The 57,671-nt window shown below is 45.1% G+C and carries 47 protein-coding genes and 1 pseudogene (2 of these 48 only partly in view); 33 read left to right on the top strand and 15 right to left on the bottom strand.

All coding sequences use genetic code 11. The features are described 5' to 3' along the window. The 7 genes from K401_RS0101665 to K401_RS0101635 form a co-directional block, all read left to right on the top strand. Positions 1 to 1,321, top strand: partial view of an ABC transporter ATP-binding protein gene (locus K401_RS0101665; RefSeq protein WP_024291335.1) — the 3' portion only. Its footprint begins 56 nt before the window's first position; only the last 1,321 of its 1,377 coding nucleotides appear in the window; its start codon lies beyond the left edge, outside the window; it ends in the stop codon at positions 1,319 to 1,321. A 65-nt stretch (positions 1,322 to 1,386) separates the two neighbouring features. After that, the gene (locus tag K401_RS0101660; protein ID WP_024291334.1) at positions 1,387 to 2,436 is read left to right on the top strand and encodes a saccharopine dehydrogenase NADP-binding domain-containing protein; all 1,050 of its coding nucleotides are present in this window, start codon (positions 1,387 to 1,389) and stop codon (positions 2,434 to 2,436) included. A 17-nt stretch (positions 2,437 to 2,453) separates the two neighbouring features. Continuing rightward, positions 2,454 to 5,771, top strand: coding sequence for a non-ribosomal peptide synthetase (locus tag K401_RS0101655; RefSeq protein ID WP_051464002.1), 3,318 nt, complete (start codon positions 2,454 to 2,456; stop codon positions 5,769 to 5,771). Continuing rightward, positions 5,768 to 6,517: a thioesterase II family protein gene (locus K401_RS0101650; RefSeq protein WP_027352220.1), complete on the top strand. Its 750-nt coding sequence runs from the start codon at positions 5,768 to 5,770 to the stop codon at positions 6,515 to 6,517. Before K401_RS0101655 ends, K401_RS0101650 begins: the two co-directional genes overlap by 4 nt. A gap of 22 nt (positions 6,518 to 6,539) precedes the next feature. Continuing rightward, positions 6,540 to 8,114: a (2,3-dihydroxybenzoyl)adenylate synthase gene (locus tag K401_RS0101645; RefSeq protein ID WP_027352221.1), complete on the top strand. Its 1,575-nt coding sequence runs from the start codon at positions 6,540 to 6,542 to the stop codon at positions 8,112 to 8,114. Between the two features lie 53 nt (positions 8,115 to 8,167). After that, on the top strand, positions 8,168 to 15,928 hold the full coding sequence (locus K401_RS0101640) for a non-ribosomal peptide synthetase (protein ID WP_024291333.1): 7,761 nt from the start codon (positions 8,168 to 8,170) through the stop codon (positions 15,926 to 15,928). A gap of 1 nt (position 15,929) precedes the next feature. Continuing rightward, complete coding sequence (locus K401_RS0101635; RefSeq protein WP_024291332.1) at positions 15,930 to 17,402, top strand: SDR family oxidoreductase; 1,473 nt, start codon at positions 15,930 to 15,932, stop codon at positions 17,400 to 17,402. Positions 17,403 to 17,824: 422 nt separating this feature from the next. On the opposite strand, the gene K401_RS0101625 is transcribed toward K401_RS0101635, so the two are convergent. Further along, complete coding sequence (locus K401_RS0101625) at positions 17,825 to 18,052, bottom strand: hypothetical protein (protein ID WP_024291331.1); 228 nt, start codon at positions 18,050 to 18,052, stop codon at positions 17,825 to 17,827. Positions 18,053 to 18,272: 220 nt separating this feature from the next. On the opposite strand from K401_RS0101625, the gene K401_RS0101615 reads away from it, so the two are divergent. The 4 genes and pseudogenes from K401_RS0101615 to K401_RS0101600 all read left to right on the top strand — a co-directional run bounded on the left by K401_RS0101615 (position 18,273) and on the right by K401_RS0101600 (position 21,724). After that, positions 18,273 to 19,235: a helix-turn-helix transcriptional regulator gene (locus K401_RS0101615; RefSeq protein WP_024291330.1), complete on the top strand. Its 963-nt coding sequence runs from the start codon at positions 18,273 to 18,275 to the stop codon at positions 19,233 to 19,235. Between the two features lie 23 nt (positions 19,236 to 19,258). Continuing rightward, positions 19,259 to 20,497, top strand: a pseudogene (locus K401_RS0101610) (endonuclease Q family protein); the annotation flags it as partial. A 64-nt stretch (positions 20,498 to 20,561) separates the two neighbouring features. After that, entirely contained in the window at positions 20,562 to 21,251 is a 690-nt protein-coding gene (gene nth, locus K401_RS0101605; protein WP_027352222.1) for an endonuclease III, read from the top strand. Further along, positions 21,248 to 21,724 carry an LURP-one-related/scramblase family protein gene (locus K401_RS0101600; protein ID WP_024291327.1) on the top strand — a complete coding sequence of 159 codons (477 nt, stop codon included), beginning with the start codon at positions 21,248 to 21,250 and terminating at the stop codon, positions 21,722 to 21,724. The genes nth and K401_RS0101600 overlap by 4 nt, the downstream gene beginning before the upstream one ends. A 758-nt stretch (positions 21,725 to 22,482) precedes the next feature. On the opposite strand, the gene K401_RS0101590 is transcribed toward K401_RS0101600, so the two are convergent. Both K401_RS0101590 and K401_RS0101585 read right to left on the bottom strand, forming a co-directional pair. Continuing rightward, on the bottom strand, positions 22,483 to 23,823 hold the full coding sequence (locus K401_RS0101590; RefSeq protein WP_024291325.1) for a sensor histidine kinase: 1,341 nt from the start codon (positions 23,821 to 23,823) through the stop codon (positions 22,483 to 22,485). Positions 23,824 to 23,841: 18 nt separating this feature from the next. Next, complete coding sequence (locus K401_RS0101585; RefSeq protein WP_024291324.1) at positions 23,842 to 24,576, bottom strand: LytR/AlgR family response regulator transcription factor; 735 nt, start codon at positions 24,574 to 24,576, stop codon at positions 23,842 to 23,844. 376 nt (positions 24,577 to 24,952) lie between these two features. Here K401_RS0101585 and K401_RS0101580 point away from each other — a divergent pair, with 376 nt between their 5' ends. The 12 genes from K401_RS0101580 (at position 24,953) to K401_RS0101525 (ending at position 38,168) form a co-directional block, all read left to right on the top strand. Continuing rightward, positions 24,953 to 25,420 carry an RrF2 family transcriptional regulator gene (locus tag K401_RS0101580; protein WP_024291323.1) on the top strand — a complete coding sequence of 156 codons (468 nt, stop codon included), beginning with the start codon at positions 24,953 to 24,955 and terminating at the stop codon, positions 25,418 to 25,420. A gap of 49 nt (positions 25,421 to 25,469) precedes the next feature. Continuing rightward, complete coding sequence (gene lepB, locus K401_RS0101575) at positions 25,470 to 26,045, top strand: signal peptidase I (RefSeq protein ID WP_024291322.1); 576 nt, start codon at positions 25,470 to 25,472, stop codon at positions 26,043 to 26,045. A 32-nt stretch (positions 26,046 to 26,077) separates the two neighbouring features. Further along, positions 26,078 to 29,359: an InlB B-repeat-containing protein gene (locus K401_RS0101570; RefSeq protein WP_166435252.1), complete on the top strand. Its 3,282-nt coding sequence runs from the start codon at positions 26,078 to 26,080 to the stop codon at positions 29,357 to 29,359. Between the two features lies 1 nt (position 29,360). After that, positions 29,361 to 29,936 carry a signal peptidase I gene (lepB, locus tag K401_RS0101565; RefSeq protein ID WP_024291320.1) on the top strand — a complete coding sequence of 192 codons (576 nt, stop codon included), beginning with the start codon at positions 29,361 to 29,363 and terminating at the stop codon, positions 29,934 to 29,936. Between the two features lie 54 nt (positions 29,937 to 29,990). Continuing rightward, positions 29,991 to 31,292, top strand: coding sequence for a DUF7601 domain-containing protein (locus tag K401_RS0101560; protein ID WP_024291319.1), 1,302 nt, complete (start codon positions 29,991 to 29,993; stop codon positions 31,290 to 31,292). 48 nt (positions 31,293 to 31,340) lie between these two features. Then, positions 31,341 to 32,273 (top strand): class B sortase, encoded by a 933-nt coding sequence (gene srtB / locus K401_RS0101555; RefSeq protein WP_024291318.1) that lies wholly within the window; start codon positions 31,341 to 31,343, stop codon positions 32,271 to 32,273. A 6-nt stretch (positions 32,274 to 32,279) separates the two neighbouring features. Further along, positions 32,280 to 33,476, top strand: a complete 1,197-nt coding sequence (locus K401_RS0101550; protein WP_024291317.1) for a Spy0128 family protein — start codon at positions 32,280 to 32,282, stop codon at positions 33,474 to 33,476. Positions 33,477 to 33,517: 41 nt separating this feature from the next. Then, positions 33,518 to 34,276, top strand: a complete 759-nt coding sequence (locus K401_RS0101545; RefSeq protein ID WP_084493049.1) for a class B sortase — start codon at positions 33,518 to 33,520, stop codon at positions 34,274 to 34,276. 28 nt (positions 34,277 to 34,304) lie between these two features. Further along, a complete protein-coding gene (locus K401_RS0101540; RefSeq protein WP_024291315.1) occupies positions 34,305 to 34,772 on the top strand; it encodes a hypothetical protein in 468 nt (155 codons plus the stop codon). Between the two features lie 13 nt (positions 34,773 to 34,785). After that, positions 34,786 to 35,619 (top strand): ICP22 family protein, encoded by an 834-nt coding sequence (locus K401_RS0101535; RefSeq protein ID WP_024291314.1) that lies wholly within the window; start codon positions 34,786 to 34,788, stop codon positions 35,617 to 35,619. A 442-nt stretch (positions 35,620 to 36,061) separates the two neighbouring features. Further along, the gene (locus K401_RS0101530) at positions 36,062 to 36,844 is read left to right on the top strand and encodes a LytR/AlgR family response regulator transcription factor (RefSeq protein WP_024291313.1); all 783 of its coding nucleotides are present in this window, start codon (positions 36,062 to 36,064) and stop codon (positions 36,842 to 36,844) included. Continuing rightward, positions 36,813 to 38,168 carry a sensor histidine kinase gene (locus K401_RS0101525; protein ID WP_024291312.1) on the top strand — a complete coding sequence of 452 codons (1,356 nt, stop codon included), beginning with the start codon at positions 36,813 to 36,815 and terminating at the stop codon, positions 38,166 to 38,168. The genes K401_RS0101530 and K401_RS0101525 overlap by 32 nt, the downstream gene beginning before the upstream one ends. Before the next feature lie 15 nt (positions 38,169 to 38,183). Here the strand turns inward: K401_RS0101525 and K401_RS0101520 are convergent, their stop codons facing one another. From K401_RS0101520 to K401_RS0101505, 4 genes are all read right to left on the bottom strand, one after another. Beyond that, on the bottom strand, positions 38,184 to 38,855 hold the full coding sequence (locus tag K401_RS0101520) for an IbrB-like domain-containing protein (RefSeq protein ID WP_024291311.1): 672 nt from the start codon (positions 38,853 to 38,855) through the stop codon (positions 38,184 to 38,186). Continuing rightward, positions 38,806 to 39,270: a GNAT family N-acetyltransferase gene (locus tag K401_RS0101515; RefSeq protein ID WP_024291310.1), complete on the bottom strand. Its 465-nt coding sequence runs from the start codon at positions 39,268 to 39,270 to the stop codon at positions 38,806 to 38,808. The genes K401_RS0101520 and K401_RS0101515 overlap by 50 nt, the downstream gene beginning before the upstream one ends. Then, on the bottom strand, positions 39,251 to 40,564 hold the full coding sequence (locus tag K401_RS0101510; protein ID WP_024291309.1) for a DUF3440 domain-containing protein: 1,314 nt from the start codon (positions 40,562 to 40,564) through the stop codon (positions 39,251 to 39,253). The genes K401_RS0101515 and K401_RS0101510 overlap by 20 nt, the downstream gene beginning before the upstream one ends. Before the next feature lie 716 nt (positions 40,565 to 41,280). After that, on the bottom strand, positions 41,281 to 42,132 hold the full coding sequence (locus tag K401_RS0101505; protein WP_024291308.1) for an NAD-dependent epimerase/dehydratase family protein: 852 nt from the start codon (positions 42,130 to 42,132) through the stop codon (positions 41,281 to 41,283). A gap of 277 nt (positions 42,133 to 42,409) precedes the next feature. On the opposite strand from K401_RS0101505, the gene K401_RS0101500 reads away from it, so the two are divergent. Next, complete coding sequence (locus tag K401_RS0101500) at positions 42,410 to 42,817, top strand: hypothetical protein (protein WP_024291307.1); 408 nt, start codon at positions 42,410 to 42,412, stop codon at positions 42,815 to 42,817. Here the strand turns inward: K401_RS0101500 and K401_RS30910 are convergent. The 3 genes from K401_RS30910 to K401_RS0101485 form a co-directional block, all read right to left on the bottom strand. Further along, entirely contained in the window at positions 42,792 to 43,745 is a 954-nt protein-coding gene (locus K401_RS30910) for a collagen-like protein (protein WP_051464001.1), read from the bottom strand. The genes K401_RS0101500 and K401_RS30910 overlap by 26 nt on opposite strands. A gap of 350 nt (positions 43,746 to 44,095) precedes the next feature. Beyond that, positions 44,096 to 44,401, bottom strand: a complete 306-nt coding sequence (locus K401_RS0101490) for an AzlD domain-containing protein (RefSeq protein ID WP_024291306.1) — start codon at positions 44,399 to 44,401, stop codon at positions 44,096 to 44,098. Next, the gene (locus tag K401_RS0101485) at positions 44,394 to 45,116 is read right to left on the bottom strand and encodes an AzlC family ABC transporter permease (RefSeq protein ID WP_024291305.1); all 723 of its coding nucleotides are present in this window, start codon (positions 45,114 to 45,116) and stop codon (positions 44,394 to 44,396) included. The genes K401_RS0101490 and K401_RS0101485 overlap by 8 nt, the downstream gene beginning before the upstream one ends. A gap of 130 nt (positions 45,117 to 45,246) precedes the next feature. Between K401_RS0101485 and K401_RS0101480 the strand changes: the two genes are divergently transcribed. Continuing rightward, positions 45,247 to 46,131 carry a LysR family transcriptional regulator gene (locus tag K401_RS0101480; RefSeq protein ID WP_024291304.1) on the top strand — a complete coding sequence of 295 codons (885 nt, stop codon included), beginning with the start codon at positions 45,247 to 45,249 and terminating at the stop codon, positions 46,129 to 46,131. Positions 46,132 to 46,191: 60 nt separating this feature from the next. Further along, complete coding sequence (locus K401_RS0101475) at positions 46,192 to 46,716, top strand: NUDIX hydrolase (protein ID WP_024291303.1); 525 nt, start codon at positions 46,192 to 46,194, stop codon at positions 46,714 to 46,716. On the opposite strand, the gene K401_RS0101470 is transcribed toward K401_RS0101475, so the two are convergent. From K401_RS0101470 to K401_RS0101460, 3 genes are read right to left on the bottom strand one after another with little or no spacing between them, the layout of a single operon-like run. Further along, positions 46,676 to 47,332, bottom strand: a complete 657-nt coding sequence (locus K401_RS0101470; RefSeq protein WP_024291302.1) for an ABC-2 transporter permease — start codon at positions 47,330 to 47,332, stop codon at positions 46,676 to 46,678. The two genes, K401_RS0101475 and K401_RS0101470, sit on opposite strands and share 41 nt — an antisense overlap. Continuing rightward, entirely contained in the window at positions 47,329 to 48,192 is an 864-nt protein-coding gene (locus K401_RS0101465) for an ABC transporter ATP-binding protein (protein WP_024291301.1), read from the bottom strand. The genes K401_RS0101470 and K401_RS0101465 overlap by 4 nt, the downstream gene beginning before the upstream one ends. Positions 48,193 to 48,194: 2 nt before the next feature. Then, entirely contained in the window at positions 48,195 to 48,572 is a 378-nt protein-coding gene (locus tag K401_RS0101460) for a GntR family transcriptional regulator (RefSeq protein ID WP_024291300.1), read from the bottom strand. Positions 48,573 to 49,040: 468 nt separating this feature from the next. On the opposite strand from K401_RS0101460, the gene K401_RS0101450 reads away from it, so the two are divergent. Continuing rightward, a complete protein-coding gene (locus K401_RS0101450) occupies positions 49,041 to 50,957 on the top strand; it encodes an endonuclease MutS2 (protein WP_024291298.1) in 1,917 nt (638 codons plus the stop codon). A gap of 59 nt (positions 50,958 to 51,016) precedes the next feature. Here K401_RS0101450 and K401_RS0101445 read toward each other — a convergent pair whose 3' ends face one another. After that, positions 51,017 to 51,610: a ferritin-like domain-containing protein gene (locus tag K401_RS0101445; RefSeq protein ID WP_024291297.1), complete on the bottom strand. Its 594-nt coding sequence runs from the start codon at positions 51,608 to 51,610 to the stop codon at positions 51,017 to 51,019. 94 nt (positions 51,611 to 51,704) lie between these two features. Here K401_RS0101445 and K401_RS0101440 point away from each other — a divergent pair, with 94 nt between their 5' ends. From K401_RS0101440 to deoC, 5 genes are all read left to right on the top strand, one after another. Beyond that, positions 51,705 to 52,283, top strand: a complete 579-nt coding sequence (locus K401_RS0101440; RefSeq protein WP_024291296.1) for an NUDIX hydrolase — start codon at positions 51,705 to 51,707, stop codon at positions 52,281 to 52,283. A 113-nt stretch (positions 52,284 to 52,396) separates the two neighbouring features. Further along, complete coding sequence (locus K401_RS0101435; RefSeq protein ID WP_013271785.1) at positions 52,397 to 52,732, top strand: cyclic-di-AMP receptor; 336 nt, start codon at positions 52,397 to 52,399, stop codon at positions 52,730 to 52,732. Between the two features lie 82 nt (positions 52,733 to 52,814). Then, on the top strand, positions 52,815 to 53,243 hold the full coding sequence (locus K401_RS0101430; protein WP_024291295.1) for a cytidine deaminase: 429 nt from the start codon (positions 52,815 to 52,817) through the stop codon (positions 53,241 to 53,243). Positions 53,244 to 53,318: 75 nt separating this feature from the next. Further along, positions 53,319 to 54,647, top strand: coding sequence for a pyrimidine-nucleoside phosphorylase (locus tag K401_RS0101425; RefSeq protein ID WP_024291294.1), 1,329 nt, complete (start codon positions 53,319 to 53,321; stop codon positions 54,645 to 54,647). 17 nt (positions 54,648 to 54,664) lie between these two features. Further along, positions 54,665 to 55,315, top strand: coding sequence for a deoxyribose-phosphate aldolase (gene deoC / locus K401_RS0101420; RefSeq protein ID WP_024291293.1), 651 nt, complete (start codon positions 54,665 to 54,667; stop codon positions 55,313 to 55,315). A gap of 51 nt (positions 55,316 to 55,366) precedes the next feature. Here the strand turns inward: deoC and K401_RS0101415 are convergent, their stop codons facing one another. Then, positions 55,367 to 56,845 (bottom strand): DUF1846 domain-containing protein, encoded by a 1,479-nt coding sequence (locus K401_RS0101415; RefSeq protein ID WP_024291292.1) that lies wholly within the window; start codon positions 56,843 to 56,845, stop codon positions 55,367 to 55,369. A gap of 214 nt (positions 56,846 to 57,059) precedes the next feature. On the opposite strand from K401_RS0101415, the gene K401_RS0101410 reads away from it, so the two are divergent. Then, positions 57,060 to 57,671, top strand: the 5' portion of a protein-coding gene (locus K401_RS0101410; RefSeq protein WP_024291291.1) for a methionyl aminopeptidase. 261 nt of this gene lie beyond the right edge of the window; the window shows 612 of its 873 coding nt (coding positions 1–612); it begins with the start codon at positions 57,060 to 57,062; its stop codon lies off the right edge, out of view.

The following is a 57,671-nucleotide window of genomic DNA, read 5'->3' as shown; positions in this document are numbered from 1 at the left end:
GCTCCATTGCAGTATGGAGGTGAAACGGGGAGAGTTTGTTATGCTCTGCGGGAAAAGCGGATGCGGAAAAACAACGCTAATAAAGCTGATCAATGGACTGATTCCGGAACAGATTCCAGGGACTTTAAGCGGCTCGGTGTGGATTAACAATGAAAATACAGCCGACCAGCCGACCTGGAAACTGTCTGAAACGGTAGGCTCTGTTTTTCAAAATCCAAGAACGCAATTTTTTAATTTGGATACCACCAGCGAGGTTGTATACGGACTGGAAAATAAGGGGGTTCCCAAAGATGACATTTTGGGGCGCTTGCAGCAGGTTGTGGCGGAATATCATCTGCACACACTGATGGAGAAAAGTGTCTTTGAATTGTCAGGAGGAGAAAAGCAGAAGGTTGCTATTGCTTCCGCATATATGGAACAACCGGAGATTTATGTGCTTGACGAACCTTCCGCTAATTTGGATCAGGAAGAAATACTGCGGCTGCAGGGATTGTTAAAACAATTAAAAAAGCAGGGGAAAACCATTGTGATTGCGGAACACAGGGTCTGGTATCTGGCGGATCTGCTGGACCGGGCGCTTTGGCTGGAAGAGGGGGCCGTTGCAAAAGAGTGGAGTCAGGAGGAATTTAAGGCTCTGACTCCTGAACAATGCCGGGAGTGGTCGATCCGTTCGGTTGATCCGGTGGAAATTCATGAGGAACGGGTTCAAATCCAGAGCAGTGAGGGCCTGATGGTGAAAAATCTGGCGGTTAAAAGAGGACGCCGTATTCTATGGGAACACCTTTCCTTTACTGCATTGAAAGGAACCGTGGTAGCCATTTGCGGCAAAAACGGAGCAGGAAAAACGACTCTGGTCCAGTGTTTGTGCGGACTTAGGAAGTGTAAGCAGGGGGAGCTGTATCTGGATGGCAGGCGGATGAACCGGAAACAGCTTTGCAAAAGCAGTTTTTTGATTATGCAGGATGTCAATCACCAGCTTTTTTCCGACAGTGTGCTGTCAGAGGTTATGCTTGGAAATGGTGCTTCTGAAAAAGAGGCCATAGAGATTCTTGACACCATGGAACTGAGCGGTTTTTTAGAAAAGCATCCCATGGCTTTATCAGGCGGGCAGAAACAGCGTCTGGCAGTTGCTACGGGATGTTTAAGTGAAAAAGAGATTATTATTTTCGATGAACCAACCAGCGGTTTGGACCTGGATAATATGAAACGGGTCGGCGATTTAATCAATATGTTGTGTGAAAAGAATAAAATTGTCATTGTCATTACTCATGATTTGGAATTTATCAATCATTTAAGAGCATCAGTGGTTACAATCGGCTAAGCCGGTTGATAATCATACCCATGAGTTAGTCATGACTAACTAAATGCAACGGCAAGGGGGAAATTATGATCGGTGTCATTGGAGGGTACGGGAATATTGGCCGTGAGGTGATTCAATTGCTGACAAAACGGGGATATGAAAGGATCACGGTCGGCAGCCGCAGGCAGAATCCAGAAAATCCAATTTTATGGAGCTATGTGAATATTGAAGAAGAGGAGAGCCTTCTTCATTTTATGAACCGGCATTTCATTGTGATAAACACAGCCGGGCCATCGTCTTTATTGTCATTGAAAGCAGCAGAATGCGCTTTAAAATCCGGCTGCCATTACATTGACTGCGGTTACAACCGTGAAGTGACCAGGCTTTCGGTGAAGGATAAGGCCCAGTGTATGTTATACAATATGGGTTCAGTACCGGGATTCTCAGAACTTTTACCTCTTGTTTTTCAGGAAGATTTATTAAGGCCCCAGAGGTTTAGGCATTTCTACAGCATCACCGGTAAATTTACTCAGACGGCTGCAATTGATTTTATGGCTGGGATTTTTAACGGGAATGGAGGAGTGTCCCTGCGGACAGACGGAAAAATTCCAGAAATAAGTGAACTTCAGCCGTTTTACAAAAACGCAGAACGCATGATACCTTACGAAAACGCTGATACAGCTCGTGTTCAGGAGATGATGAACGGAGTGGAGGCGCAATGGTTTCACGTGATTTGCGGCAGTAATATCAATGCTTTTTACAAAAATTTATTAAAAAAGTATGTTCAGGACAGAGAAAAGCTGGCTGCCGATCTTTGTCTGGCTGCTGAACTTGATCATATGCTCCTTCCTTCTCAGGTGACGTTCTTACTTGAAATGGAGGGGATCAACCGGGAGGGAAAACCACAGAAAAACTTATATTATCTTCAGGCCCCAGGGCAAAGCAAGCTATCGGCAGCCTTTTGTACGGCGGTCTGTGAATGTCTTTTAGAAGGCTGTATTGAACCGGGAATCGGCTGGATTGAAAAGCTTACAGATCCGGCGGCTGTGTTTGAAAAAGTGAAGCAGTTTGGTCTTGTAAGTCTGAAAAAGACAGTGCATGGAGCATTGGAGGAAAAGGAAGAAGGAGTTTTGTAACGTGCAAAGGAGAACTTATGGAAATGATTTTACAGAATTTATCTGAGATGGAAAACCGGGGGATTCGTCTGAATGAACAGGATGGAAACATAAAATACCATGCTCCGAAAGGGACGTTAACACCGGAAGATATTCAGTTTTTAAAAAACCATAAACCTGAAATCATAAAAATCTTAAAACACCGGGAAGGGAAGGCAGTTCTTTCCATTGATCCGGAGCAGCAATATGAGCCATTTCCCCTTACCGGTATCCAGGAGGCGTATTTATTAGGAAGAAACAATACGTATCAATACGGAGGGGTATCCTGTCACATCTATATGGAAATAGAATATCCTTCCCTGGATCCGGACCGGGTGGAAGTGGTATGGAATCAACTGATTGACAGGCATGGGATGTTAAAAACGGTGTTCACTCAGGAAGGATATCAGCAGGAGCTGCCGGAAGTTCCGTATTTTAAAATCACCAGAGCAGCCGGAGAGCAGGAGAGTCTGGATCTACGCAGCCAATTAGACCATAAGATGTATCCGGTTGATCGCTGGCCGCTGTTTGACATCGGTGTGTCAGATTTAGGCGGCTGCAGCATTCTTCATTATTCAACAGAGTTTCTGATCGTGGACTGGACAAGTATATGGATGCTGCTGTCAGAATTTGAAGCCATCTATTTCAGACAGCAGCAGATGCCCGTGCTGAAGCTGCGTTTCCGGGATTATGTATTAGCGGAAAGGCAGTTGAAACATACCCTGAAATATAAAAGGGATCAGCAGTACTGGCTGGAAAGAATACCGGATATAAAAGCAGCTCCCAAGCTTCCCCAGGATCACGGCAAACAGTTACAAAACACATTCCGCCGGCTGCAGATGGAAATTCCACCGGAATACTGGGAACAGATCAAGAAAAAATGTAAATCAGCCGGCGTCACCCCTACCAGTTATGTGCTGGCCGCATATGCAAAAGTGCTTGCCAGGTACAGTGAGACAGATGAATTTACCATAAATATGATCATGCTGAATCGCCAGCCCCTTCATGAAGAAGTCAATCAGATCATCGGAGATTTTACGTCGAATACACTGATTCCGGTTATTATGAGGGAGGGCCGGCCATTTCTTAATGAGGTTCTGGAGATCAATCAGGCTGTTTTTGAAGCCCTGGATCATGGCTTGTTCTCCGGTGTGGAAATTCTCCGGGAACTGTCGCGTCAAAAAGGCAGGGATGCAGCGCTTATGCCGATTATTTTTACCAGTGCCATAGGCATTACCAGCCAGAATGATGAAATTGCAGGAAAAATAAGAAATACCGGAATCAGCCAGACACCCCAGGCCTTTGTTGACTGCCAGGCAATGGATGGCATCTTTGGCCTGAGAATCAACTGGGATGTGAGAGAGGGTATTTTTTATGATGGGTATCTGGAAGATATGTTTCAGACATTTGAAACAGTTATACTGGAGGCTGCCTCTCCTGAAACCAACTGGACGAAGGAGTTCTCCTTTGCTTTGCCTGAGTGGCAGCAGCTGGAAAGAGACGCAGCCAACCGGACTGCCGGACCAGTGGGGAATAGAACCCTTCATCAGCTGGTGCTGGACCAGGCCCAAAGGACACCGGACCTGCTGGCTGCGGCAGATTGTGAACATCGGTTCAGCTATTGCCGGCTGATAGAAAAGAGTAAGCAATTGGCTTTTGCCATAAAGGAATTTGGTTTGGCAGAAGGAGCCCATATGGGAATTATAATGCCCAAAAATGTTTACCAGATTGTTGCCGCTTTAGGTACGCTGCTGTGCGGCGGGGTATTTGTTCCTATCGATGACAGCGAAGCCTTTGAACGGACGGAAACGATTATCAAAAATGCTGATATCAAGCTGCTGCTGGTGCATAGCCGTACCAGGTATCAAACGGATCATTTAAACGTGATCGTAGTAGATCAGCTGGAACAAACCGGGAAACAGGAAACAGAAGTCCAGGTTCATGACGGACTTCCGGCTTACATCATTTATACTTCCGGCTCAACGGGAATTCCCAAAGGAGTGGTCATCAGTCACAAGGCCGCAGTGAACACCATCTGTGATGTGAACGGACGTTTCGGAATCCGGGAAGGAGACCGGGTGCTGGGGCTGTCACAGCTGAATTTTGATTTGTCGGTTTATGATATTTTTGGAATGCTGAGTGTTGGAGGCGGGGTGATCTACCCTGACCATGATAAATATTCGGACCCATCCCACTGGGTAAAGTTAATAGAAAAATACCGGATTTCGGTCTGGAACTCGGTTCCTTCTCTGTTGGTAATGCTGCAGGAATATTTGCAGACTCAAAAGGAGCAGCAGCTGGATTCCATGAGAGTTGTTTTGCTGTCCGGAGACTGGATTCCCATCAAGCTTCCTCAGAAGATACAGCCATTTTTGCCGTCAGCTGAAATTGTCAGTCTGGGCGGTGCTACCGAAGCCGCAATCTGGTCCATTTATCATGTATATCGGGGATTGAAAACGGATTGGGTAAGCATTCCATATGGAAAGCCGCTGGCTAATCAGCAGATCCATATATTAAATAAAAAACTGGAAGAAAGTCCGGTATGGTTAAAAGGAGACTTATACATTTCCGGAGAGGGATTGGCCATGGGATATTATGGTGATAAAGACAGAACCGGGGAACAGTTCTTTTTCGTCCCCTCCCTGGGCAGGAGAGTTTACCGCACCGGTGATATGGGAAGATATATGCCGGGCGGAGAAATTGAATTTCTGGGCAGGGAGGACAAGCAGATTAAAATCCTGGGCTTTCGGATTGAACTGGGGGAGATTGAGTCGGCCTTAAAGCGGTTTCCGGGTGTGGAAGGTGCAATGGCAGTAACCATGGCGGTTAACAATATGACAAAAATCATGGGAATAACATGGGGAGGAGAGAACCCATTTAAAGAGGCGGAAATAAAAGATTTTTTAAAGGACAAGATTCCATCTTACATGATTCCCTATCGTATGATCCATGTGGAACATGTGCCATTAACCCCAAATGGAAAAACAGACAGAAGAGCACTGGAAAGCCTGGTTCGCTCCCAAATGGAGGCAGCTTCAACCGGGCCGGAGCAGGAGCTTATAATTTCCTCCTGCGGCTGTCTGGAAAAAATAAAAAGTACGGTTTGCCGGGTTATGGAATTACCGGATATCGGCATACATGAGGATCTTTATGAAATAGGAGCGGATTCTCTGATTATGAATCGTCTTGCTGCAAGCTTAACGGAAGCCTTTTCCCAATATTATGATTTTGAAGAGATTCTCATCCAGCTATTGAATGATCCTACCATTGAGGCTTTCAGCCAGTTTATAGAGAGAAGTGAGGGAAAAGTCAGTTGAGTAAATGGATAGCACATGAAGTACGGCACCGGGATGGGGGTATCAATTTCATCAGTTTTCCCTATGCAGGCGGAAGTCCCAGTATGTTTGCTCCCTGGAAAAGTGAAATTCCGGAGACTATTAATTTTTTTCCTGTTCTCTATCCCGGAAGGGAATTGCGGAAAAGTGATCCCATGCCAAAGACTGTGGACTTGTTTGCCAAACAGTTTGTGGATGAAAACCAGGAATTATTTCAAAATGATTTTATTCTGTTCGGTCATTGCACCGGCACTTTGCTTGCCTATGAGGTACTGTTGGAGGTGCGGCGGCGATTTGGGAAAGAGCCTTTGTATCTCCTGGCTTCCGGTTCAGAATCACCACGGTTTTTAATGACAAGGGAACGTGAAATGGAAAAGCGGGGCGCCTCTGATGAAGAAATGATTGACATGATGGTGGAATATGAGCTGGTTGATCCGGATACGGCACGCAGCGTTCTGTTTCAAAAGTATTATCTGCCGATTTACCGGATGGATCTTAACATGCTTTCAACGTATCGGTTTACCAGCCATGAGAAATTACATTGCCCCATCCGGGTGATGTATGGAAAGGACGACCGTACCTTGCGAAAGGAAGCGGTTCAGGATTGGGAAGCATTTTCTGACGATCCGGTTGAATTTAAGCTGTTTCAAGGAAAACATTTTTATTTTGCAGAAGACAAAATGCCGCTCCTTGGATATGTAAAAGAGTTGATTGAACCATTCACATGAAAAGAAAGAGGGGACTCCTGTTATGATGAAAATAACATACGATATTGAACAAATTACCTTCCATGAAAAGCTGGCGGAATTGTCTGCCAGATATCAGGATAAGACTGCAATGATTGACGGTGATATGCAGTTTACATATTTAGATATGCTGAACTATTCTGATAATCTGGCTTCCGGATATCTGGAAATGGGTATTAAAAAAGGCGACCATGTGCTGCTGCAGCTGCCAAATACAGCCGGATTTGTTTTTACCATATTTGCGCTGGCCAAGATTGGGGCCATACCGATTATGGGGCTTCCGTCACTGCGGGAAGCTGACTTAAAACATATGATTCAGTTCACCCAGCCCACTGCTTATATTGCCGCGGAACATTATCTTGGCTACGATTATGGGCAGCTGGCAGACAGGCTGCAGCAGGAGTATCCGTGCATTAAATATGTGGTGCTTGATTCTGAGAAAAGCGGGAAGCAGACGATTCAGCAGTTTTACCGTAAAAAGGCAGATCCTGCTGACGAGGCGGCAGTACCTGGGGATCTTGCATTTTTATTGCTTTCCGGTGGAACCACCAATACGCCTAAGTTAATTCCCAGAACCCAGGCTGATTATTTATATAATGCGAAAAAGTCAGCCAAACGGTGCCGGATGGATGAACAGACCGTATACTTAGCGGCACTGCCTGTTGCCCACAATTTTGCCCTGGGAAATGCCGGCATTATGGGAACCTTTTTGTCAGGCGGAACGGCCGTTCTTGCAAAGACCAGCAGTCCCGATGAGCTTCTGATGCTGATTGCACAGGAGCGGGTTACTCATACCGGTATGGTCCCCGCGGTAGTAAACCTTTTGATGGACATGCTGGAGTGGTGGGATGAGGGAGACTTATCCAGCTGGAAAGTACTGCAGGTGGGCGGTTCTGTATTGGAACAGAGCATTGCCAAAAGAATTTTTGAACGGCTTCCCTGTAAGCTGCAGCAGACCTTTGGAATAGCGGAAGGCATTACTGCAATGACCAGTCTGGATGACAGCGATGAGATCATCTTATCCACTCAGGGGACATTGGTTTCTGAGCTGGATGAAATCAAGATTGCAGATGAACAGGGAAACTGTGTGCCCCAGGGTGAATATGGAGAACTGCTTGCCAGAGGTCCTTATACCATTCATGGTTATTATGGTTCTGAAGAGGCAAATGCACGGAGCTTTACAGCGGATGGGTATTACCGCACCGGTGACAAGGCAATGATCACTTCCCAGGGAAATCTTGTGGTTTCCGGAAGGATTACAGAGCAGATCAACCGTGCCGGTGAAAAAATCATGCCCATAGAACTGGAAAACTGCCTGTGTGAGCATCCGTTGATTAAGGAAGCCAGCGTGGTGGGAGTTCCTGATGAGATGTATGGCCATCAGGCATGTGCGTTTATTATTACTGAGGAGGACGATCTGGATCTTTTAACAGTCAACAGCTTTTTAAAGGAGACCGGACTGGCAGATTATAAACGTCTTGACAGTCTGTACATACTGGAAGCGTTTCCCCTTACCAATGTGGGAAAGGTAAATAAGAAAAAACTGACAGAAATGGCCATTGCCAATAAGATCAATTAAAGGAGCAGGCGTCCTTTTGACTGCGGTCAGCGGGCGGAAGAGGAGATGAAAAAGTGTTTGAATATCAGGATATTAAGATACAGATCGGAAAGATACTGAAGGTAAACCCGGAAAATATACATGATCAGGACAATCTGATTGAAATGGGAATTAATTCTTTGAAAATCATGAGACTGGTTAATGACTGGAGGAAACGAGGTGCAAAGGTAACTTTTGCAGAATTGATTTCACAGCCTACGTTTCAGGACTGGTGGATCCTCCTTTCCATATATAATCAAAGCGAATCTGCGCCCGGGGAAACGAAGCTGGCATTGCCGAAAGACGATACAAAAAAACAGTTTGATTTAACGGATGTACAGTATGCCTACTGGGTCGGGCGAAAAAAGGGACAGGTTCTGGGGGATACCGGCTGCCATGCCTATATTGAAGTAGCCGGTGAGAACATTGATGCAAAACAGCTGCAACAAGCCTGGAAACAGCTTATCATGCACCATCCCGCACTGCGGACCCGTTTTACGGAAGACGGAAAACAGGAGGTATTAACAGCTTCTCCTTATGAAGAGGTCATGTTATGTGATATGCGCAGCAGGACCCCGGAGGAAGTGGAACGTGGATTAAATCAGCTGCGTCAGGCATTGTCCCATCGGAAATTATCCGTAGAAACAGGGGAGAATGCCGGATTGACATTAACGCTCCTGCCTGAGGGGAAAGCCAGGATTCACTTTGATGTGGACTTACTGGCAGCAGATGTACAGAGTTTCCAGATCATACTCCGTGATCTTGCCAGACTGTACCGCAGCGAGAACCTGTCTGTAAGCAAGGACTGGAATTTCGGGGCATATTTGGAAGCAGTACATCAGCAGGCTGCCGGGGCACAAAAAGAGGCGGAAGCATTTTGGCAGGAGAAAATACCCACACTTCCCCTGGGTCCGGAGCTTCCGCTGAAAAAAGCGCCGGAAACAATAGAAAAAACAGTATTTGCTCCTCACAAGGCCGGGTTCACTCCGGAACAATGGGAAACCATCAGGAAAAAGGCCGCTCAGTACCAGATCACTCCGGCAATGGTATTTTTGACAATTTATTGTGAGATCCTTGAACGGTGGAGTGAAAAATCCCGTTTTCTGGTCAACCTCCCGCTGTTTAACCGGCACACGGAGTTTGACGGGATTGAAGATGTGGTGGCGGATTTTTCCAATATTTTATTATTGGATGTTGACTGCAGCGATTCCAGAACCTTTGTGGAACGTGCCAGGCAGCTTCAGCAGCGCTTTCACAATGATATAAAATATTCTGCCTATTCCGGTGTTCAGGTGACAAGGGAGCTGGCACAGCGTTTTCCAGAAGCAAAATGCATTGCTCCGGTGGTATTTGCATGCAATTTAGGAGAACCGCTGCTGGATGACAGCTTCACAAAAACATTTGGTGAGCTGGAATTTATGGTATCCCAGACGCCCCAGGTGTGGATTGATTTTCAGACCTTTGATTATAACGGAGGACTCTATATCAGATGGGATGCGGTGGAAGAGCTTTTTCCTGACGGAATGATCGGGCAGATGTTTGGCACCTGCTGTGAGTGGATTGAAAAACTGGCAAGGCCGGACAGCGACTGGCAGCAGGTCCTGCCGTCGGCGGAGCTGGAAGATATCCGGTTAAAACGGGACCGGCAGCTGAATCTGCAAGTTCCTAATGAAATGGAAACCTTGTTAGACGGTGTGTTTCCATATGCAGAAAGACATCCGGAAAAAACAGCGGTAATCCAGCCGGATACCGGGCAGGTATTGACTTACGGAGAACTGGTGCGAAAGAGTTTGCAAACCGCTGCTTATTTACAAAAGGCCGGAGTGAAAACAGGGTCTGTTGTTGCAATCACCATGGAACGGGGGATTTCCCAGGTCATCGGTGTAATGGGAATCCTGGCGGCAGGAGCCTGCTATACTCCCATTGCCCCCACCCAGCCTGCTTTCCGGAGAGCGGTTATGTACCGGAAGTCAAATGCAGAGTATGTATTGACAACACGTGCAGTTATGGCTGAAATTGAACCTGATGAGCAGGTGACCATGCTGTGCATAGAGGACAGTGAAAAGATATTGCCCCAGCAGAAGGCAAATCCCGTTTCACCGGACAGCAGTGCCTATATTATTTTTACTTCAGGTTCCACCGGTGAGCCAAAAGGTGTGGAAATCAGTCACAGAGGTGCGGTTAATACAATAGAAGCGGTTAACCGGATCTGTGGAATTCATGAAACGGATTCGGTGTTAGCTGTTTCTTCACTGGAATTCGATTTATCGGTTTATGATCTGTTTGGAACGTTAAATACCGGCGCATCACTTATCTGCATTCCTGATCAGGAGCGGAGAAATGCCGAGTACTGGGCCGATCTCATCCATCAATACCAAATTACAATCTGGAACAGCGTTCCGGTTTTGTTTGATATGCTGTTGATTGCGGCTAAGAGCAGGGGGATTCTTCTCAGTTCCCTGCGATGGATTTTTCTTTCCGGTGACTGGATAGGACTGACTTTGCCGGAGCGGATGAAAAATCAGTGTCCCAATGCAAATATGCTGTCCATGGGCGGTGCCACAGAAGCTTCCATCTGGTCTAACTATTATGAAGTGACCCTGCCCCTGGAACCGGAATGGAAGTCTATCCCCTATGGGTATCCTTTAAGCAATCAAAAGTACTGTATTATGGATGAAAAGCTTCGTTCCTGTCCGGACTGGGTGCCAGGGGAATTGTGGATCGGAGGCAATGGCCTGGCATTGTCATATGTTGGGGAACCTCAGTTAACAGAGGAAAGGTTTATCCTTCATAACCATGAGCGTTGGTACCGGACCGGGGATATGGGCCGTTACCGTCCTGATGGGCGGATTGAATTTCTCGGCAGGAAAGACTTACAGGTAAAAATCCGTGGTCATCGGATTGAATTGGGAGAAATAGAAGCTGCTGTTTTAAAGCATTCAGGAGTAGAGGAAGCAGTTGTTTTTGCAAAAGAACTGCCATCGGGACAAAAAGAACTGCTGGCATTCCTCACAGGGGAAGACTGCGGCAGGGATTCCAATGAATGGAAAAAAAGGCTGAAACACCTGATTCCGGAGTATATGATCCCAAAACATTTTATTTATCTTGAACAGATGCCGTTAAATCAAAATGGAAAAGTGGACAGAAGCCGTTTATTGGCCCTGGAAATTACAGAAACGCATCAGACGGAAGAAGAAAAACGCCTGCCGGAAACAGAAAAAGAGAAAAGGCTTGCTCAGATATGGAAAGAAATTTTAAAACAACCGGAAGTTTATTTGGAAGATTCCTATTTTGAATTAGGAGGAGACTCGCTGATTGCTACACAGCTGACGGCTGAAATACGGAAACGGTTTGGTGTTCCGTTTATGCTGGAACATGTATTTGAACAGCCGGTGCTTTCCCTTCAGGCAGAATTGTTGGATACAATGCAGCTGCAGGATGCGGGCCGGGAAGCCATATCAACAAATCAGGATTCGGTCCTGCAAACAGATCCTGCAGGCAGATTTGAGCCATTTCCGCTGACCGAAATCCAAAAAGCATACTGGATCGGCCGCAAGGGAGTTTATGACTTAGGGCAGGTATCCACCCATTACTATTTTGAAATTGAAAATAATGATTTTAAGATCGCCAGATTGAAACAGGCCTTCCATGGATTTTTAAACGCCCACGATATGATGCGGGCGGTGATTTTAAGTGACGGAGAACGGCAGGTGGTTTTAAAGGAGATCCCGCCTTATGAACTGAAAGAATATCATCTGGAAGAAATGGACAGCGAGGTGATCGAAAGCCATATAGAACAGATACGCCGGGAATTGTCCCACCGTGTATTCCAGCCGGAGGAATGGCCTCTGTTTGATATCAGGATTTCCGTGCTGCCGGAGAAAAGGGTCCGTCTGCATCTCTGCTTTGACAACATTATTTTCGACGGATGGAGCATCTTCTATTTCTTCCGGGAGATCAGCCGAATGTATGAGCAGGAGGAGTATTCTGCGCGCCGGCCGGCTGTCACGTTCCGGGACTATGTATTAGAAGCAGAACGGATGAAACAGACGCCGGCATTTAAGCAGGATAAGGAATACTGGTTAAACCGTCTTTCCACCCTCCCGCCGGCACCGGAATTGCCCACCCTGGAAGCGCCGGTCCATACCTTTGCCCATCTGGAGCACCGGCTTTCTTCGGAAAAGTGGGAAAAAATCAAAACTCATCTGACTGGAACAGGAGGTATCACTCCATCAGTATTTCTGATCGGTGCATATGCAGAAATTCTGGCGGCCTGGAGCAGACATCAGAGATTTACCATCAATTTAACACGGTTTAACCGGATGCCGGTTCATCCTGAAATCAATGAAGTGGTGGGGGATTTTACTTCTCTGACTTTGCTGGAAATTGATATGAAGACAGGAATGACTGATTCCTTTACGGAACGCTGTAAAAAAATACAGAAACAGCTGCTGGCTGATTTAGAGCATCCGCTGTTCTGCGGTGTTTCTGTTCAGCGTGAACTGGGAAAATATTATCAAAGTCAGCAGGGAGTCATGATGCCGGTTGTATTTACCAGTTCTCTGGGACTGCAGTCAAATGGGAAGGATCACAAAAACTGGTTTGAAAACCGTATTTACAGCAGCTCGGAAACACCCCAGGTATGGCTGGACCATCAGGTGACAGAGGAGCAGGGCGACCTGGTCCTGATTTGGGATTATGTAAAAGAACTGTTCCCGGAGCGGATGATTTGGGAAATGTTCCATGCATATGTAAAACTGATCGAGAGTTTATGTGAGCATCTGGAAAACTGGGAGAAGCCGGATATTGAACTGGTCACCATTCCCCGGATTCAGGAGTTTGAGCAGGAGAATGTAAATAAGACAGTGATTCCTGATGATACGCTGGTTTCACTATTTGAACGGCAATGTGCAAAAACGCCTGAAAATATTGCAGTCATTTATAAAGACTTAACCATTACTTATGGAGAACTGGAAAACTGTGTGAAACGGACTGCCGCCGAGATTTGCCTCAGACAAAACAGGAAACCTCTCATCGGCATTTATATGGAAAAAGGAATGGAGCAGGTAATCGCGGCACTGGCTGTTATGAAAACAGGCGCAGCTTATCTGCCGCTGGATGTCCATCATCCTGCCGAACGGATTAACAGTCTGTTAGAACGGGCAGGAGTCCAGATGCTGCTGTCCCAGTCCTGGATTAAAAAAGAGGGAATCAGGGCCGGGCAATGGATTGATGTGGATACCATTCCCTATGCAGAAACAAAAGAGTGCGTCCTGGAGCCTGTTCTGCCGGAAGCTGTGGCTTATGTCATTTATACATCCGGATCCACCGGAGAACCCAAAGGTGTTACCATTACCCATAAAAATGCAGTGAACACAATCATTGATATCAATCGGCGTTTTAATGTTACAGAGGAGGACCGGAGCATTGCGCTTTCCAACTTAAATTTTGATCTGTCGGTCTACGATATCTTTGGCATGCTGTCAGCCGGAGGTGCTGTGGTAATTCCGGAGCAGGCACAGCTTAAAAATCCGGCTCATTGGGCGGCAGTCATGGAACAGCAGAAGGTCAGCATTTGGAACACAGTTCCTGCTTTTATGAGCATGCTGGCGGAGTTCTGCGGCTCTGGGGCGATTGATGCCTCCCTGCGCCTGGTGATGTTAAGCGGTGATTGGATTCCAATGACTTTACCTGAGCAGATAAAACAGCTTTTCCCTGCTACCCTTCTGATTAGTCTGGGAGGGGCCACCGAAGCGGCCATCTGGTCTAACTATTATATTATTCACCAGGTATCTCCGGAATGGAGCAGCATCCCTTATGGAAAACCCTTAAGCAATCAGGTGCTGTACATTTACAATGACAGAATGCAGCCCTGTCCGGTGGGAGTCTGCGGGGATCTGTATATCGGCGGAGCCGGTGTGGCCGCAGGATACTGGAATGATGAAAAACGCACGGCAGGACAATTTATCACCCATCCTCTTACCGGGGAACGGATATATAAAACCGGAGATCTGGCCAGATATATGCCTGACGGCAACATCGAATTTTTGGGACGTGAAGATAACCAGATTAAAATAAAAGGATTCCGTATCGGTCTGGGTGAGATTGAGCAGGCGGTCGGATTGTTTCCGGATGTAAAGGATGTGGCAGTCATTGCAGATCAAAGCCCGCAGCAGCAGCTATATGCATTTGTAACGGCAAAAACGGAAGAAAACCCTTACGGCCATTGTGAATTAATCATAGCTGATCATGGTGATATCACTGATATTGCTTCGGATATGGTGCGGAAGGAGAATGTGGATGCAGTCCAAAGGATGCTGGAAGAGATGAACCTTGTGAGCATTTGTGCAGCGGCTGATATTCTGCGAGAACTCGGCATGTTAACCGGTGAAGCTGATGAATTTTCATTTGCAGACCGGATGATTCAAACGAAGACAGACCGGCGTTTTCAGCCGCTGCTCAGACACTGGCTGGAACAGTTAAAACAGGCAGGCGCAGTTACACAGGAAAATAGCGGACTGGAAATCTTCCGCTGCAGCCAGACTTACGGACAGTGGTCACTGGTCTCTCAAAGGGTTCAGGAACTGCCGGTATCAATGAAAGATTTGGCAGAATATTATCTGGAAACACAGCAGACTTATGTGGCTGTGCTCCAGGGGAATAAGGATGTTGTTTCTCTTTTCCTTGATCAGGATTTTACAGCGGCGTTAAAGAAACTGAATTATTATCAGCGGATCAATCAGCATTATTACAATGCGTTGAATCGTTTACTGAAACAATATACTGATAAGTTCTTTGAAGGAGAAAAATTAGCTGTCCTGGAGATTGGAACCAGATTCGGGAATATGCTGGAAGAGGTTCTGAAAAACGAAGAACGTGGAAAGTGGGATTACACCTACTGTGACGAGTCAAAGTTTTTCCTGGCAGAAAAAGAATCCCGGCATCAGGGAATCCATTTTGAACTGTTTGATATGAATCAACCGGCTGATATGCAGCTGGCAAAAGGCCGGAAGTTTCACATCATACTGGCAGACAACACTCTGCACAGAGCAGCTGACATCAATACCGCACTTGAAAACATCAGGCAGCTGTTGCTGCCGGAAGGGGTATTGTTCTTTGTGGAGAACACAAAGATGAATTGTTTTGACTTAAATATTGCAGGGCTGTATGAGTACGGATTCAGCCGCTTTACAGACGAGCGAAAGGAAACAGGGATCCCCTTTTTCAATCATCAGGAATGGAGCCGCCATTTGAACAGCTGCAAAATGGAACTGATTGATTTGTTCTGTGACCTTGAGGAGATCACGGCTGTTTATGGCAGGAACCTTTATGCGGCCAGGGCAAAAGAATATGTGAAGGTAATTGATACGGAAGTATTGTCAGAATTTCTGTCCGGACAGCTTCCCGAATATATGGTCCCCAGGCATGTTGCAGTACTGCCAAAGCTTCCTGTTACTGCCAATGGAAAAATTGACAGAAAAGGCCTGCTTCCATTTACAGGAACCGGCAGGGAAGAACGCAGGGAAATTGTTTCACCTGAAAATGAAGTGGAAGCTTTTATTTCAGAAATGTGGAAAGAGATGCTGCGGCTGGATTCCGTCAGTGTGACTGATAAGTTCTTTGAAATCGGCGGCGACTCCCTCCTTGCAATTCAAAGCATGAACCGGCTCATTAAGAAATATGATACGGAAATATCTCTCCAGGAAATTTTTTCAGCCAATACTGTCAGAAATTTGAGCAGCATGATTCAGGAGAAATTAACACTATACGCAGGCGGAATGGAAGGGGAGATATAGGATGAAAGGAAAGGAACTGCTGCCGGAAACACCATACCAGGAAATTGTTGCAGAAATATGGGGGAGAGTTTTAAAACATAAACAGTTTGGAATAGAAGATGATTTCTTTGATGTGGGAGGGACGTCTCTGAGGGCAATAAACGTGATTTCTGAATTGAGTGAGAATTTTGAACTGGATATTGACGATGTTTTTGCCGCGATGACGGTCAGACATATTGCTGAATGCTTGCGGGAGAATCAGGAGGCGATGAAACAGAAGCTCAAGGACATTTTACATTTTAAAGATTTGAAGGAAATTTCAGACATTGAGCTGGAACGGTACCGGTCAGCCTTTGCAGGCCAGAATCAGATAAAGCCGGATTTCAATAAGTATCATCAGGTCCTGCTGCTGGGCGGAACCGGGTTTTTAGGGATCTACCTGTTAAAACAACTGTTGGTTCAGACAGACGCAGTGATCACTGTACTGGTCCGCAGACACTGGGATGCTGCTGAAAGGCTGAAGAAACAGTATGAATATTATTTTGGTGATGGTTCCTATGTACAGTATCAGGACCGGGTACAGATTGTATATGGAGATCTGACAAAAAAATGTATGGGCATCTCCGAAGATCTGTATGGGGCCCTGGCCCAGTCAATTGATGCGGTAGTAAATTCTGCCGCATTAGTAAAACATATGGGTAAAAATGATGATTTTGTTTCCGTAAATGTAAAAACAGTAGAAACTGTTCTGGAGTTTGCTTCAACGGGGTGCAAAAAGGCGGTTCATCATATGTCTACAATAGGAATCGCTTATGGTGAACAGGGAGAACATGCAAAAACGCTTTTCACAGAATATGATGAGCTGGTGGAGCATCCTTTAAATAATCAGTATTTGTCTTCCAAATACCAGGCGGAACAGCGGCTGATCCGTGCCAGAACAGGGGGGATCGAAAGCACGGTTTACCGCATGAGCGGCATTTTATTTGATTCACAGACCGGAAAATATCAGCAGAATATGGAGCAAAGTACGGCATATATTTTTTACCGGGCATTGTATCGGCTGGGGATCGTTCCTGAAGAGATTAAGCGCCCCATGGATATATCAAATGTGGATATGATCAGTGAAGCCATAATCCGTTTGATGTTCAGCGATCAGGAAATCAATCAGATTCATCATGTAATCAATCCAAATGCATTGTCCATTGGAGAGATTTTAAAATTGATGAGGGGAAAGAATACGGCTGTTTCCTTGAAAGAGATGTCAGTGGATGAAGTTTTTACATATTATCAGAAAACCCATCCGTCAAAACGGGAGCATTTTTATGAGCTGGCGTTTCACTGTGAAATTATCAGCTGGATCGGTAAGAACCAATACAACATTTGTATGGAAAAAACGGTCAATGTTTTGGAACAGCTTGGAATGGCCTGGAATACACCGGACGCAGCGATGGTAGAGAGGGCTTGCGATCAGGCGAAAAAAGAAGGATTCTGCTGACCATATGTCTGGAAGGTGCCGCTTGTGCTTCCGGCAAAGAGAAAAGTGAAATATATTATTATCGGGTTAAGTACCTGCCGATTTTTTGGCAGGTACTTTTCTCATATATTTAACAACGTTAAAATGACTGTTTGGTACGTGCTCCGGTACTTTGGGATAAAAGAATGATATCATGATCAGATGATTTTATACACAAATTAACTTATGAAAGGTGAAATAACCCATGAATAAACAAAATTTTGCAAAATACGTTTTTCTTTTTTGCATCATAGGGGCGGTCCTGTTAGTAGGTACCCGCCGCGGGCATCAGAAAAAATACAGCCTGAAGTTCTCTGGATCAACGGCACCTATGCAGTTTTGACAGAGCTCAACAGGTGCGGTTATACGTTATTTGGGGAGATGAAAGAGAACGAAATCAACAATCAGCCTAAGGAGTTTTTCCATTGTTCAAGCAGCTCTATGTCGGAAGCCTTAAGTTTTAAATTGGTGGCAATGGTCTTTCCTTCCGGCGATGTAACCCGGATCTCCACCACGCTTCCTTCTTTCAGCGGGCCGTTTAAGGCGGCTTTTAAGAACAGGGGAAATTTAGGGTGATTATGTTTAAAGACAGCCCAGGATTCCTTTAACTGCATCAGGTTCATTAAGTTCATTTGACTGATCCTTTCTTTCTTGATTGATAGGCATATCCTAGCATAAATAAAAAAAGGAGTCAATGAGCAGCTGGAGAAAAGAATGGCTTTTCCTAAGTCTTTCAGCCGTGGTATAATAGGCGCAAGGGTCTATGATCATGCTGCAGTGGCCGGATGCAGCCTTGCGGCGCCTGGCTCATTGCTTTATGGTACATTAGGAACATGAAAGAAAGGACTGCCTATGAAGATTGACAGACTTATCGGAATTTTATCCATCCTGCTTCAGGAGGAAAAGGTAACGGCTTCTTATCTTGCGGAAACCTTTGAGGTTTCGAGAAGGACCATAAACCGGGATGTGGAAGCTTTGTTAATGGCAGGCATTCCCCTTGCCACTTCTCAGGGGAAGAATGGGGGGATATCCATCATGCCTGCTTACCGGATCGACCGGACTGTGCTTACCTCCTCTGAAATGCAGTCCATATTGACCGGACTTAAAAGCCTGGACAGTGTGTCCGGTTCCAGCCGGTACCAGCAGCTGATGAAAAAGCTGTCCATGGACCAGGCCTCGGTGCAGGTCCCGGAAAGCCACATAATGATCAACCTTTCCTCCTGGTATAAATCCTCTCTGTCTCCTAAGATCGAGCTGATGCGGGGAGCCATAGAAGCCAGCCATTCCATAAAATTCTATTATTATGCACCAAATGGTGAGAGGGAAAGGATCATTGATCCTTATCTTCTGGTATTCCAGTGGTCCTCCTGGTATGTGTGGGGATATTGCAGGGAGCGGATGGATTTCCGCATGTTCAAACTAAACAGGATTCAGGAGCTTTTGGATACCGGTGAGCATTTTGATAAGCTTTCCCTGCCTTCCTTTGAGTGTTTTCCGGAAAATCCATACCCCGCCAGCTTTCAGGCCATTGCGGTTTGTGAGCCGGAGATCAAATGGCGCCTGATCGAAGAGTTTGGGATGGATAGCTTTAAGGAACAGGAGGATGGAAGGCTTTTATTTGAAGCCGGATTTTCCGGCAGGGGAAATCTCTTTGGCTGGTTATTAAGCATGGGAGATCAGATAGAATTGATTGAGCCGGCAGAATTCAGAGAAGAGCTGGCACAGCTGGCCTTGGGAATTTATGAAAAATATGCCGGTAAAAGGAAGGACGTGCTTCTTGCAACCGGCAGTAAAGAAGGCTATAATAATACATAAATTGACAAAAGCAGGTGAAATTTATGTATATAGCAGACTTACATATCCATTCCCATTATTCCAGGGCAACCAGTAAGGATTGTTCTCTGGAATATTTGGATTTATGGGCAAGGAAAAAAGGGATCGCCATCCTGGGGACCGGTGATTTTACCCACCCGGCATGGCGTGAGGAATTAAAGGAAAAGCTGGTTCCTGCAGAAGAGGGGCTTTATATATTAAAAGAAGAATATCGTGTGAACAAGAAGGAGGGTCCGGAAAAGGCAATTCCCAGGTTTGTGGTTTCCGGAGAGATCAGCTCGATTTATAAGAAAAACGGGAAAGTGAGGAAGGTTCACAGCGTCATCCTTCTTCCCGGCATTGAGGAGGCAAAACTGCTTTCAGAAAGGCTGGAAACCATTGGAAACCTACATTCAGACGGCAGGCCTATCCTGGGTCTGGATTGTCATGACCTTCTTGAAATTACGCTGGAAATGTGCCCCAGGGCCATTTATATTCCGGCTCATATCTGGACGCCCCATTTTTCGTTGTTCGGAGCATTTTCCGGTTTTGATTCCATTGAAGAGTGTTTTGAGGACTTAACTCCCTATGTGCATGCCCTGGAAACAGGCCTTTCTTCTGATCCGCCTATGATTTGGCGTTTGTCGGCTCTGGACCGTTTTCAGCTTGTTTCCAACTCCGATGCCCATTCTCCGTCGAAATTAGGCAGGGAAGCCAATCTTCTGGATATTCAATTATCCTATACCGGGCTTTGGAATGCCATTCAAAAAGGGGAGGGATTGGAGGGGACTGTGGAATTTTTCCCGGAAGAAGGGAAATATCATTATGACGGTCACCGGAAATGCAATCTTTGCCTTTCTCCTTCAGAAGCGAAACAGTATTCAGGCAAGTGCCCGGTATGCGGCCGCAAGCTGACTACAGGCGTTTCCCATCGGATCGGTCAGCTGGCTGACCGTGCCCCTGGCTTTGTTCTTCCCGGAGGAAGGAGATTTGAAAATCTGGTCCCTTTGTCTGAGGTGATTGCGGCTTCCATAGGCTATTCCACAGCCAGCAAAAAGGTTCAGGGCCAGTATGAATCCATGATCAGTGATCTGGGTCCGGAATTTCACATTCTGCGGGATTTGCCTTTGGAGGATATTGATCAAGCTTCCGGTCATATGATTTCAGAGGGGATCAGGCGGCTGAGGGAAGGAAGAGTCATATGCAGCCCGGGATATGACGGAGAATATGGGACCATCCGGCTGTTTGAGCCGGGAGAGATTGACCGGAGGGGCAAAGGGAAACACGTTTTTACATAGGAATAAGCGTACGGACGAAAGAGAAAAGCAGATGAAATACAGTAGCGGAAGGTTGGAATACCGGATGAAAAAGGAAAATATCGGTTATATACTTGAAAAGTTAGATCAGGTTTACGGTGTAACAAAGGAGGGCTTTTACCACCAGCAGCCCTGGCAGCTTCTGGCAGCCATCATGCTCAGTGCCCAGAGCACGGATAAACAGGTGGAGGAGGTGCTCCCCCAGCTGTTTCAGCGTTTCCAGACAGTGGAGCAGATGGCCGAAGCACCGTTAGAAGAAATTGAAGAAGCCATACGTTCGATCGGGCTTTATAAAAACAAGGCAAAAAATTTAAAGAAATGCTGCAGACAGATTGCAGAGGAATACGGCGGAGAAGTTCCAGGAGATATTGAAGGTGTTTTAACCCTGGCCGGAGTAGGAAGAAAAACTGCTACCTTGTTTCTGGCAGATGCTTATGGAATACCGGGGGTCACGGTGGATACTCATGTATTCCGCATTTCAAAGCGGCTGGGCTGGGCCTTCGGGAAAAATCCGGCAGAGGTGGAAGTGGAACTGCAGAGAATATTGCCGGAAGACCATTGGAACCGGATCAATTTTCAGCTGATTTACCATGGCAGGGCAATCTGCACGGCAAGGAAGGCAAAGTGCGGGGAATGCATGCTGAGGGAGTGGTGCGGGCAGACGGTGGACATGGAAGGGAAAGGAGAGAAAAAGATATCATGAGACTTATGTTTAAACAGAGGTTTTTTTCCTGGTTTGACAGTTACGATATTTATGATGAGAATGGCGCCACTGTATACACGGTCTGCGGCAGGCCTGCATGGGGCCATAAGCTGGAGATTTATGATAAAGACGGAAATCACCTGGCAACCTTAAGGGAGCAGGTGCTTACTTTCCTTCCCCGGTTTGCCATCCAGATCGGAGGAGAAACGGTGGGAACCATCACCAAGGAGTTCACTTTTTTTAAACCCTCTTTTTCCGTTGACTGCAATGGCTGGCATGTGGAAGGCAGCTTCCTGGAATGGGATTATTCCATTCTTTCCCAGACCGGCAGTACGGTGGCCAGGATCGAAAAACAGCTTTTTCATTTTACAGATACTTATTTGATTGATGTGGCTGACGGACAGGACAGTCTTTTGGCACTTATGGTGGTCCTTGCCATTGATGCGGTCAAATGCAGCCAGAATAAGGGCTGACAGCCTTACAGCTCAAAAGAGCAGATCAGAAAGTCATGAAATAACATAGCCTCCCTGCCGGTTTCTTTGCGAAACCGGCAGGGAGGCATTTTCATTTTCTAACACCTGGCTGCCATAGCCGTCTGTTGATGAAATGGTTATGGCAACAGTCATACAAGTTCTCAGATGGAAATATTTGCTATCCAAAAACTGAAATGGTACAGAGCTGCTTTTGCATGAAATGATTGCAGGCAGCAATGAACCACCTATTATCCTGGGTTGGCAATTAAAAATATTCCGAATTATTATAGCTTATATATGGTGCGCCATTTGCGATTTTTGTATTCAATGTTATAGTTTCGCCGGACGGAAGCAGGCGTTTCTGCTCTTCGTCATTTTTGTGTATATATTAATTCTGCGTCTGCAAAGGTGGCGGCAGGTTCTGCAGGTCCGGCGGGCCCATGGGGGCCGGGATATCCCTGTTCTCCCTAAGACCCCGGTGACCCTTCCGGTCCAGAAGATCCCTGAACGCTGAAACGGCCCCGGAAACCGGGAGCCCCCTGAATATCAGGACAGAAAGATTGGCCCATACCCCTGTTATGTATGGGACAATTGGAATTGCTGCAATCAGATAACTTCAAATAACAATTCACCTTCTTTCCTGTATCTAATAAAAATGATAAAAGATAATATTATGTTATAAACGTTAAATAATACAACAATAAATTGTTTCTATTATAGAATACGGGATTAGGGAGAAAATGTGCAAAGCATAGATACTACTTGCTGAGCGGAAATAAAAGGGTCACTGTAAAGATCTTTTCCTCCTGGCCGGCATCAATTCTAATCACCCCGCCTAAGTGCTCAATAATTTCTGTAACGATTGCCAAACCCATTCCATGAAAGTCTTTGTCAGCTTTTGTCGATTCGGGAATCCCGTTGCGCATGCTGCACTCCCCATTAAAAGAGTTGGATATTTCAACACTCAGCCAATTATTGCCCTCACTTAAATTGCTTGTGATTGTAAGAAATCTCCGAAATTCAGATGTGACTTTGGTACAGGCTTCAACCGCATTATTTGTTAGATTTGAAAAAATGCGGACACAATCAATATCTGATATATTGAGTCCCTCGGGGATATATACCATTGCTGAGAAGCGTGTTTCCTGCTCTGCACACACGTTGGCAATGTCATGAAAAATGGCGTCAAGTATAATATGGTTTGAATATGTCTTATGGACCAGAACCTGTTGCTGCATGGTATCGTGAATGGTATCGAGCATCCGTTCTGCTTTCTGGTATTCTCTGGTGGATAGCAGGGATTTCACAGAAATCATCATATTTTTATAGTCATGCTTAAATGCCCTGTAACTTTCCGTGTATTTTTGATAGGTTTTGTAATGCTGCAACTGCCTGCGAAGCTGCTCCTGAAGAAATCGGTTATGCAGTTCAAATTCCAAAAGAGCGCTCATTCTTATCCCGCGATGCACCAAAAGACTTTGAGCAGCAAAGCATATCACGCATGATACAATATAGGTTATTTTATACCAGGGCAGATCTACACCATAATATCGTCCTAAATTGACAAATAGCAGATAAGCCAATAGAGTTGTTTGAAAGATAGCTACAAACCGTATCTGCTCTTTGATGCGGTAGAACTTTTCCATTTTAGATCGGGGCGCAATAGTATGCCGAAAAATCCTGTTATAGACGAGTATAATACACATGGAGAGGAACCATGAAATGGAGTAGTAGAAATTGTCATGCCTCACCCATTGAACGCTTTTTTCCAGACACAAAGCAAAAGCCGGAAGTACAATCCCTCTTCCCCAGTAGAGAACGGAAACAAAATAACTGCTTTCAAATAGGAGCTGCACCGGATTCATTTTGTACATTAGCTTTAATTCCAATATGGTGATACCTAAGAGTATGAGAGCTCCGTAATGGGATGAAAGGCTTAATCCCCAAGCAGCCCCGAAGCTCCAGTTTGTGAAAGCAGCAATTGCAAGATAAATCCAGTAACCCTGTCTGACAAGAAAGGTATTCCTGTGATAAAAGAGGAAGGACACGCTGTAAAAGGTAAACAGACATTCCGCCAAAAATCGCAAAGTAAGCGCCATTGGACTTCTCCTTTCTCATTAAAAAATTGTATTGTGCCGGATCATGTAATCCAAAAAGGTGTTTTTTACCTTTTCTTCATAAGTCACACCTACTGGTATCGTTTCTCCTGTTTTAAGAATAATCGTGCGGCGCTGAAATTCTGCGATATACTGGAGGTTGACGATATAGGAGCGGTGTGTGCGGACAAAATTCTTTCCACGCAATTGCTCTTCCAGCTCTTCCATAGTGATCCAATACTCAAACTTTTCATTTTTTCCATAATGTATGGTTACAATCCCTTTCCAAATAACAAAATGCGAGATCTCCTTAATTGGAATGATTTTACGTAATGCACCTGATTTACAGATAAATTTCTGAGTTGCCTTACTATCGGACAAATGGACGGCACGCAAAAACACCTGTTCAAATTTAGTCTCAGATGTTTCGTTTTTTAACAGATAATATACGGGTGAGACATCGAAGGAGTCAAACACGTAATCATTGCTGGAAGTCAAAAAAATAATTTCTGCATTACATCCCAGTTCCCTCAGTTTTTTTGCCGTATTTACGCCATTAAGTCCATCCATTAATATATCAAGGTAAATGATGTCCGGCAAATCAGGAGTGTCGGACATATGAAACAGCAAGGATCTGCCGTTATAAAATGCAGAAAGGGAAATGTCGATCTGTTTTTTTTTCGCTGTCTGTTTAATTAAATCACTATATCTTTCTACTGTTTCACTGTTGTCATCGCACAAGAATATGGTTATCATTTTATACACCCTTTCCTAGAACTTAGGATGAAACGCGATGCATCCGTTTATTCGCAAATTCACATGATTTTTATACCACTTGTTTAAGCGCTTCAAATGTATAGTTCAACTTATAAGTATAAGTAAAAAACGTACATTTGGAATATATTTCGTCCAATAAAGCAGTATTTCCGCTTAATTAGTATTCATCAGCAAAGCGGTACTTTTGCTTTGTGCTTTCCCAATACTTCCAGCCCATGCAATCGAGCGGAAATTACTGCTCATTAAGCGGAAAATCGGGCAAATGGACTTTTGTTATTTTATAATCAGCAAATGAAATATATTTCAAGTTAAGTCATATTTCAAAAGCCAAGTATGCATTAATGAGGTTGAATACATGAAATTACATATGACAACAGACTATGGCATCCGCGTTATGTGTTGCCTCTATAGCAAGAACACATTAATTACGGCAAATGAGCTTTCGGAGCAGCTTTGCATTTCGTACGGATATTTAAATAAGGTACTTGGCTGCCTGAGACAGGCCGGTATGGTAGAGGTTCTGCATGGGCGTTTTGGAGGCTATCAGATTGCTGAGAGCGCGCGGGAGGTTACTCTTTATGACATCATACAGGTAATGGAAGGCGATATCCAGATCAACTCTTGTTTGGGTATGGATGGTTTTTGCAACAAGGGTTCAATAGAAACATGCCTTGTCCATGCGGTATTGGACTCAGTACAAAAGGAATTGGTCTATAATCTGCGCTGTGTACGCCTGTCTGACATTGCAGAAACGGCCAGGGGACTGCATGAGCTTAATAATATCCACATGACTATCCGGCGTTCCCGATGCGCACCTGAATGAACGTTAAGCAGATATCCGATCCCTTGCAGTTATGAAAAGGAAAGTTTTAATGCCAGAAGATAAAAGAACGAAACAGGAAGGTACAAATATCATAAAGAGAACATATCAGCTAAAGCATGCGGCTGAACCCCATAAGCCTAAGCTGCCGTTTTGGCCTTCTTTTATAAGGTGCGTGCTGATTGCCGCAACAACAGCCTTGGTATTCAACGCAATGTTTGGAATTGCGGTCGTGTCGGGAACATCCATGGAACCAGCTCTTTTGGAAGGTGATGTCCTCCTGTTTTGGAAACTTTCAAGCTCATATAAGAGAGGTGATATTGCTCTGGTAAGCAGGAACGGAAGTACAGACTATGTAAAGCGTATATGCGCTGTTCCCGGTGATATGCTGGAGTGTGGAGGCAATCCTGAACTTTTTCTTATTAATGGAGAAGTGCCCGATGAACCATACATCTATGAAAAGACCTATGGTAAAGCGGAAATCAGTTATCCGCTTACGCTTGGTATTAACGAGTACTTTGTCATGGGAGACCACCGGGGTGATTCATATGACTCACGCAACTATGGCGCTGTGAGTGTAAAACAAATTGATGGAAGGGCACTCATCATATTCCGGGGAGGTATATGAGAACATGAATAACAATGATGGAAAGATGTAATATGAAAAAACAATGTAATTTGTACGGCAGTTTTTCTCTGCTGCTTGTAATATTGCTGGTCTTCGGAGTATTGCCTATTACAGGGATCGCCCAAAACGACAGGGGAACAGAAGCAATCGCGTTTTTTGATGTGGTTGTGACAAAAGCGACTGTCCCGGCAGGAACGGAAAGAGAGGGTATTTCACTTCCTGAAACCTTGATGGCAACTCTGGAGGATGGAACGATAGCCGCCATTCCAATAATATGGAAGGACGGTGGGGGATATAACAAAGATACGGCAGGGATGTATACGTTCACTGCTGATATTGGCACATACCTATATGGGCAGGCGCGCCCTGTTGCAGTTGTAACGGTAACGGAACCTTCTTATGGGTCGTCCGGCAGCATCAGCGGAAGGCTTTGGCTGGATGAAAATGCGGACGGCGTGATGGATGAAGATGAGTCAGGCGTGGAAGATTATCCTGTAAGTCTCTATATGGCTGATGATCCTCATATTGCTGTACAGACTGCCAAAACCGGAACCGATGGTACTTACCGCTTTGAAAACATAGAGCCAGGCAGTTATGTAGTGGGCATTGCCCCTGAAATAATAGAGCAAACAGAATACCTGCTGCCAGTGATTGGAATGTCAGGAGACAATAAATTTGAGATCGTTGAAGTGGGCGAAGAAACGATCATGGCATACAGTGAAACGATTATAATTTCTGAGGAAACAGATACGGGGGAGGGGGCTGTGAACGCCGGTATTCGCTTACCGGGTAAAAAGGCTGCGCGGGTATGGACGGCAAGTAATTATAGTCAGTTGAAAACATACATAGGCCAGGCAGCGGAGAACGATATAATCGTAATATCAGGAGACATTGGATTTTTATCAAGTGAAAGTATTACCATTAATAAGAGTCTTATCTTTCGTTCCAGTTCCGGTAATCAGATTACCTTTTCCCAGCCCAATGCCAGGCGGCACTTCATCATAGATTCAAGCTCTAACGGCGGTGCGATTGAACTTACCTTTGAAAATATCGTGATTGACGGGAAAAAAAATGGTGGCGGATTCGAGATTAAGGCTGGAAAATCTCTTAAGCTTAACCTCACCAATTCTGTAATACAGAATTGTAATGCACAGTACGGAGGCGGCTTTCTGCTTAATACGGGAGCTGCGCTCACTCTTCATGGCGGTAAAATAACCGGAAATATCGGGAAAATGTACGGCGGCGGATTTTATGTTGATTCAGGTAATCTTACCATTCAAAGTACTGAAATGTCCGCAAATACTTCACCACAAAATGGGGGCGGAATTTACGTTGATTCAGGTAATCTCACCGTTGAAAGCACTAAAATATCCGGAAATACTGCGTCCCAAAATGGAGCCGGAATTTACGTTGATTCAGGTGATCTTACCGTTGAAAATACTGAAATATCCGGAAATGTTGCACTGCAAAATGGAGCTGGTGTTGATGTTAACAACAGCATTGTTTCTATCCGGGACAGCAGAATCTGTAATAATATTGCTCAATACGGTTCCAATCAAGGGAATCATCTGGGTGGCGGGTTGTATGGAAAAGAATCCAACGTCACCATAGATGACAGTGAAATCTCTGGAAATACATCAACCCATGGAGGCGGAGTATACTTTGCTTCAGGCACGCTGACGGTCAATAATACAAAAATCTCTAATAATAAAGTGGTAATGACCGGCGGGGGGATTCAGATAAATTCTATCACAAATTCAGGTATTACAGCGGCTATTAACATCACTGGCAGTGAAATCTCCGGCAATGAATCGGAGATGGGCGGCGGCGGTATTGGCATAGACGGTAGAAGTTCATCAGAAGAGATGATGAATACAATCAAGGATTGCAGCATCTTCGGCAATAAGTCGCCTTTCTTTGGCGGTGCTATACTGAGCAGCGGAGGAAATATTGCGGTTATTAATTCAAATATCTCCAACAATACGGCGGGATACGGCGGAGGTGTATACCTTTATGCTCAAGCAACTTTTACAATCAGCGGCGGTGAAATTTCCGGAAATGCTGCACTTGCTTCCTACGGCAGCTTTGGAGGAGGTCAGGGCGGTGGTATCCACGGCAGGGGTAACAGTATCATTACAATCAAGGATGGTGGGAAAATCACTAACAATGTTGCAGAATCAGTGGAAAGCGATTCAGGCAGGGGCGGCGGAGTTTATTTAAATCAGAGTCCGATTGTCGTTGAAAGCGGTGAAATTTTCGGCAATATGGCAAAGCAAAGCGGCGGCGGCATTTACAGCGAAGCGAATGGAACCGTTAAAATCCAGGCCGGAAAAATTGAGGGTAATCTGGCGCCCAACGGCGGCGGCATTTACGTGACGCCCCTGGCCAACCTTACGGTTACTTCAGATGAAGTGGTATTTAACGATAACATTGCCGGCAAGGCTAATATTAAAAGTGAAGTTGATATGAATCTGCATGCACAAAAGATCTATACAACACATTTTACTGCGCCATTTGACTTTGCTTACAATAACTTTGACGTTGGATATAAGACGACTGCAACCGGTATTTTTTACACAGTGGAGTTTGATTCCTGTGGCGGAGATCTGGTTCATCCAAAGATCGTTGCACCCGGCAGCACCATTACAGCACCATCACCCGGCCCTACCCGTGACGGATACTCCTTTGCGGGCTGGTACAGGGATATTAACGGCACAAATCCCTGGAACTTTGCCTCAGATACGGTGACAGGTAATATGAAACTGTATGCAAAGTGGGCGCTCAGCAGCAGCGTTACTGTTTCCAAGACAGTAGCCGGTGATTATGGCGACAAAACAAAGGAATTTAATTTCACCATCAGGTTTATGAATGAAAACGGAAGTAAGCTTCCAGGGGGAATACAGTTTATATATACAGGCAGTATTATTTCAGGATCGGGAGCGGAAGCTCCGGCAGGCGGTATGCTGACACTGGACAGTAACGGCGAAGCAGCGTTCACACTGAAACATGGCCAGCAAATTACCATTGCAGGTGCCGCAATGAACAGCAAGGTTCAAATTGTTGAGAACCTTGCTGCAGGCTATACCACATCGTTCCGGGACGAAAATACGATATATACCGGAGCAGATACAGGGATATGTACATTGGCTGATGCAGCCAAAACCTTTGCTTATATAAATACCAGAACTGCCGTTGTGCCCACCGGTGTATCAGCGGGAGGCAGTAAGCCCTTAGTTTTTCTGGCATTGCCCATGCTGCTGGGAGCCGGCCTGGGAACTGGCAAAGTCCTTCGCAGATATAAAAGGAGTTTATAACATGGGAGAAGTTTATAAACATGCAAAAACCAAAAGGATCTTAAGGAGCCGGGAACCACCAGGGGAACCGGTAATGGTATCTGAACCTTCTCTGTTAATGGAAATTTTGTTTCTGTTAGCCAAGATTGCAGCGGTGCTGCTGGTCATGCTGCTAGGCTTCACCTTTATGTTCGGCCTTTGCCGCAATGTGGACGCCTCTATGACTCCTGCAGTTAAAGACGGTGACCTGGTGATCTTCTACCGACTGGACAAAAACTATGTGGCCGATGATACCCTTGTGCTGGAATTTGAGGGAAAAAAACAGGTGCGCAGGGTGATTGCTACGGCAGGTGATATTGTGGATATCACGGAGGAAGGGCTGTTCATCAACGGTGCACTGCAGCAGGAAACAAAGATATATGCCCCGACTCAGCGGTACGAAGTCGGTGCGGAGTTCCCGATTACAGTCAGGGAAGGGCAGGTATTTGTCCTTGGAGACAGCCGGGTAAACGCCACAGACAGCCGCATATATGGCGCTGTGGATTTCAAAGACACACTGGGGAAAGTGATAACAATCCTCAGACGAAGAGATATATAAAACCTTTGTGTTTCTATATATAAACATGCTAAATATTAAATAAGGAGTAAAAAAATGATTAAAAAACAAAAAAAGCGGTTCCCGCGTATGCTCTTAACGGCGGCACTTGCCGTGGTAATGTGCCTGGAAGTTACTGCACCTGCATTTGCAGATGGCGGTCCCCTCACTGGAAGTGAAACCAACCCTGCCAAAGCGTCTATAACAAAAATGCTGGACATGCCGGAAGGAACAACGACACCTGCGGCGAATTTCACTTTTTCTTTCACAAAGAAAAACTATATGGGAGAAACAACACAATCTGCTTTGAGCCAGATGCCGGACATTTCACCTGTAACTGTTTTATTCTCCAGCACCGATGCGGGCAGCACAGACAGCCAAACCGGAATCAAAAGCGTGCCAAAAGAAGTGGAAGTGACTCCCACCTTTACAAGTACGGGCATATATACATACGACATTACGGAGAATGAGAACACCTATACTATTGCAGATCCTGCGAAGGAAACCATGATTTATTCTCAGGCAAAATATGAAATCAGTTACTATGTAAAAGAGAAAAACGATCACTCAGGTTTCTATGTAGAAACGATTGTTACTAAAATCCTTGTAAATGACGACGGTACAGATGGTTCCGGCGAAAAGATTAATCCAAATCCCGGCGGTCCTACGGGAAGCGGCAGCTACAGCGGTCTTGTCTTCCGCAATGCCTATACAAAGAATACCGGAGGCGTGGACCCAACAATTCCCGGGAATCAGGTTCTTGCCATCAGTAAGGTTGTAGCAGGTGATTTTGCTGACCAGACAAAATACTTCAGCTATGATATTTCAATAACCAAACCTGCTGTGTTGACGGACGAGGTGACCTACAAGGCATATGTAATTGATTCTACCGGTGTGGTAACAGGGGATGCCAATGTAGCTTCTGGTGACACAGGCAGCATTCAAACCGATGATAACGGCAAAAAGTATATTAAAGTAACAACAGGAGCAACAAAGGTGATCAACCTCAAACATAACCAGATACTGGTTTTCAATGATTTAGAAGTTGGAGCAACATATGTTGCGAATTTACAAGGTGCTGTGGGTTATACTCCGAAAGCCCGGATTACTTCCAACGGCTCCGTGATAACTCCGGATTTAACTGCTCCTGAGGGACAAAACCTCAGTACCGGATCATGGCTTATCGGTGAGAGTAAGAATGGTGCTGATTTTACCAGCATGTTTAAAACCATAACTCCTACGGGCGTTGTAATCAATAACCTTCCCTTTATCATGATTCTGATCATAGGGGCAGGTGCGTTTACTGCTTTCGTAGTAGTGAAATCAAATAAAAGACGTGTTTACGGTTCCAAGCATTAAATGTCAGCCGGTAAGGCTGATATAAAATAATACCGGGAAGGAGTCCATATGAACATAGCAGCAATAAAGATCGGCAGAATAGCAGTAAAGGTCGCAAGCAATGTGGTTGATTTCATGATACTGACGATCATTCTGCTGATGATAGCGGTTTCCGCCTATGCCATGTGGGACTCTGACCAGGTATACCAGGCAGCAGACGCCTCCCGGTTCGCGGTTTACAAGCCCAGTGCAGAGGAAGACAGTGTATCCTTTACAGAGCTTCAGGCTATGAACCCGGAGGTGTTTGGCTGGCTGACTGTCTATGGTACCAATATAGACTATCCCATCGCGCAGGGTACCGACAATGCAAAATATGTGAATACCAGTGTCTTTGGGACCTACTCCCTTTCAGGAGCAATCTTCCTGGATTATTTAAACAACAAGGACTTCCAGGACTTTAACAGCATTTTGTACGGACATCACATGGAAAAACAAGCGATGTTCGGAGATCTTGGTTCCTTTAGCAATAAGAACTTTTTTGACAGCCGCATTTATGGAAATCTGTATTTCAGCGGCAAAGATCATGGACTGGAATTTTTTGCCTTTATTAAGACTGATGCATACGATGGAGGCGTATTTACACCCTGCATCCAGGGCAGGGAGGCACAGCAGGCATACCTGCAAAACCTCATGGATAAGGCCCTGTATACCCGGGATATTGGAGTGACTGCAGAAGATCATATCCTGCTTTTGACCACATGTTCTTCCGATTCAACCAATGGAAGGGACATTCTTGCAGCAAGAATTACGAACGAGTGCTACAGCAATACCTTTAATACGGAAAATATAAGGGAAGCAAACGGGCAGGTGCTGGTAGACATGCAAGACGGCATCTGGGAGAGCACCCCTGTGTGGCTGCGGATCACGCTATTAATAGTTTTGATCATCCTGTTTGTAATTGCCATTCATTATATATTAAAAAGAAAGCGCGTAAAGGAGTAGTGGAAGATGCCTTTTTTACATAAAGCACAGGGTAAAAGAATAACAACCATGGTTTGTCTGTTTGTTCTATTCATTTTGGTTATGGTACTTCCCAGGGCCGCTTATGCAGCGGTCACTTCGGTGCCGGTCACATTACGCATAGACCAGGTCTTTATAAAGAATAGCTTTGCTTTGGGTGTGAACAGTGTGTTTTCTTACACGTTAACCTCAATGGATGCCGCAAATCCAATGCCAGCGGGAAGTATCAGCGGCGTTTATTCCTTCACAGTCGATGGAACTGGCAGCAAAAATATTGATCCGATTTCCTTTAACAATACCGGTATCTACCGTTATGAAATCAAAGGAAATACGTTTTCCTCTGCAGCAGGATATAGTTACGACAATGAGGTTTATTCGTTGACTGTCTATGTGAGACAGCCGGCTAATCATCTTGTAACGGAAATTACTGTCCAAAAAGGTGATGGCAGCAAGGCGGGCCGTATTGAGTTTAAAAACACTTATACTCCTCTTGCAAGCAAGCCTGAAATCATGGTCGATCCGCCGGTGAAAAAAACTGTATCCGGAAATCCGTCTAAAGCCAGCACCTTCACCTTTTTACTGAAAGCAAAGAATGAGGCAAATCCCATGCCTGAGGGCAGTGCCAATGGTGTGAAAACCATAACTATTACGGGTTCAGGTAAGAAGGACTTTGGCTCATGGACATACACCAGGGAAGGAACGTATTATTACACCATCTCTGAAGTGAACACCAGACAATCGAGATACACTTATGATACCACTGTTTACACGATTACAGATGTTGTGAAGGATGTGAACGGCCAGCTGGATGTTACTCGGACAGTGACAAACGGATCCAATAAGCAAGTGGAATCCTGTATTTTTATAAACAAGTACAGTGGTGGAAGTAGTGGAGGCAGCGGAAATGGGGGAAGTGGCAAAGGCAGCATCAAAGGCGTAGATGCCGGAGTACCCAAAGCCGGCGCACCCCAGACAGGTGTACCTGAAGCTGACGTATCCGAAACGCGCATACCCAAAGCCGGACTATCCCAAATCGGCATACCCAAAACCGGCGATTCTATCAGATTCGGGTTCTATACAGCAATGTTTTTGGGCAGTTTTATCGTAGCGGCCTGTTGTATTATCTATCTGATCTTTACCAGCAGACGCAAAACAGAGGAAACGGTAAAAGCCATTGGCAGATGAAAGAGAATGATGGGAAGCTCATGAGAAAAAGGCAAAAACCAATGAAAATCGCAGCAGGGTTCCTTCTAATGGTTTCAGTCTGTGTTATGGTGTTTTCCTGGTACAAGATGAGGGAAAGCTTACAGATTTATGCAGAAGGGGATCAAAACTATAAGCAGCTGCAAACGCAGATCCGGCATCCGGCAGGTGCCAATGCTTCTGAATCAGAAGCATTGGCGCTGGTGGATATTCCGTCAATCTACATAGATTTTGAAATGCTTCAAAAAGTTAATACTGACGCTGCTGTATGGCTTTACTGTCCTGATACTGAAATCGACTATCCTGTTATGTGCTCCGACGATTACAACTGGTATCTACACCATCTGCCGGACGGAACTTATCATGTGAACGGAACATTATTTCTTGACTACAGCTGTCCGCCGGATTTTAGCGGCAGGTTGAGCATCATTTACGGGCACAACATGAAATCGGGCAAGATGTTTGGTTCCCTGGTAAAATATAAGGAACAGAAATATTTTGAACAGTACCCTTACCTGTACCTTTATACAGAACAGGGAAACTACCGGATAGATCTGAAATATGGCTGTGTCATCGGTGCAGATCAATGGCGTGACCAGGCATTTATGTTCGAAGGAAATCTGGAAGCGCTGCTGTCACACGCATCATCAAAAACAACCTTTGAAAGCGGCACAGAATATACGGACCGTGATAAGTTTATTGTGCTTTCCACGTGCAGCTATGAGTTTGACGATGCCCGGTATATTGTAATCGGAGTTTTAAGGCCAGAATATGGAGCATAAAAACAGGTACGAAAGGAAGTAACAAAAAGTGATATTAACGAAAGAATCGATAGATACGGTTAAGCTGACAAGAAGATTCAGTAAATGCTATGATGCCAGGGAAGTGGATCTTTTACTTGATAAGATTGCGGCAGCAGCCGATGAGCAGTGCAGGGAGCTTGAACAGCTGCGCAGCGTTCAGGCAGAATATATGGAGATGAAGAGTCAGATTTCGGAAGCGCTTCTGATTGGGCAAAAGGCAGCGGCAGATTTAATGGAACAAACGAAGCAGGAATGTGCCCATGAACTGGCAGTACTGCACAAGAAGAAAACTGTATTGCAGGAAGAAATATCCTCTCTTGAACGGTATAAGATTCTTGCATTTCAAAGGATTAAAAATGAAATTGGAAAACTGCTTGGCGATCCGGAATATGCGGAGACGCCGCCGCAATATGCAATAGAAAAGAATGAAACAGACGGTCCCGGCAATTTGCCCGAGGAGATAGAATGTAAATAAGGAGGAAGGTCAAATGAAAAAATGGAGTACAATTGTCTTGTGTGCGGTTTTGTTTACCGGATTGGTCGCACGAGCCATCCTTCCGGTATCTGCACAGGAGGAAATCCAGCTTGATGAGCTCCAGGCTGCAGAGTCTGAGCCTCAAGTTACAGAGTCTGAGCCTCAAGTTACAGAGTCTGAACCCCAGGACAACATGGAGCCGATTCCAGGAGATGGGGAGTATCCTGAAGAAAGCGATAATGAGGAGGAGGATCAGGAAGCAGCTATAGACCAACCGGAACAAAGCGAATCCCTGGAGACCTCCAAAGAAACGGAGGGAACCCCTTCCCAGGCTATGCCAGATGGATCTGACTATGAAGGAGAAAATCTGCCGGAGGCAGGAACTGGTGGAAGCGGTGGGATTCTGATTCGGGAGGAGCTGCCAGTCCTGCAAGAAAACGAGAGCAATCCGAATGTTGCGGAAGCGATGCATGCCGCACACAGCAGCCTGGATGAGCGCATTGATTATATCGCTGATTTGCTGGGCATGTCAGAAACCTATACTCTCATAGAAGGGGAAGATAATTTTTGTGAAGCACTTTCCATCTATGCCATAAGACATGGACAGACCGAGAATTATCCCTATGAGATACAAATTACGGGCACGGATGACTTTGCTGAGCTTCAATCCATATATTGGAGCCTGAATATTGTAAATGGAGCAAAAACAGGAGCAAATGCTGTGATCCGTGTAGTGCAGCCTTCGGGTATGGATGTATACAATCTGTCAGATTCCGAACGGAATGTATATAGAATACTTAATTCTGAAGAGAACAAAGAAAAAATCAGCGCACTGCCTCAAGGCTGATATAGCTGTAAGCACCCGAAGGATGAGAATCCTTTGGGTGTTTTTTATTTTTCCAATCTTCCAATCCATGATCATCATGCTCACAGCTGCTTAAACGGTTGCTGTACCGGTCATACAAGGCCCGGACAGAAGAATCTCCCTAAAATGTAGTCAATACCAATAGGTTGTAAATACATACAAAATATGTTATACTGCTAATGCATTTTGTAAGTAAGGAAGAGGGCATAAGCATCATAAACGAACTGAAATATTGGCCGGTTTATGGGATCAAAAGGTATTTTATGGTAGGTTTAGTTTACTCGAAAAGACCTTTCTTCCAATTTTAAGATTTATGAGAAACCGGAGTGTACAACATTTGTCTTTAACTTGAAATTAGGGCGAATATATATTTTAGTACTGTTGAAATAAAGATGACGCCCGAGAGAAAGGTTGGTGAATAATTATGATGACAATATTTTTATGTGATGATAATCAAAATACCTGTGCAGAATATGCCCGGTTGATTAAAAAGATTGCAAAGAAAAACGGGGTGGAGGTCATTGTTTTCTCCTTCAACAGCGGGGAAGAGCTGTTATTTCACTTGGCAGATTCACCCAATCGGGCGGACATCATTTATCTGGATATCCTTATGGGTAAACTGAATGGTATTGAAACGGCAAAGAAACTAAGAGAACTTCAATGCAGTTCGGAAATCATTTTTCTGACCACAAGTGAAGATTTTGTTTATAAAGCTTACGATATTTCTCCGGTACATTATCTGCTGAAATCAAAAACGTCCACTGCTAAATTTGAGGAAGTATTTTTAAGGGCAATGACTTTAGCCCTGAAAAAGGAATACGATATGTTCCTTTGTGAGTCGGGGACAACTCAAAAGGTAATTCCTGTCAAGGATATCTCTTTTTTTGAAATCAGGAAACGAATCATAACAGTTCATTATAATGGAGGAGAAAGCTTTGATTTCTATTCGACAATGGAGCAATTGGAGAATCAGCTGCTTCACAAGGGATTCGTTCGCATTCATCGTTCATATATTGTGAATTTGTTTTACATTTCTCAATTTCAGAATAACATTCTATATCTAAAAACAGGTGAAAAAGTTACCGTAGGCACAACATATATGCAACAAACGAAAAAAGCTTTTGTTGATTATGTCAGTCACGCCAGTATCCATGATTGCGGAAAGGGAGAAAATCATGTCAGGGCTTATTTCACTCATTATTTATGATGTTTTTATCTATCTTGATTACAAGGCGGTGTTTCCGTCGAAAAGGAGCCATTGGCTTTATGGCGCAGCTGCGCTTGCCGTCAATATCGGTGTTGCCGTGCCAGCCTATTTGCTGCTGGATCCCCGGTTTGCCATTTATCTCATTATAGGTTCTGTAATGCTGGCCAACCATTTGCTGTTTTATGTAAACTACATGCAGATTCTTTATGTAGGCAGCATCTACATGTTTTCCTTATACAGCAGTATGGGCATAGTCTTTTCGCTGTATTCCATTATTTTTCATACCAGCATCAAAGACATTTTCTTGCGGGATATCCAGAATCAGGTAATGCTTCCATTAGTTGTGCTGCTTTCAATCGCATGGGATTTACTTTCCCGCAAGTTGATTGTTACACATAAAAAGGCCGGGCATTTGCTTCATAACAGGAGGCAGCTGAAATTCGTTGTCATTTACCTTTTTTTCCAACTGCTGTTTCTCACACTTATTAATGATGGCCGTTATTATGACAACATCAGATCCTCTGCTTGGTTCACTGTACTTTATCTGGGCGCCTGCATTATCAGTAAATTATGGTTGCTGTTTGTCCTGCATCATACGACTCAGGTATCCGAATTGTTTGAGTACGAGTTGTATACCTATCAATTACAGGATCAGCTTTCCCGCCAAATGCGTCATTATCAATCCTATCGTAAATATACGGAAAGCTATCGGGCATTTCGGCACGATTATGAAAATTTGATGGCTTCTTTAAAAGCTTTGCTGAACCGCCAGGAATATAAAAAAGCCATACGAATGTTAGACGGCATCCATGATACGATGCAGCGGAATGTACTTGTTCACAAAAGCTATTCTGACAATATTATATTGGATGCCATATTAAAGGATGCGGCCGATGTTTGTGAAGAAAAGAACATCCATTTTTCCGCACATGCATATCTTCCGGAAACTGTACCAATGACGGAATTGGACATTGTCCGTGTTTTTGCAAATATCATTAACAACGCAATAGAAGCCTGCAATAAGTTGTCCGGTCAGGAACGATTCATTGAGGTAAAGAGCAACGGAAATCAGAATTGGGTCATCATTGAGATAACCAATTCTTTTAACGGTGAGTTATTGATAGAAGGCGATGAACCGGAGACAACGAAAGAGGACAAGGATTTGCATGGCTTTGGGCTGCGAATCATTAAGGAAACGATTGAAAGCCTTGGAGGTTTAGTTGTAATTGATCCGGATAAGGAAAAGAGAGTGTTCAAAATCAGGGTCTGTATGCCTCAGACCCCATACCTTATGGATTTTAAAGAAAAGTCCCCATCAATTTGATGACGGCCTGATTCTTTACTTGTAATATTTATTCTCAAATTCGGTCCACGACTTAGAAAATTCGTGATTTTGAAACGCTTCCTTCAATCCGCTGATTTGTTTTAAGCGGATAATTTCATCCGGCTCCATGCCCAGGTTTTTTCCTATTCTGGCCTCGGACCAGCCCATTTTTGACAGCGTAACGACAATCTCGCTCATAGAACGGATTTGATGGGTTCCTCTCGCCCGGTTATGGCGGATCGTTGAGCCAATGCGTTCATCCAGGGGTTTGTCAATAATGGTTAATGGCAAGTAACCATGGCGTCTTTTTGCGATGTCGGGATACCTGCCAATTTTGTTGCGGTGAAATCCGTCTGTAATTTCGTAGTGATCGTTGTCGATACGGTAGGATACGATTGGCTGTGTAAAATCGTCCATGCGGATAGACGTATAAAGCAGCTCCATTTCATCCGGGGCGACCTTGTTGGGATTGTAATCATTCGCCTGTATTTTTTTGGCGGGGATCCACTCCACCAGATCCACAGGATCATGAAACGGGGAACATTCATTTAAAGCCCGCCGGATCTTGTTCAGAGCCTGTATCTTTTCGTGCAGTTTCATTGGATAAAGAAGATTCCTGATGTTTTCAATACAGTTTTCAAGCTCCGTATTGCAGGTTTCTGATGTTTTCTTTTCTGTGAATTTCATAAGTGTCCTCCTGACCTTCTCTGCATAAAAACCAGTAGTGTTTGGTGGTTCGATATATGTTAAAACCCTGCTTCACATAATAATCCTTAATAAACTCAATGTTGGTAGAGGTATGCACGGGCATGTTAATTTCGCAGCAATATTTGAACCGGGCTTTTGTTAAAGCTTTGAACAAACCTTGCCTTCGGTACTTTGTCTCTACATATTCCGTGGAAAATAATATATATTCACTCTTAATCAGCAGAGATGAAAAAGCGGCGACCCGTCCTTCTCTTTCGATCAGGAACCAGACCCGGTCAGGTTCGTTGCGCAGGTAAGGCATTTGCCGAATGTATCTCTCCTCGGCGAAAAAGCGCCCCATCTTGGAATAGAAAAGCGCTTTATCGTATTTTCCCTCAAAACATTGTATTTCCATGATCCACCTCCATGATTATCTCACGCATCTTCTTGTCCTGCGCGTCCTCCAAATGTATAAGATTCTGGTATTGCTTTTTAAGCTGAATCAATAGCTCTGCGTCTGATTTTGACGGTGCAAAGCTGAGCCGGCGCAGCCAAAAATCATTTTTTTCAATAGCTCTGGCTATCCGCCTCCAGGATGGTATCTTTTTCTTCGCCTCCAGCTCCCGGTTGGCTTCGTCTGGTATGTGATCCAGCTGGAATCCATGGGAAGACCACCATTTCAAATAAATCTTTATTTTGCGGTGGTAGTGATCCCTCAGCTCAGGAGAATAAAGGCCGAGGCTTTCAAGCAGTAATACGGTATATTGCTGCCAGGTCAGTCCTGCGGGCTTCTCAGACTTCATGTTTCCCAGCAGTGATGATCTGGCATAGATATTTCCGAAATTCACGCCATGCACCCTGTTTACAACCTTTTCCCAGGTCTCAGACTCCAGCGCACGGAACTGGTCCAATCCGTTGCGCTGGTCATCCCCGTATGGCTGGCAGAGCCGCTGCAAATGGATGCTCACCCCGTTTTTGTACATCAGCTCATAAATCTCATTATAGGCAAGTCCCAAACGGCTCACAGCGCCCCAGATATCTTCAGTTCGCCAATCGTACAGCGGATAGAAATGATAGATTTCGCAATCAGGCCCAGGGACCCGCAGCTTTGTTGTCCATCCGTAATCCTGATACCTTTCTTTTCTTTTGCTTATAATGGTATTGAGACGGTTAAGACTTTCGTTGCTCCGGATAGCAATGCCGACCCCGATAGTATTGCCGTGGGTTTTTTGGAACCATTGGCTGAACTGATATGTAAATTCTTCAAACTCCATGCCCCGATAAAACCATATCCAGTCTTTTGGCAGGTTATCTTCGTTTATCACACAGGCGTATTGCGGCATATCCCGCACCCACTTCTCCCGCTCATCTGGATCCCAGCAGATCCATTTTGGCTGAATGACGGATACTGCGTTGCGAAGTGACAGGGGCAGGCAGCACCAGTAAAACCTGTCCACTACATCCGCTGTCATCCGGCGCAGTTCTTCGATGTGATGAATCGTAGCCTGATACTGTGCTTCCAGATCAATATACTGGACGCTGAATTTTTTGCCCCTCAGCCGGGCTATGTATGCACAGAGCTGGAGCATGACGGACGAGTCCTTGCCGCCGGACACGCAGAGGTATAGGTGGGAGAAATTTGAAAACGCGATGTTAATCCGCCTCATTGCTGCAGTTAATACATCTTCTGAGGTATATATTTTGGGCATATAGATCACCTCTGTTTTGTGTATTGAAAAGCTGGATTTCAATAAATATTATCTTTAGTTCTTTCTGAGTATAGTCTTTCCGGCTCATAATTAAAACATGATTTGTTCCCAATTACCAGAATCATGTCCCCAATTTGCCCCAGTTTATAACATACCGGGGATTTTTATCACATAAACCCGTTGTATAAAACGAGGGACAATCTATTGTAATGGTACTGTAAATAGATGTATCCGGGCCAATCAGGAGCCAAACAGATGGAGTAAAATCAGGACAGATGACGTGAGCGATGTGGAGGGATTTATTATTGCCGAAAGCGGATTGGTAAGCTGCCGTGTCGGCGGAGAAACTTTATTTATACTTTCAAAAAGCTGCACGCCGTTGCAATCGGTGTAATCTACGCTGCATAAAGGGGGGATCGGTAAACGCATGTTCATATGCAAAATATTGGGAGGTGTTTTGGTATGAAGTAACGGAAATGTGGGATTGCGCCTGAGACAACAGCACAGGTATTGCCTGCTCCTTCCGCATTACCTGGCTCGCTGTCTTTTTGAACTCCTTGAGAAGATGCTGAATCAGTTATTGTAATTGTAAACCAGTGTTGAGCTTTAGTTTATTCCAATATCACAAAAATGAAGTTTTCTCCGGTATGCTTGATGACCAGGGACAAACAGCACCTGCAGATTGTAAAATCTATCCTCCGGCGTTTTATTAAGGATTATCCTTGAGGTACGTTGTCTCTCCAGAAATGAACAGGTTTCCAGCCTAAGATGTTTTTGGCTTTTTCATTGGAATATAAAGTCTGATACTCATCAATTGGTGTACGAATGTCGGTCACATCTGGATATTCAGCTCTCATCAGATCACAACTTTTGATGTCCATACAGTTATCATCAGCGGCGAGATTCATTACAATAGAACCGAGTCCCTCTTTTTCGATGGCAAGGCGGCAGGCCACAGCAATATCACGGGCATCAATATAATTCCACATAAGTTGTTTTCGTTTTTTTGAGTCATGAATAAAGCCAGGGAAGTTTAAATACTTTTCTTTGCTTATAATATTGCCGATCCGAAACGAGACAATCTGCATTCCGCAGCGTCGGTGAATGGCATCAGCAATCGTTTCACCAACAATCTTTCCAAGGCCATAACTATCTTCGGGAAGTGTAGGATGTTCTTCATCTATGGGGACGTAAACAGGTGCCAGCCCCTGACGAGAGTTGCAGATACCGTAAGTACATTCGCTGGAGGCAATAACCGCTTTTGTAATTCCTAATCCTGCCGCTGCTTCGAGAATATTGTATGTACCTGTTACATTATTTTGAAATGTCACCTCATTGGGATAAATGTATGCGGAAGGGATTGCAGCAAGATGGATCACTGCATAGGCGCCTTCTAAAATTCCATAACACTCGCCCAAATTGGTTAAGTCTGCCGTCATATGCCGTGTCAAAGACTCAGCCGGTTTTATTTTGTCTGCACTCAAAACCTCATATCCCTGTTCTAAAAAGTGCTTAACTACATAGGAGCCAAGAAGACCCGCGGTTCCGGTTATCACTATTTTCTTCATATACCAATAATTCCTTTCTTTATTGTGGATGTATGTTATTTGGCAGTAATACTGTGTGATAATTATAAACCTTAACGCTAACTTTAAGTCAACAGTTACTTGCTTTTTTATTGTTATGATGTTTTTGGCATATAAAATTTAATTCTAACTTCATGATTGTAGGACTAACTTCAGTTTGTAAAGGTAAATTCATTCTGCATGATGTTAGTCTTACACACCGTTTTATGTTATGATGTTTTTGGCAGTGGATCCTCCATATTTTCAGGAGGTATACACAATGAATTCTAAGAATAAAACTTACAACCGGAAACACTTGACCATGACCCAGCGCATATGGATTGAGAAAGACCCCGCTACTGTTTTGAAAGAAGTGAAGCGCAACCGCTTTTCTCCAAAACGAAGCGAGGTCTGGAAACCTCTTCCATGTAACAGAAAAAGAGAATGCCAGATTCGTTTTCTGTGCAATGGTTTGGATTGTACTAATCTTTGTAAAAGCTGTTACACGCCTGCCAGAGAATGTAAAAGCTGTATTGATATCTGCCCGGACTATCTGCCAAAGAACAGCCTGAATGGAGGCACTCCATTCAGGCTGTTTCATTTAACTCTTTATCATATTGCTAAGCTTACGCTCATGGATACAGTGCTGCAAAAGTATAATACTAAGGTGCAAGCTGAAGCAGTTTGACACTAAGCGATGCGTTCGCATTGGCTGCCAGGCTGACTGTCACAGGTCCCGTTGACTGCAGTGCCAAATCGAGGACTGAGCCCGCACCTAGCGCCAGAATGACACTCCCCTGGATGATGGTATTTTCCGTGAGAGACAAAAGAACGGATTGCAGAGTAGAAGTAAGGAACGTGCTTCCTCCGTTAAAACGCACTCCGGCATTAATTGTTGTAGTCGTTGCAGCTGGGGCGAAACGAATCATGAAGTTTACCTCGTAAAAACCAGAGAGACTAACTTGAATCGTATTACTGCCAAGAACGACGTTGGAAGAAGGCATCTGGGTTGCCAGAGCAACCTGTGATACCTGATCTGCGGCGGTAAAGGTAAATGACTGGGGTACAATTGAAAAGAGTCCCCCGTATGCAATTGTGGTTTCTCCTTGTGGACCCGTTGGTCCGGTAGGTCCCTGTATACCCTGAGGTCCTTGAGGCCCGGTAGGTCCAATGGGCCCCTGAGCACCCGTAGCACCCGTAGCACCGGTAGCGCCCGTTGGCCCGGTAGGTCCCTGTAATCCCTGAGGCCCTTGAGGTCCGATAGGCCCAACTGGTCCCTGAGCACCCGTAGCACCGGTAGCGCCGGTAGCACCCGTTGGTCCGGTAGGTCCCTGTAATCCCTGAGGTCCCTGAGGCCCGGTAGGTCCTTGAATTCCTTGAGGTCCTTGAGGTCCCTGAGGCCCTTGAGGTCCTTGTAATCCCTGCGGTCCCTGAGGCCCAGTTGGCCCGGTAGGTCCTGGACAGCCTCTTGGTCCGGTCGGCCCGGTAGGTCCTGGACAGCCTCTTGGTCCCGTTGGTCCGGTAGGTCCCTGGCAGCCTCTGGGTCCTTGTGGTCCAGGACAACAATTGCGTTCATCTTGGTAATAATTATCGTCCCTATTTCTACAATTACTCATTATAATTCCCTCCTGTTGAGGTGCGAAAATTTGGTTTCTGTAAATAGCAATTCTGTTTTTGATTAAAACCAGAATATAAAGGATGTTTGTACTCCTTTATATCTTAATATATGTATTGAAAGACAGGTTTGTTAGAAAACAGATCACTGCGAACTGAAGGGAAATATTTCGTTTTTATTTGGTGCGCCATAGGTTTTAAAAGGCCTGCTGCAGACTAAGCAGCGGCCCTTTTCAGAAAGTTAAGACAATGTTAATATGTAACAAACGTCTTTTCTCTTATGGAGATTTTGATTTCTAAAAGAGCCATAAGAAAGAAATATAGTCTGTAAACTGATCGCTTCAAAAAATGTTCATAGAAAGGATTCCAGTATAAAAACAACTAAGCAGGCGGCTATGGAAACCTGAAAAAGACTTTTTTCCTTATAAGCCAGAATGGCAGCTGTTAAAAGTGCCCCGGCACCGGACCATATATTTTTAGTGGCAATAAGAATAGCAGGAAAGGTCATTACCGACAACGTCACATAAGGAACATAGTAAAGGAAAGACCGGATAAAAGGGATCTTTATTTCCTGCCGGATCAGGGTCAGAGGAAGGACGCGGATTAAATAGGTAACTGCGGCCATGACCAGTATGTAAAGATAGATTCGGTTATTCATGGGAAACCTCCGTAGTATCAGGAACCGGAAAGAAAAAAGCAGCGGCTCCTGCAATTGCAACAGTCAGTATGATCAGCCTGAATCCGGAAGAAATCCTGTGCAGTACCGGAATCAGAAAAAACAAAAGGCTTAAAATCATGGAAACAGCGGTCACTCCTGCCAAAACCTTATCTTTCTTTGCAGGCGGAATGATAATTGCCAGAAACATCCCATATAAGGCTACGCCCAAAGCGCTTAGAGCCCTTTCTGGCAGAAGTTGTCCAAAGAAGGCTCCGGCAGCAGTCCCAAGTGTCCATCCCGGAATGGCCGGCAGAAAAAGGCCGTAGCAGTACCATGGGTTTAAGGGGCCCGGCCTGCACACGGAAACACCGAAGATTTCATCTGTTATTCCGTAGCTGATCAGCAGACGGTGATAAAATGGGGTTGTTTTGTCGAGCTTTTGGGAAATGGAACAGGACATGAGACAATAGCGCAGGTTAATGACCAGCTGGGCGACGGCCATTTCAGCGAAGGGAGCGCCTGCCGTGATAATACCCAGACCGGCAAATTGTCCTGCGGATGTCAGATTGGTAAGGGATATGACAACAGACTGCCATGGGGACAGTCCATAATTTAATGCCATAATCCCAAAGGTAAAGGATACGGCAAAGTAACCAAGACAGATGGGGATTCCATCCTTTATCCCGGATTTTAGCTGTTCTCTGCTGGTATTCATAAAGCTCCTCCCTCATAGGGCGTGACCACCCCTTGTTATGCTTATAAAAATATACCATGAATCTTTACATCAGTAAAACAAATGTTTATAATGAAAACATTAGAAAAACTGATGATAAGGAGCTGGGAATATGAAGCGGTACCGGGCAGTTATGAAGATTGTGGAAACAGGGGGATTTACCAGGGCTTCCGAAGAATTAGGGTATACACAGTCTGCCATCAGCCAGATGGTGCAGTCTTTAGAGGAAGAGCTTGGTGCTGTGCTGTTTATCCGTTCCAAAAAAGGAGTCATACTGACTCCTGACGGAGCGGAGCTTTTACCCTATATAAAAAATATATACCATGCTTACAGGGAGCTTACGGAAAAGCGAAAAGAGATGGAAGGGATCCAGAATGCTACCATCCGGGTCGGCACTTTTGCCAGTGTATCCTGTCATTGGCTGCCGGGATTGATTAAAATGTTTAAAGAAAAGTACCCATTGGTCAGCTTTGAACTATACCAGGGGGATTATACAGCAATTGAGCAGCTGGTAAAGGATGGAAGCGTGGATTTTGGCCTTATCAATCCCCTGGCAGTGGGGGATCAGGAACTTAAGACCATCCCGTTAAAGAAGGATCCCATGCTGGCCGTCCTGCCCCTTTCCCATCCCCTGGCCAGGCATAAAAGGATCGTGTTAAAGGAACTGGCATCAGAACCTTTCATTCTTCTGGAGGAAGGAAGCTTAAATGAACCAATGGAATGCTTTCGTGAGCATGGAATTGAGCCTAACCTCCAGTATATTGTCCATGATGATTATACGATCATGGCCATGATTGAAAAGGGGCTGGGAGTCGGGATTTTATCAGAGCTTATATTAAACCGTGTAAATTATGATATATCGGTAAGAGAGACAGAGCCGCCATTAGCCAGAACCATTGGTGTTGTTTTTAAGGATAAGAAAATTCTGCCCTTTGCCAGCAGGCGGTTCCTGGAATATCTCACAGAAGAATATGGGGAACTGGACGCCGGGATCTAATGCGGCCGGGAGGAAAAGAGGAGCTTTAGGAAATAATGATTAACCATGGAGGATGAAAGAATGAGGCATGAAAATTTAACAACCCTTTGTTATATAGAACGGGAGGGCAGATATCTGATGCTGCACCGGATTAAAAAGAAGGGTGACATGAACCAGGACAAGTGGCTGGGGGTCGGAGGCCACTTGGAGGAAGGAGAGAGCCCAGAGGAATGTCTTTTGCGGGAGGTAAAGGAAGAGACCGGATTATCCCTGCGTTCCTACCGGCTCAGAGGCATAATAACCTTTGTATCAGATAAATATCCGGATGAGTACATGTTTTTGTACACGGCCGATGCATATGAAGGGGCCTTGACGGAATGTGAGGAAGGAGAGCTTAAATGGGTGCCCAAAGAAGAAACAGGCGGGCTGTCTCTCTGGGAAGGAGACCGTATTTTCTTTGAGCTGTTATTGGCGGACATTCCGTTTTTCTCTTTGAAGCTTGTGTACAGAGGCGATCATCTGGCAGAGGTTTTGTTAAACGGTACGCCGCTGCCGCCGCCCTGGCCTAGTCCAAAAGTTCCTTCTTCGCAAAAAGCCCATAGCTGATCTGATACATTACCAGATTCCAAACCAGTACCAATATGGGAGAAAGGCATAAGAGGATAAATATGGAGCGACCTGTAAAAGAAACACCCAGCAAGGTTAAAAGCTTATAGAAACCAAAGCAGATCGCAGCAGGAATCGTACAGGAAACAAACAACAATATGCGGGCTTTTTCCGCACCGAATTTAAACAGAAGCGGAATGGACATGCTTCCCATGATTTCTGCAATTACCAGACTCGCTCCACTGGTAAGCAGCAGCGTGAGAACATTACTTGGGCTGTTTAAAATAACCTGGTGAATAAGGAGGCCGCCTATGGAGCCAATGACCAAGCCAAAGAAAGCGCCAATGGCTGAAAAGATCAAAAGAACAACAAATTTTCCCACTACCACGTCCTTTTTGGTAACCGGCATTACCATGGCGTATTTCAACCATTTGGAATGATCATCAAAGCTGAATGTGGTGATGATCATCATGCTGAATAGAATGCCGCTAGTAATAATATAGGATTCCACTCCCACAGAAGGAATAAGAGCAAAAGCTAAAATAAGCTGCGAAAAAAGCATGGATTTGGCGTTATGTCCCATGTTATATAAATCTTTTAAAACCAAACTTTTCATTTTACCTGGTCTCCCTTCACATAGAGAAGAAGGATATCGTCAATGGAGGCATCATCTACCACGGACGCCTTGTACTTGCGGCGTGCCTTTTCCTTATCTGCCACCAGCACATCCCATTGATAGTCACGTTTCCGATAAGCAAGGATCTCTGATTTATCGATAGCATCGAACTGAGCCGTTGTGCATCTGATGATCCCATAATGATAGCGTAATTCATCTTTTTGTTTACAGAACAGGACCTTTCCTTTATGAATAAAGGTGATGTAATCTGCTACTTTCTCCAAATCCGTGGAAATATGGGAAGACATGAGGATGGAATGGTCTTCATCCTGCACGAAATCCAGAAACAAATCCAGGATATCGTCACGCATGACCGGATCAAGTCCGCCGGTGGCTTCATCCAGTATCAGAAGCTTCGGTTTATGGGAGAGGGCAACGGCAATGCCAAGCTTCATCTTCATCCCTCTGGAAAATGTTTTGATCTCTTTGCGGGGCGGAAGCTGTAACTTTTTCAAATAGCTGTTGTAAAGGGTCTCATCCCACTGCTTATAGGCAGCTGCCGAAATCCTGCCGACTTTTTCAGGCGTGAGTGTTTCATAGAAATTGATTCCTTCAAATACGACCCCTATGTCTTCCTTGATGCTTTTGGAATCGGAAGAAAGTTCCTGCCCCCCAAATTTCACCACACCTTCATCTCTTTGGATCAGATCAAGGATCCCATTGATGGTGGTGCTTTTACCGGCTCCGTTCTCACCGATCAATCCCATAATAGCTCCTTTTGGAACGGAAAATGATACATGATCCAGCTTAAAATCCGGATATTGTTTTGTCAGATCTTTAACCTGTAAAATTGGATCCATTTTTATTCCTCCTCCTGGTAAAACATGGTCAGAAGCTCAATCAGCTTGCTCAGTGAAATACCGCTGGTGCGGGCGATTTCAGCGGCCTCCTGCAGATGCTCCTCGGCCTTGCGCTGCTGTTCTTCCTGAAAGAAATCTTTGTTTTGTGCCGATACAAAACTGCCCCGTCCAACGGTTGTCTCAATAAAGCCATCCCGCTGCAAATCTTCATAGGCTTTTTGTACGGTTATGACGCTGACATGAATGGATTTAGCCAATGCCCTCATGGATGGGATAGGATCACCCGTCTGCAGTTCTCCGCTCATAATCAGCGCTTTTATTTGGGAAGTGATCTGCTCATAGATGGGCTTATTTGTATTACTGCTGATTATAATCTCCACAGTATATCTCCTTGGTGTTGTGTAGTGTACTTATTGAATAAGCACATTATATACTTTGCTTTTCGCCTTGTCAATAGGAAAAAGTAAAAAATCCGGCAGGAGGAAGGAAAAGGGATTGACCGGATTTTCTTTCCGTGGTATAGTGATGAAAGTATAAATGATAGGATGTGTGTGTTTGTTAATTGTATTTAATCATGGAGCATAAGGCAGTTTTATATGAAAAGCAGGAGTGGGATGAGGAAGGCTACAGGTCTTACCTTTATTTCTTGTACCTGTTTTGCCCATGGAATACAAAGCAGACAGAACAAGGCGGAAAGCCTGTAAGACGTCGGTTTGTAGTCTTACAGGCTTTTTTTGTGCAGGCAATGAGCCGAACGAATATGCTTGCACAACCATTACCTGCCTGCCCCTATGCTCCATGAACCTCAGGAAACCAGTTGGAAAGCCAGAAGGAATGAGGAGAATTACATGGATCACACATTTCAGATTTTAGAATTTAATCTTATTTTAGAAAAACTCGAAGAATTTGCACACACAGAAACATCAAAAGAGAGAATACGGAATTTAACCCCATGCTTAAAGGAAGGTGAAGTGAAAAAAAGCCTTCGGGATACAACGGAAGCCAAAACTATCATCGACCGGATGGGGCTTCCTCCTGCAGTCAGCATGAACGGCTTGCAGGAGATCATGAACACAGCAAGGCAGGGCGGCTGCCTGTCCGCAGAGGAGCTGGAACGCACAGGCGGGATGCTCACCGCAGTAAAGCGATTTAAGGACTTTTTAAACCGGTGTAAATATTTAGAGCTTGGCCTTCCTTATTATGAGCAGGATTTGAACCCGCTGGAAGATTTGGCAAGAGAAATTTATGAAAGTGTCAGAAACGGAAGGGTGGAGGACAGCGCCAGCAAATATTTGAAAAACATCCGTCAGGATGTGGCCAGATTGGAAGAAAAACTGCGGACAAAAGCGGAAGCCATTTTAAGGGGAAATAAAAAATATTTTTCAGATTCCTATGTGACATTAAGAAACGGGAGGCTTTGCCTTCCGGTGAAAAAGGATTACAGGTCATTGGTTCCAGGCAGCGTCGTCGATCAGTCCTCAACCGGTTCCACCCTTTTTATTGAACCGGCTGCCATTATGGCCCTTAATGGAGAGCTGGAGCTTTTAAAGATTGAGGAGGACAATGAAGCAAGAAGGATTTTGTATACGCTCACTGCCTCAGTAGAAGAAAATTTAGAGGTGCTGGAAGGTGATAAACGCCTTTTGGAAAAGCTGGATTTCCTGTTTGCAAAGGGAAGCTTAAGCGCTTCAATGGCCGGCATTGAACCTGGAATTAATACGGACCGGATCATAAAGATCGTAAATGGGCGCCACCCTTTTATGAACCCGGAAACTGTGGTTCCTCTTGAGTTTGAACTGGGAAGGAAAGGGCGAGGCATTGTTATTACAGGGCCGAATACAGGCGGAAAGACTGTAGCCATCAAAACGGTGGGGCTTTTCTCCCTCATGGCTCAGTGCGGACTTCATGTACCCTGTAAGGAAGCGGATCTTTGCATGAACAGTCAGGTGCTCTGCGATATTGGAGATGGGCAGAACATTACAGAAAACCTGTCCACCTTTTCCGCCCACATTACCAATGTGATGAAGATTTTAGAGGCAGCCGGCCCGGAAAGTCTGGTCATCTTAGATGAACTGGGCTCAGGAACAGACCCGGCGGAAGGCATGGGAATTGCCATTGCCATACTGGAGGAGTTAAGAAACAACGGCTGTCTTTTCCTGGCAACCACACATTATCCGGAGGTGAAAACCTACGCAAAAGAAGCGGAAGGAATCACCAACGCCAGGATGGCGTTTGACAAGGAGACTCTTAAGCCTCTTTACCGCATGGAAATAGGAGAAGCAGGAGAAAGCTGCGCCCTTTATATAGCCAAACGTCTGGGAATGCCGGACAGCATGATAAGGAGAGCCAGAAGGTATGCTTACGGAGAGGGGGAAAGCTTACGGGAAGAGGAGCCGGGCTCTTTAAAAGAAGAGATTGATTTTGTAAAAACAGGCAGTCCCAAAATTGAAAAGCTGAAAAAAGCGTCTGGGAATAAAAATGTCATGGAACAAAAGTTCACCATTGGGGACAGCGTTTTTGTCTATCCGGAAAAGAAAAAGGGAATTGTGTGCACTCCTGTCAATGAGAAGGGCATGCTGCAGGTCCAGATGCCGGATAAGAAGATCTGGATCAACCAGAAGCGGGTGAAGCTTTTAGTGGCAGCAGAGGAGCTTTACCCTGAAGATTACGATTTTTCCATCATTTTCGATACCGTGGAAAACAGAAAAGCAAGACATAAGATGGAAAAAGGATATCAGAAGGACCTGGAAATAAGAATGGATTAAGTTTGCCGGAAAAGGGGTATGCCTCATGAAGCGCCCCTTTTCCGGAAGATGCCATGGTTTTATGTAGGTTCAGAGATGTGGCTGTCAGGAACGGCCTCTTCCGCGCAAACCTTGTAGTTGGAGGCCGGATTAAAAAGATCGTTGTTGAGCTCGGCCAGGATAAGCCGGAAGATCTGCACATGGCAAAGCTCATCTGCGATGATCCTGTTTAAGATTGCCTTGATCCGGCAGTCTTCGATCCACTCCGCCTGGGCCTGATATTTTTTAATGGCTTCCAGTTCATTGGCCAGGGAGTTGGCAACCAGGGCCCCGATCCGGGTGGGATAACGGTTGCAGGCAGGAGTCCAATACCTTGTGCGCCCGTTTTGATAGCTCCACAGCCTGGGGTCCGCCCCAAGCAGGAGGGCCAGTTCACCAAAGGTATTTAGATGATGCATTTCCACAATGCTGATCTTATGGAAGCATTCCGCAATATCGAAGAAGTAGCTTCTGGTGATCATACTGTTGTAAATGTAAAGGCTGATTGCGGACATTTCGGAATTACAGGCGCCTATGTTGGAAAGCATGGCTGCTGCATACTGCTTATTTTGAGAAATGCTCTCTATAGGAGGCCAGGGAGTGTTGTCTGAAAAAGCAAGAGCTGATAAATCCATATGATACCCTCATTTTAATTTGTTCTATTTTAAATATATCCGCCAGATGGTAGAGTATGACTTAAAAACACAGGAAGATGGAGGAAGTAAGGACATGGAATGCAGAGAAAAATTTAAGAAAACAGTAGAAGCCTTTTTGCCCTATAACGAGCAGGAAGAAAAGGATAAGGAGATGATTCTCCGATATCTGTCATCAGGGGAGCCGGTATTTTCCAGGGAAAGTACAGGCGCCCACATGTCGGCATCGGCCTGGGTGGTAAACAAGTCCCGTGATAAGGTCCTTATGGCCTACCATAATATCTATGACTCCTGGGCATGGACAGGAGGTCATGCAGACGGGGAAACCAATCTGCTGATGGTGGCGGTCAGGGAAGCCATGGAGGAAACCGGGATCACAGCCGTAAAGCCGGTTTCAGAAGATATTTTTTCCTTGGAAGTGCTGACAGTGGATGGGCATGAAAAGAGGGGAGCCTATGTTTCCTCCCACCTTCACTTAAATGTGACCTATCTCCTGGAAGCGGACGATAAGGAGGCACTTCACAAAAAAGAGGATGAAAACAGCGCCGTGGGCTGGTTTGGAATGGAAGAATGTCTGACGGCGGTAAATGAGCCGTGGATGAGGGAGAGGATCTACAAGAAGCTTCTTAATAAAATGAAGGATAGGAATTATTAACAGAAAATTGATAATTATTTTCTAATTTTCTGTTTTATTTTTCCTGATAATGTTTTATAATAGAGGCAGCTAATAAATAAAGTTTTGCCAAATAAGACAGCGAGGTGGTAGATATGAAGATAATTTACGCGATCGTCAGCTCCGATGATGGAAACAGGGTGACCGATGTGCTGAATGAACACCAGTTCAGCGTGACAAAACTTGCCACAACAGGTGGTTTCTTAAAAAAGGGAAACTCTACGTTAATGATCGGTACGGATGACGGACAGGTAGAAGAAGTCATCACTCTGATTAAGGATACTTGCGGAAAACGCCAAAAAATTACCTGCAACGTTCCGGCGCCCAATATTGCGTCTGTATCGGCCGGATATATGATGATGCCGATGACGGTGGAACTAGGCGGAGCTACTATATTTGTGACTGATGTAGAACGATTTGAAAAGATTTAAGAAATCAGCAAAGGGATTGCAGAGCAATCCCTTTTCGCAACTGCGGGAAGGGTATGCCGGAAGAATAACAGGAGGTGTGTTTTTGAAACTGGAAGAGAAAACAAAAAACATGCTGGTGGCAGAGGCTTATGAGGCACAGAAGATGGCTTATGTGCCTTATTCGGATTTTTGCGTTGGAGCGGCCCTGCTTGCAAAGAACGGAAAGGTATACAAGGGCTGCAATATTGAAAATGCCTCCTTTACGCCAACCAACTGTGCAGAGCGTACGGCATTTTTCAAGGCAGTCTCAGAGGGGATCACGGAATTTGATGCCATTGCCATCGTAGGAAATAAAAGGGGAGAAAAGGGAGAACTATGTGCTCCCTGCGGAGTTTGCCGGCAGGTAATGGCAGAATTTTGCGATCCTGAGGAATTTAAGATCATTTTGGGAGCAGGAGAGGAAGCTTCTGTATATTCCTTAAAGGAGCTGCTTCCTTTGGGATTTACGAAAAAGAACCTGGGTTCCCAGTAAGAGGGTGGGGTATCCCTTGATACCCCAAAAGATATGGCAGGATCAAGGCGTGTATAAGGGAGGTTTCAGGGTATTATGAGGATGTATGATATCATTGCAAAAAAGCGGAATGGAGAAGCTCTGACAGAGACGGAGATCCGCTTTATGATCCAGGGCTATGTAAAGGGGGACATTCCGGATTACCAGATGTCAGCCATGCTGATGGCCATTTATTTAAAAGGGATGAGCGATGTGGAAACGGCCATTCTCACCGATGCGGTGGCGCATTCCGGCGATATGGTGGATTTGTCCCCCATCCAGGGAGTGAAGGTGGATAAGCATTCTACCGGAGGCGTGGGAGATAAGACGACTTTAGTGGTGGCGCCTATTGTAGCAGCCTGCGGAGTCAAGGTCGCAAAAATGTCAGGCCGGGGCTTAGGTCATACGGGAGGGACCGTTGACAAAATGGAGTCCATACCGGGAATGAAGACCGTGCTGACAGAAGAGGAATTCTTCCAGGTGGTCAATAAGACCGGTCTTTCCGTTATCGGACAATCCGGAAATCTGGCTCCTGCAGATAAAAAGCTTTATGCCCTTCGGGATGTGACGGCCACTGTGGACAGCATCCCCTTGATTGCCGCTTCCATTATGAGCAAAAAGCTGGCAGCGGGAAATGACTGCATTCTTCTGGATGTAAAAACCGGAAGCGGGGCATTTATGAAGACTCTGGAAGATTCCATTACCCTGGCGGAAAAGATGGTGGCCATCGGGGAGCATGCAGGAAAGAGTACTATGGCCCTTATAACCAATATGGACATTCCTCTGGGAAGTCTGATCGGCAACAGTCTGGAAGTCATCGAAGCGGTGGAGACCCTTCGAGGCAGAGGGCCAAAGGACCTGACTGAGGTCTGCCTAAGCCTGGCTTCCGGCATGCTTTACCTGGCGGGAAAGGGCGGTATGGAAGAATGCCGGAAGCTGGCAGAAGGAGCCATTGCCGATGGAAGCGCCCTGGAACGGCTTATTGCCATGGTGGAAGCCCAGGGAGGCGATCCTTCGGTGATCAGGGATACAAGGCTTTTTTCCAAGGCCCCCTTTGAAAGACAAGTGAAGGCCTTAAAAAGCGGCTATATCACCCATATGAACACAGAGCAATGCGGAATCGCCTCCTCTCTTTTGGGAGCCGGAAGACTTACCAAAGAGAGTCTCATCGATTATACGGCAGGAATCGCCCTTAAGAAAAAGGTGGGTCAGACGGTGGAAGAGGGTGAGACCATTGCCGTGCTCTATACTTCTGTGGAAGAGCTGTTTGCAGCTTCTGAGGAGGAATTTTTAAAGGCAGTTACCATCAGCGGGCAGAAGCCGGAGGCCGAACCCCTGATTTATGCCAGTGTTACAAAGGAAGGCGTTAAACGCCTGACAGAATAGAAAGGAAGGAAAAGATAATGACAGATTTAGAAATGTTAAGCTATGTAGACCATACTTTGTTAAAGGCATTTGCCACATGGGAGGATATTGAAGAGCTTTGTAAGGAAGCCGTGGAATATAAGACTGCCTCCGTGTGCATCCCGCCCTGTTACATCAGCCGGGTACATGAGGAATTCCCAGGCCTTAATATCTGCACCGTGGTGGGCTTTCCTCTGGGCTACAGCGTAACCGAATCAAAGGTCCTTGAGACAAAGAAAGCCATTGAGGATGGAGCTTCTGAAGTGGATATGGTAGTGAATATCAGCGATGTGAAAAACGGAGATTACAATAAGGTGGAAAAGGAAATCGCAGAACTGAAAAAAGCGGCAGGCGGCAGCATCTTAAAGGTCATCATTGAAGCCTGTTATCTGACGGAAGAAGAAAAAATTGCCATGTGTAAGGCTGTTACGGCAGCAGGTGCTGATTATATCAAAACCTCCACAGGATTTGGAACCGGCGGAGCGGCTTTAGAAGATATCGAATTATTTAAAAAGCATATCGGGCCTGATGTAAAGATCAAGGCAGCCGGCGGAGTGAAGACCCTGGAAGATTTAAGGGCTTATATTGAAGCAGGATGCAGCAGGGTGGGCGCAAGCGCCGCAGTGAAACTGGCAGCACAGAAAAAGTAAAAAAATCCCCTCTGGTCCAAAATAAAAGGCCGGAGGGGAATCTTTATTCCATTAATGATAAATCTTTTTCTCTTCATAAATAGGCTCGCAGGTCAGGTTTACGCCCAGCTTTTTAAATATCTTAACATCCACGTCAGAAAGAAGCACGGAGGTATGAGCTTCCCGTCCTTTTAACTTGGGAAGCTGCTCCAGAGCGATCTGGGCATTGGGATCGGCAGCAGCACAGGCGGACAGGGCGATTAACACTTCATCCGTATGAAGCCGTGGATTTTTGCTTCCCAGATAGTTGATCTTTAATTTCTGGATGGGCTCAATGGCGGAAGGAGAAATCAGATGGATATCATGAGGAATGTTTCCTAAAACCTTGACCGCATTTAACAGGAGGGCAGCCGATGCACCTAATAAGTTGGTAGTCTTTCCTGTGACAATGGTTCCGTCGTCCAGCTCAAGGGCAGCGGCAGGAGAGCCTTTTATTTCAGCCAGCTGATTGGCTGCATTCACAACCTTTCTCATGCCGGTAGTAATTTTGGCTTGTTTCATAAGAAGCTCAATTTTATAGACCTCTTCCTTGGATCCCATATCCCTTGCCAGACGGGAAAGAGCCTGGTAATAGCGTCTGATGATCTCCTGCATGGAAGCTTCCCTGCAGGCCTCGTCATCCACCACGCAGAAGCCGGCCATATTTACGCCCATATCCGTAGGGGATTTGTAAGGGCATTCACCGTATATTCCTTCAAAAATAGCGCTTAATACAGGAAAGATCTCCACATCTCTGTTGTAATTGACCGTGGTCTTACCATAAGCCTCTAAGTGAAAGGGATCGATCATGTTCACATCGTTTAAATCTGCGGTAGCAGCCTCATAGGCCAGGTTTACCGGATGCTTTAAAGGGATATTCCAGATGGGGAATGTCTCAAACTTGGCATAACCGGCCTTGATCCCCCGCTTGTTCTCGTGGTAGAGCTGGGATAGGCAGGTTGCCATTTTTCCGCTGCCCGGCCCCGGAGCTGTAATAATTACAAGGGGTTTTGTGGTTTCAATATAATCATTTCTGCCGTATCCTTCGTCACTGACAATGAGAGAGACATTGCTTGGATAGCCGTCAATGGTGTAGTGGCGGTATACCTTTATGCCCATTTTTTCCAGCTTGCTTTTAAATAAGTCGGCGGAATTCTGTCCGGAGTACTGTGTAATAACAACGCTTCCCACATAGAGTCCCTTATCCGTAAAGGACTGGATCAGACGGAACACATCCACATCATAGGTGATGCCAAGATCATGACGGATCTTGTTTTTCTCGATGTCGGCAGCGTTGATGGCGATCACGATTTCCGCCTGGTCCGACAGCTGCATCAGCATGCGCAGCTTGCTGTCAGGCTCAAATCCGGGAAGTACCCTGGAAGCGTGGTAATCATCAAACAGCTTGCCGCCGAATTCCAGATAAAGCTTGTCCCCGAACTGGCTGATCCGTTCCTTGATGTGTTCTGACTGCATGGTTAAATATTTGTTGTTATCAAATCCGAATTTCATTTGTCCCTCCATGATGTGCGCTTACCTTATAGCCATGTTGAATAGCATGGCTGAATTTGAAGCATGCACGAAATCTTTGACCGTAATATTTATAAATTGTATCATATAAGTTATGAAATTGCCACGGATTTTTTCCTGCCCCCTTCTTTTTCCTGAAACCCTTTACAATCGGCTTTAAACGTGTTAAAACGTTGTAGTAAGAAGGAGGATCGATATGTTTAAAATAGGAAGAAATGATGCATGCTGGTGCGGTAGCGGAAAAAAATACAAGAACTGCCATCTGTCTTTTGACCAAAAGCTTGAGAATTATGCGGTCATGGGAGATGAAGTTCCGGAGCACTATATGATAAAAACACCGGCTCAGATTGAAGGAGTCCGCCGTGCAGGAGTCGTTAACAACAAGATTCTTGATCTGGTGGAGGAGATTATGAAGCCGGGCATCAGCACGGAAGATATCAATACCCTTGTGCACGAAAATACCATCAGGCTGGGAGGGATTCCCGCTCCTCTTAATTTTGAGGGATATCCCAAGAGTGTGTGCACCTCGGTCAATGATGTGGTATGCCATGGAATCCCGGATCCAAAACGGATCTTACAGGAAGGCGATATCGTCAATGTGGATGTAACCACCATTGTGGACGGCTTTTATGCTGACGCGTCCAGAATGTACTGCATCGGGAAGGTGTCTCCTGAAGCATTAAAGCTGGTTCAGGTTACAAAGGAGAGTGTGGATTTAGCTCTTAAAGAAACCAGGGCATGGGGCCATTTAGGAGATATTGGAGCAGCTATTTCTGAACATATCTATGCCAATGGTTTTACGGTGGTA

The sequence above is a fragment of the Lacrimispora indolis DSM 755 genome, assembly GCF_000526995.1.
GTDB classification, from domain to species: Bacteria; Bacillota; Clostridia; order Lachnospirales; family Lachnospiraceae; genus Lacrimispora; species Lacrimispora indolis.
This window is presented reverse-complemented; position numbering and strand designations above follow the sequence as displayed.

Excerpts from the sequence above, each read along its gene's own strand:
- K401_RS0101660 (WP_024291334.1), top strand. The coding sequence starts at position 1,387 with ATGATCGGTGTCATTGGAGGGTACGGGAATATTGGCCGTGAGGTGATT.
- K401_RS0101655 (WP_051464002.1), top strand. The coding sequence starts at position 2,454 with ATGGAAATGATTTTACAGAATTTATCTGAGATGGAAAACCGGGGGATT.
- K401_RS0101645 (WP_027352221.1), top strand. The coding sequence starts at position 6,540 with ATGATGAAAATAACATACGATATTGAACAAATTACCTTCCATGAAAAG.
- K401_RS0101635 (WP_024291332.1), top strand. The coding sequence starts at position 15,930 with ATGAAAGGAAAGGAACTGCTGCCGGAAACACCATACCAGGAAATTGTT.
- K401_RS0101625 (WP_024291331.1), bottom strand. The coding sequence starts at position 18,052 with ATGAACTTAATGAACCTGATGCAGTTAAAGGAATCCTGGGCTGTCTTT.
- K401_RS0101615 (WP_024291330.1), top strand. The coding sequence starts at position 18,273 with ATGAAGATTGACAGACTTATCGGAATTTTATCCATCCTGCTTCAGGAG.
- nth (WP_027352222.1), top strand. The coding sequence starts at position 20,562 with ATGAAATACAGTAGCGGAAGGTTGGAATACCGGATGAAAAAGGAAAAT.
- K401_RS0101600 (WP_024291327.1), top strand. The coding sequence starts at position 21,248 with ATGAGACTTATGTTTAAACAGAGGTTTTTTTCCTGGTTTGACAGTTAC.
- K401_RS0101590 (WP_024291325.1), bottom strand. The coding sequence starts at position 23,823 with ATGGCGCTTACTTTGCGATTTTTGGCGGAATGTCTGTTTACCTTTTAC.
- K401_RS0101585 (WP_024291324.1), bottom strand. The coding sequence starts at position 24,576 with ATGATAACCATATTCTTGTGCGATGACAACAGTGAAACAGTAGAAAGA.
- K401_RS0101580 (WP_024291323.1), top strand. The coding sequence starts at position 24,953 with ATGAAATTACATATGACAACAGACTATGGCATCCGCGTTATGTGTTGC.
- lepB (WP_024291322.1), top strand. The coding sequence starts at position 25,470 with ATGCCAGAAGATAAAAGAACGAAACAGGAAGGTACAAATATCATAAAG.
- K401_RS0101570 (WP_166435252.1), top strand. The coding sequence starts at position 26,078 with ATGAAAAAACAATGTAATTTGTACGGCAGTTTTTCTCTGCTGCTTGTA.
- lepB (WP_024291320.1), top strand. The coding sequence starts at position 29,361 with ATGGGAGAAGTTTATAAACATGCAAAAACCAAAAGGATCTTAAGGAGC.
- K401_RS0101560 (WP_024291319.1), top strand. The coding sequence starts at position 29,991 with ATGATTAAAAAACAAAAAAAGCGGTTCCCGCGTATGCTCTTAACGGCG.
- srtB (WP_024291318.1), top strand. The coding sequence starts at position 31,341 with ATGAACATAGCAGCAATAAAGATCGGCAGAATAGCAGTAAAGGTCGCA.
- K401_RS0101550 (WP_024291317.1), top strand. The coding sequence starts at position 32,280 with ATGCCTTTTTTACATAAAGCACAGGGTAAAAGAATAACAACCATGGTT.
- K401_RS0101545 (WP_084493049.1), top strand. The coding sequence starts at position 33,518 with ATGAAAATCGCAGCAGGGTTCCTTCTAATGGTTTCAGTCTGTGTTATG.
- K401_RS0101535 (WP_024291314.1), top strand. The coding sequence starts at position 34,786 with ATGAAAAAATGGAGTACAATTGTCTTGTGTGCGGTTTTGTTTACCGGA.
- K401_RS0101530 (WP_024291313.1), top strand. The coding sequence starts at position 36,062 with ATGATGACAATATTTTTATGTGATGATAATCAAAATACCTGTGCAGAA.
- K401_RS0101525 (WP_024291312.1), top strand. The coding sequence starts at position 36,813 with ATGTCAGGGCTTATTTCACTCATTATTTATGATGTTTTTATCTATCTT.
- K401_RS0101520 (WP_024291311.1), bottom strand. The coding sequence starts at position 38,855 with ATGAAATTCACAGAAAAGAAAACATCAGAAACCTGCAATACGGAGCTT.
- K401_RS0101515 (WP_024291310.1), bottom strand. The coding sequence starts at position 39,270 with ATGGAAATACAATGTTTTGAGGGAAAATACGATAAAGCGCTTTTCTAT.
- K401_RS0101510 (WP_024291309.1), bottom strand. The coding sequence starts at position 40,564 with ATGCCCAAAATATATACCTCAGAAGATGTATTAACTGCAGCAATGAGG.
- K401_RS0101505 (WP_024291308.1), bottom strand. The coding sequence starts at position 42,132 with ATGAAGAAAATAGTGATAACCGGAACCGCGGGTCTTCTTGGCTCCTAT.
- K401_RS0101500 (WP_024291307.1), top strand. The coding sequence starts at position 42,410 with ATGAATTCTAAGAATAAAACTTACAACCGGAAACACTTGACCATGACC.
- K401_RS30910 (WP_051464001.1), bottom strand. The coding sequence starts at position 43,745 with ATGAGTAATTGTAGAAATAGGGACGATAATTATTACCAAGATGAACGC.
- K401_RS0101490 (WP_024291306.1), bottom strand. The coding sequence starts at position 44,401 with ATGAATAACCGAATCTATCTTTACATACTGGTCATGGCCGCAGTTACC.
- K401_RS0101485 (WP_024291305.1), bottom strand. The coding sequence starts at position 45,116 with ATGAATACCAGCAGAGAACAGCTAAAATCCGGGATAAAGGATGGAATC.
- K401_RS0101480 (WP_024291304.1), top strand. The coding sequence starts at position 45,247 with ATGAAGCGGTACCGGGCAGTTATGAAGATTGTGGAAACAGGGGGATTT.
- K401_RS0101475 (WP_024291303.1), top strand. The coding sequence starts at position 46,192 with ATGAGGCATGAAAATTTAACAACCCTTTGTTATATAGAACGGGAGGGC.
- K401_RS0101470 (WP_024291302.1), bottom strand. The coding sequence starts at position 47,332 with ATGAAAAGTTTGGTTTTAAAAGATTTATATAACATGGGACATAACGCC.
- K401_RS0101465 (WP_024291301.1), bottom strand. The coding sequence starts at position 48,192 with ATGGATCCAATTTTACAGGTTAAAGATCTGACAAAACAATATCCGGAT.
- K401_RS0101450 (WP_024291298.1), top strand. The coding sequence starts at position 49,041 with ATGGATCACACATTTCAGATTTTAGAATTTAATCTTATTTTAGAAAAA.
- K401_RS0101445 (WP_024291297.1), bottom strand. The coding sequence starts at position 51,610 with ATGGATTTATCAGCTCTTGCTTTTTCAGACAACACTCCCTGGCCTCCT.
- K401_RS0101440 (WP_024291296.1), top strand. The coding sequence starts at position 51,705 with ATGGAATGCAGAGAAAAATTTAAGAAAACAGTAGAAGCCTTTTTGCCC.
- K401_RS0101435 (WP_013271785.1), top strand. The coding sequence starts at position 52,397 with ATGAAGATAATTTACGCGATCGTCAGCTCCGATGATGGAAACAGGGTG.
- K401_RS0101425 (WP_024291294.1), top strand. The coding sequence starts at position 53,319 with ATGAGGATGTATGATATCATTGCAAAAAAGCGGAATGGAGAAGCTCTG.
- deoC (WP_024291293.1), top strand. The coding sequence starts at position 54,665 with ATGACAGATTTAGAAATGTTAAGCTATGTAGACCATACTTTGTTAAAG.
- K401_RS0101415 (WP_024291292.1), bottom strand. The coding sequence starts at position 56,845 with ATGAAATTCGGATTTGATAACAACAAATATTTAACCATGCAGTCAGAA.